Origin of the sequence: Marivirga sericea (assembly GCF_900177665.1) — a bacterium.
GTDB lineage: Bacteria > Bacteroidota > Bacteroidia > Cytophagales > Cyclobacteriaceae > Marivirga > Marivirga sericea.
On record NZ_FXAW01000001.1, the window covers coordinates 1,064,770 to 1,122,440 of the forward strand.

At 35.1% G+C, this 57,671-nt stretch carries 61 protein-coding genes (2 of these 61 only partly in view); 31 read left to right on the forward strand and 30 right to left on the reverse strand.

Features of this window, described 5'->3' with window-relative positions; translation table 11 throughout:
- From B9Y84_RS04380 to B9Y84_RS04455, 17 genes are all read right to left on the reverse strand, one after another.
- Nucleotides 1-1,338, reverse strand: partial view of an alpha-amylase family glycosyl hydrolase gene (locus B9Y84_RS04380; RefSeq protein ID WP_085515859.1) — the 5' portion only. 249 nt of this gene lie to the left of the window's left edge; 1,338 of the gene's 1,587 nt are visible here — the first part of the coding sequence; its start codon is at nucleotides 1,336-1,338; the stop codon falls past the left edge of the window.
- A 153-nt stretch (nucleotides 1,339-1,491) separates the two neighbouring features.
- On the reverse strand, nucleotides 1,492-3,702 hold the full coding sequence (gene katG, locus B9Y84_RS04385; RefSeq protein ID WP_176223709.1) for a catalase/peroxidase HPI: 2,211 nt from the start codon (nucleotides 3,700-3,702) through the stop codon (nucleotides 1,492-1,494).
- Between the two features lie 312 nt (nucleotides 3,703-4,014).
- A complete protein-coding gene (gene arsC, locus B9Y84_RS04390; RefSeq protein WP_085515860.1) occupies nucleotides 4,015-4,353 on the reverse strand; it encodes an arsenate reductase (glutaredoxin) in 339 nt (112 codons plus the stop codon).
- Nucleotides 4,354-4,410: 57 nt separating this feature from the next.
- Nucleotides 4,411-4,953 (reverse strand): ATP-dependent protease subunit HslV, encoded by a 543-nt coding sequence (gene hslV, locus B9Y84_RS04395; protein WP_013452894.1) that lies wholly within the window; start codon nucleotides 4,951-4,953, stop codon nucleotides 4,411-4,413.
- Between the two features lie 83 nt (nucleotides 4,954-5,036).
- A complete protein-coding gene (locus B9Y84_RS04400; protein ID WP_085515861.1) occupies nucleotides 5,037-6,728 on the reverse strand; it encodes a pyruvate dehydrogenase complex dihydrolipoamide acetyltransferase in 1,692 nt (563 codons plus the stop codon).
- Between the two features lie 173 nt (nucleotides 6,729-6,901).
- Nucleotides 6,902-7,516, reverse strand: coding sequence for an OmpH/Skp family outer membrane protein (locus tag B9Y84_RS04405; protein ID WP_085515862.1), 615 nt, complete (start codon nucleotides 7,514-7,516; stop codon nucleotides 6,902-6,904).
- Between the two features lie 190 nt (nucleotides 7,517-7,706).
- The gene (locus tag B9Y84_RS04410) at nucleotides 7,707-8,414 is read right to left on the reverse strand and encodes a rhomboid family intramembrane serine protease (RefSeq protein ID WP_085515863.1); all 708 of its coding nucleotides are present in this window, start codon (nucleotides 8,412-8,414) and stop codon (nucleotides 7,707-7,709) included.
- A gap of 40 nt (nucleotides 8,415-8,454) precedes the next feature.
- Nucleotides 8,455-9,357: a histone deacetylase family protein gene (locus B9Y84_RS04415; RefSeq protein ID WP_085515864.1), complete on the reverse strand. Its 903-nt coding sequence runs from the start codon at nucleotides 9,355-9,357 to the stop codon at nucleotides 8,455-8,457.
- 148 nt (nucleotides 9,358-9,505) lie between these two features.
- The gene (locus B9Y84_RS04420; RefSeq protein ID WP_085515865.1) at nucleotides 9,506-9,670 is read right to left on the reverse strand and encodes a DUF1328 domain-containing protein; all 165 of its coding nucleotides are present in this window, start codon (nucleotides 9,668-9,670) and stop codon (nucleotides 9,506-9,508) included.
- 333 nt (nucleotides 9,671-10,003) lie between these two features.
- Nucleotides 10,004-10,570, reverse strand: a complete 567-nt coding sequence (locus B9Y84_RS04425; RefSeq protein ID WP_085515866.1) for a hypothetical protein — start codon at nucleotides 10,568-10,570, stop codon at nucleotides 10,004-10,006.
- Nucleotides 10,571-10,636: 66 nt separating this feature from the next.
- On the reverse strand, nucleotides 10,637-10,981 hold the full coding sequence (locus B9Y84_RS04430) for a phage holin family protein (RefSeq protein WP_085515867.1): 345 nt from the start codon (nucleotides 10,979-10,981) through the stop codon (nucleotides 10,637-10,639).
- Between the two features lie 115 nt (nucleotides 10,982-11,096).
- On the reverse strand, nucleotides 11,097-11,591 hold the full coding sequence (locus B9Y84_RS04435) for a DinB family protein (RefSeq protein WP_085515868.1): 495 nt from the start codon (nucleotides 11,589-11,591) through the stop codon (nucleotides 11,097-11,099).
- 10 nt (nucleotides 11,592-11,601) lie between these two features.
- Nucleotides 11,602-11,769, reverse strand: coding sequence for a Lacal_2735 family protein (locus B9Y84_RS20380; protein WP_139827937.1), 168 nt, complete (start codon nucleotides 11,767-11,769; stop codon nucleotides 11,602-11,604).
- Nucleotides 11,770-11,804: 35 nt separating this feature from the next.
- Nucleotides 11,805-12,401, reverse strand: a complete 597-nt coding sequence (locus B9Y84_RS04440) for a hypothetical protein (protein WP_085515869.1) — start codon at nucleotides 12,399-12,401, stop codon at nucleotides 11,805-11,807.
- A gap of 55 nt (nucleotides 12,402-12,456) precedes the next feature.
- Nucleotides 12,457-12,681: a hypothetical protein gene (locus B9Y84_RS04445; RefSeq protein ID WP_085515870.1), complete on the reverse strand. Its 225-nt coding sequence runs from the start codon at nucleotides 12,679-12,681 to the stop codon at nucleotides 12,457-12,459.
- Between the two features lie 64 nt (nucleotides 12,682-12,745).
- A complete protein-coding gene (locus B9Y84_RS04450) occupies nucleotides 12,746-13,747 on the reverse strand; it encodes a 3-oxoacyl-ACP synthase III family protein (protein WP_085515871.1) in 1,002 nt (333 codons plus the stop codon).
- 143 nt (nucleotides 13,748-13,890) lie between these two features.
- On the reverse strand, nucleotides 13,891-14,403 hold the full coding sequence (locus B9Y84_RS04455; protein WP_085515872.1) for a gamma carbonic anhydrase family protein: 513 nt from the start codon (nucleotides 14,401-14,403) through the stop codon (nucleotides 13,891-13,893).
- A 124-nt stretch (nucleotides 14,404-14,527) separates the two neighbouring features.
- On the opposite strand from B9Y84_RS04455, the gene B9Y84_RS04460 reads away from it, so the two are divergent.
- From B9Y84_RS04460 to B9Y84_RS04495, 8 genes are all read left to right on the forward strand, one after another.
- Entirely contained in the window at nucleotides 14,528-15,289 is a 762-nt protein-coding gene (locus tag B9Y84_RS04460; protein WP_085515873.1) for a YceI family protein, read from the forward strand.
- Nucleotides 15,290-15,375: 86 nt separating this feature from the next.
- A complete protein-coding gene (locus B9Y84_RS04465; protein ID WP_085515874.1) occupies nucleotides 15,376-16,662 on the forward strand; it encodes an anthranilate synthase component I family protein in 1,287 nt (428 codons plus the stop codon).
- A 120-nt stretch (nucleotides 16,663-16,782) separates the two neighbouring features.
- Nucleotides 16,783-18,249, forward strand: coding sequence for a tRNA (N6-isopentenyl adenosine(37)-C2)-methylthiotransferase MiaB (miaB, locus tag B9Y84_RS04470; RefSeq protein WP_085515875.1), 1,467 nt, complete (start codon nucleotides 16,783-16,785; stop codon nucleotides 18,247-18,249).
- Between the two features lie 12 nt (nucleotides 18,250-18,261).
- Nucleotides 18,262-19,530, forward strand: coding sequence for a sigma-54 interaction domain-containing protein (locus tag B9Y84_RS04475; protein ID WP_394334682.1), 1,269 nt, complete (start codon nucleotides 18,262-18,264; stop codon nucleotides 19,528-19,530).
- The gene (locus tag B9Y84_RS04480) at nucleotides 19,520-20,047 is read left to right on the forward strand and encodes an LptE family protein (protein ID WP_085515877.1); all 528 of its coding nucleotides are present in this window, start codon (nucleotides 19,520-19,522) and stop codon (nucleotides 20,045-20,047) included. Before B9Y84_RS04475 ends, B9Y84_RS04480 begins: the two co-directional genes overlap by 11 nt.
- Nucleotides 20,048-20,082: 35 nt before the next feature.
- Nucleotides 20,083-21,159, forward strand: a complete 1,077-nt coding sequence (locus B9Y84_RS04485) for a tetratricopeptide repeat protein (protein WP_085515878.1) — start codon at nucleotides 20,083-20,085, stop codon at nucleotides 21,157-21,159.
- Between the two features lie 4 nt (nucleotides 21,160-21,163).
- Complete coding sequence (gene secG / locus B9Y84_RS04490; protein WP_085515879.1) at nucleotides 21,164-21,601, forward strand: preprotein translocase subunit SecG; 438 nt, start codon at nucleotides 21,164-21,166, stop codon at nucleotides 21,599-21,601.
- Between the two features lie 98 nt (nucleotides 21,602-21,699).
- A complete protein-coding gene (locus tag B9Y84_RS04495; RefSeq protein WP_085515880.1) occupies nucleotides 21,700-22,134 on the forward strand; it encodes a hypothetical protein in 435 nt (144 codons plus the stop codon).
- A gap of 478 nt (nucleotides 22,135-22,612) precedes the next feature.
- On the opposite strand, the gene B9Y84_RS04500 is transcribed toward B9Y84_RS04495, so the two are convergent.
- From B9Y84_RS04500 to hppD, 4 genes are all read right to left on the reverse strand, one after another.
- Nucleotides 22,613-23,113 (reverse strand): metallophosphoesterase family protein, encoded by a 501-nt coding sequence (locus B9Y84_RS04500; RefSeq protein ID WP_085515881.1) that lies wholly within the window; start codon nucleotides 23,111-23,113, stop codon nucleotides 22,613-22,615.
- A gap of 71 nt (nucleotides 23,114-23,184) precedes the next feature.
- Complete coding sequence (locus B9Y84_RS04505; RefSeq protein WP_085515882.1) at nucleotides 23,185-24,906, reverse strand: phospho-sugar mutase; 1,722 nt, start codon at nucleotides 24,904-24,906, stop codon at nucleotides 23,185-23,187.
- A 5-nt stretch (nucleotides 24,907-24,911) separates the two neighbouring features.
- Entirely contained in the window at nucleotides 24,912-25,880 is a 969-nt protein-coding gene (locus B9Y84_RS04510; protein WP_085515883.1) for a nucleoside hydrolase, read from the reverse strand.
- Nucleotides 25,881-25,973: 93 nt separating this feature from the next.
- Complete coding sequence (hppD, locus tag B9Y84_RS04515) at nucleotides 25,974-27,068, reverse strand: 4-hydroxyphenylpyruvate dioxygenase (RefSeq protein WP_085515884.1); 1,095 nt, start codon at nucleotides 27,066-27,068, stop codon at nucleotides 25,974-25,976.
- A gap of 161 nt (nucleotides 27,069-27,229) precedes the next feature.
- Between hppD and B9Y84_RS04520 the strand changes: the two genes are divergently transcribed.
- From B9Y84_RS04520 to gldC, 18 genes are all read left to right on the forward strand, one after another.
- Entirely contained in the window at nucleotides 27,230-27,637 is a 408-nt protein-coding gene (locus B9Y84_RS04520; protein ID WP_176223710.1) for a hypothetical protein, read from the forward strand.
- Nucleotides 27,638-27,847: 210 nt separating this feature from the next.
- On the forward strand, nucleotides 27,848-30,055 hold the full coding sequence (locus B9Y84_RS04525) for a sodium-translocating pyrophosphatase (RefSeq protein WP_085515885.1): 2,208 nt from the start codon (nucleotides 27,848-27,850) through the stop codon (nucleotides 30,053-30,055).
- A 169-nt stretch (nucleotides 30,056-30,224) separates the two neighbouring features.
- Entirely contained in the window at nucleotides 30,225-32,153 is a 1,929-nt protein-coding gene (locus B9Y84_RS04530) for a GAF domain-containing protein (RefSeq protein WP_085515886.1), read from the forward strand.
- 47 nt (nucleotides 32,154-32,200) lie between these two features.
- Nucleotides 32,201-33,802, forward strand: a complete 1,602-nt coding sequence (locus tag B9Y84_RS04535) for an ATP-dependent DNA ligase (protein WP_085515887.1) — start codon at nucleotides 32,201-32,203, stop codon at nucleotides 33,800-33,802.
- Nucleotides 33,795-36,224 (forward strand): ligase-associated DNA damage response DEXH box helicase, encoded by a 2,430-nt coding sequence (locus tag B9Y84_RS04540; RefSeq protein ID WP_085515888.1) that lies wholly within the window; start codon nucleotides 33,795-33,797, stop codon nucleotides 36,222-36,224. The genes B9Y84_RS04535 and B9Y84_RS04540 overlap by 8 nt, the downstream gene beginning before the upstream one ends.
- A 38-nt stretch (nucleotides 36,225-36,262) precedes the next feature.
- Nucleotides 36,263-36,694, forward strand: coding sequence for a DUF2147 domain-containing protein (locus B9Y84_RS04545; protein WP_085515889.1), 432 nt, complete (start codon nucleotides 36,263-36,265; stop codon nucleotides 36,692-36,694).
- Nucleotides 36,695-36,698: 4 nt separating this feature from the next.
- On the forward strand, nucleotides 36,699-37,358 hold the full coding sequence (gene pdeM, locus B9Y84_RS04550) for a ligase-associated DNA damage response endonuclease PdeM (RefSeq protein WP_176223711.1): 660 nt from the start codon (nucleotides 36,699-36,701) through the stop codon (nucleotides 37,356-37,358).
- A 128-nt stretch (nucleotides 37,359-37,486) separates the two neighbouring features.
- On the forward strand, nucleotides 37,487-38,032 hold the full coding sequence (locus tag B9Y84_RS04555) for an RNA polymerase sigma factor (RefSeq protein ID WP_085515891.1): 546 nt from the start codon (nucleotides 37,487-37,489) through the stop codon (nucleotides 38,030-38,032).
- 5 nt (nucleotides 38,033-38,037) lie between these two features.
- Nucleotides 38,038-38,925 carry a hypothetical protein gene (locus B9Y84_RS04560; protein ID WP_085515892.1) on the forward strand — a complete coding sequence of 296 codons (888 nt, stop codon included), beginning with the start codon at nucleotides 38,038-38,040 and terminating at the stop codon, nucleotides 38,923-38,925.
- 117 nt (nucleotides 38,926-39,042) lie between these two features.
- Nucleotides 39,043-39,939 carry a cell division protein FtsX gene (locus B9Y84_RS04565; RefSeq protein WP_085515893.1) on the forward strand — a complete coding sequence of 299 codons (897 nt, stop codon included), beginning with the start codon at nucleotides 39,043-39,045 and terminating at the stop codon, nucleotides 39,937-39,939.
- Nucleotides 39,940-40,033: 94 nt separating this feature from the next.
- The gene (locus B9Y84_RS04570) at nucleotides 40,034-40,243 is read left to right on the forward strand and encodes a DUF3098 domain-containing protein (protein ID WP_085515894.1); all 210 of its coding nucleotides are present in this window, start codon (nucleotides 40,034-40,036) and stop codon (nucleotides 40,241-40,243) included.
- 2 nt (nucleotides 40,244-40,245) lie between these two features.
- A complete protein-coding gene (locus B9Y84_RS04575) occupies nucleotides 40,246-41,043 on the forward strand; it encodes an undecaprenyl-diphosphate phosphatase (RefSeq protein ID WP_085515895.1) in 798 nt (265 codons plus the stop codon).
- A complete protein-coding gene (gene truB, locus B9Y84_RS04580) occupies nucleotides 41,040-41,735 on the forward strand; it encodes a tRNA pseudouridine(55) synthase TruB (RefSeq protein ID WP_085515896.1) in 696 nt (231 codons plus the stop codon). The genes B9Y84_RS04575 and truB overlap by 4 nt, the downstream gene beginning before the upstream one ends.
- Nucleotides 41,722-42,657: a bifunctional riboflavin kinase/FAD synthetase gene (locus B9Y84_RS04585; protein WP_085515897.1), complete on the forward strand. Its 936-nt coding sequence runs from the start codon at nucleotides 41,722-41,724 to the stop codon at nucleotides 42,655-42,657. The genes truB and B9Y84_RS04585 overlap by 14 nt, the downstream gene beginning before the upstream one ends.
- Nucleotides 42,658-42,722: 65 nt before the next feature.
- The gene (locus B9Y84_RS04590) at nucleotides 42,723-43,418 is read left to right on the forward strand and encodes a CoA transferase subunit A (RefSeq protein WP_085515898.1); all 696 of its coding nucleotides are present in this window, start codon (nucleotides 42,723-42,725) and stop codon (nucleotides 43,416-43,418) included.
- A 3-nt stretch (nucleotides 43,419-43,421) separates the two neighbouring features.
- Nucleotides 43,422-44,084 carry a 3-oxoacid CoA-transferase subunit B gene (locus B9Y84_RS04595; protein WP_085515899.1) on the forward strand — a complete coding sequence of 221 codons (663 nt, stop codon included), beginning with the start codon at nucleotides 43,422-43,424 and terminating at the stop codon, nucleotides 44,082-44,084.
- Between the two features lie 2 nt (nucleotides 44,085-44,086).
- Nucleotides 44,087-44,902: a M48 family metalloprotease gene (locus B9Y84_RS04600; RefSeq protein ID WP_085516042.1), complete on the forward strand. Its 816-nt coding sequence runs from the start codon at nucleotides 44,087-44,089 to the stop codon at nucleotides 44,900-44,902.
- Between the two features lie 36 nt (nucleotides 44,903-44,938).
- Nucleotides 44,939-45,277, forward strand: a complete 339-nt coding sequence (gene gldC, locus B9Y84_RS04605; protein WP_085515900.1) for a gliding motility protein GldC — start codon at nucleotides 44,939-44,941, stop codon at nucleotides 45,275-45,277.
- Nucleotides 45,278-45,303: 26 nt separating this feature from the next.
- Here the strand turns inward: gldC and B9Y84_RS04610 are convergent, their stop codons facing one another.
- The 3 genes from B9Y84_RS04610 to B9Y84_RS04620 form a co-directional block, all read right to left on the reverse strand.
- Nucleotides 45,304-45,684 carry a PH domain-containing protein gene (locus tag B9Y84_RS04610; RefSeq protein WP_085515901.1) on the reverse strand — a complete coding sequence of 127 codons (381 nt, stop codon included), beginning with the start codon at nucleotides 45,682-45,684 and terminating at the stop codon, nucleotides 45,304-45,306.
- A gap of 11 nt (nucleotides 45,685-45,695) precedes the next feature.
- Nucleotides 45,696-46,955, reverse strand: coding sequence for a hypothetical protein (locus B9Y84_RS04615; RefSeq protein WP_085515902.1), 1,260 nt, complete (start codon nucleotides 46,953-46,955; stop codon nucleotides 45,696-45,698).
- A gap of 283 nt (nucleotides 46,956-47,238) precedes the next feature.
- On the reverse strand, nucleotides 47,239-48,336 hold the full coding sequence (locus tag B9Y84_RS04620) for an esterase-like activity of phytase family protein (protein ID WP_085515903.1): 1,098 nt from the start codon (nucleotides 48,334-48,336) through the stop codon (nucleotides 47,239-47,241).
- Between the two features lie 184 nt (nucleotides 48,337-48,520).
- Between B9Y84_RS04620 and B9Y84_RS04625 the strand changes: the two genes are divergently transcribed.
- On the forward strand, nucleotides 48,521-48,712 hold the full coding sequence (locus B9Y84_RS04625) for a cold-shock protein (RefSeq protein WP_013452942.1): 192 nt from the start codon (nucleotides 48,521-48,523) through the stop codon (nucleotides 48,710-48,712).
- Between the two features lie 206 nt (nucleotides 48,713-48,918).
- Nucleotides 48,919-49,359, forward strand: a complete 441-nt coding sequence (gene msrB / locus B9Y84_RS04630; protein ID WP_085515904.1) for a peptide-methionine (R)-S-oxide reductase MsrB — start codon at nucleotides 48,919-48,921, stop codon at nucleotides 49,357-49,359.
- On the opposite strand, the gene B9Y84_RS04635 is transcribed toward msrB, so the two are convergent.
- From B9Y84_RS04635 to B9Y84_RS04650, 4 genes are all read right to left on the reverse strand, one after another.
- The gene (locus B9Y84_RS04635) at nucleotides 49,360-50,199 is read right to left on the reverse strand and encodes a substrate-binding periplasmic protein (protein WP_176223713.1); all 840 of its coding nucleotides are present in this window, start codon (nucleotides 50,197-50,199) and stop codon (nucleotides 49,360-49,362) included.
- Between the two features lie 61 nt (nucleotides 50,200-50,260).
- Nucleotides 50,261-50,662, reverse strand: coding sequence for a hypothetical protein (locus B9Y84_RS04640; RefSeq protein ID WP_085515906.1), 402 nt, complete (start codon nucleotides 50,660-50,662; stop codon nucleotides 50,261-50,263).
- Nucleotides 50,663-50,782: 120 nt separating this feature from the next.
- The gene (gene lipB, locus B9Y84_RS04645; RefSeq protein WP_085515907.1) at nucleotides 50,783-51,505 is read right to left on the reverse strand and encodes a lipoyl(octanoyl) transferase LipB; all 723 of its coding nucleotides are present in this window, start codon (nucleotides 51,503-51,505) and stop codon (nucleotides 50,783-50,785) included.
- 3 nt (nucleotides 51,506-51,508) lie between these two features.
- Nucleotides 51,509-52,504, reverse strand: a complete 996-nt coding sequence (locus tag B9Y84_RS04650) for a bifunctional phosphoglucose/phosphomannose isomerase (protein ID WP_176223714.1) — start codon at nucleotides 52,502-52,504, stop codon at nucleotides 51,509-51,511.
- Between the two features lie 59 nt (nucleotides 52,505-52,563).
- Between B9Y84_RS04650 and B9Y84_RS04655 the strand changes: the two genes are divergently transcribed.
- The gene (locus B9Y84_RS04655) at nucleotides 52,564-52,911 is read left to right on the forward strand and encodes a YraN family protein (RefSeq protein WP_085515909.1); all 348 of its coding nucleotides are present in this window, start codon (nucleotides 52,564-52,566) and stop codon (nucleotides 52,909-52,911) included.
- 1 nt (nucleotide 52,912) lies between these two features.
- Here the strand turns inward: B9Y84_RS04655 and B9Y84_RS04660 are convergent, their stop codons facing one another.
- On the reverse strand, nucleotides 52,913-53,932 hold the full coding sequence (locus B9Y84_RS04660) for a glycosyltransferase family 9 protein (RefSeq protein WP_085515910.1): 1,020 nt from the start codon (nucleotides 53,930-53,932) through the stop codon (nucleotides 52,913-52,915).
- A gap of 3 nt (nucleotides 53,933-53,935) precedes the next feature.
- Nucleotides 53,936-55,648 (reverse strand): DNA polymerase/3'-5' exonuclease PolX, encoded by a 1,713-nt coding sequence (gene polX / locus B9Y84_RS04665; protein ID WP_085515911.1) that lies wholly within the window; start codon nucleotides 55,646-55,648, stop codon nucleotides 53,936-53,938.
- Between the two features lie 130 nt (nucleotides 55,649-55,778).
- Here polX and B9Y84_RS04670 point away from each other — a divergent pair, with 130 nt between their 5' ends.
- Nucleotides 55,779-57,305 (forward strand): hypothetical protein, encoded by a 1,527-nt coding sequence (locus B9Y84_RS04670; protein WP_085515912.1) that lies wholly within the window; start codon nucleotides 55,779-55,781, stop codon nucleotides 57,303-57,305.
- 31 nt (nucleotides 57,306-57,336) lie between these two features.
- Nucleotides 57,337-57,671, forward strand: the 5' portion of a protein-coding gene (pyrR, locus tag B9Y84_RS04675) for a bifunctional pyr operon transcriptional regulator/uracil phosphoribosyltransferase PyrR (RefSeq protein ID WP_085515913.1). 214 nt of this gene lie beyond the right edge of the window; only the first 335 of its 549 coding nucleotides appear in the window; it begins with the start codon at nucleotides 57,337-57,339; its stop codon lies off the right edge, out of view.

Sequence of the window (57,671 nt, forward strand, 5' to 3'; positions counted from 1 at the left end):
ATGTTTCCAAATTGATTTTTCGTCATTCATTTGGGTGCTAAGCGGCTGAACTGTCTTGTCTTTGGTAAACTGTGGTTCCATCCATGCGGTTCTAACCGAATCATTAGCTTTCTTATGCCATAAAAATGGTTCCCGAATGTTAGGATCAGGTTTTTTGCCCAGCATCCCGATTTCTTCACCATAGTAGATATAAGGTGTTCCGGGGAGGGTTAATAAAATAGAAGCTGCCATTTTAGCTTTATTGGCATCCCCTTTAAAATTACTCATCACACGATTTTGATCATGATTACTAAGGAAAATAGCATCCATATAATCAGCTGTTGCTGACTGAAATACCTCTCGCTGATTAATCAATCGGCTTATCAAATCTTCATTTTGCAGATTCACCCAACTGGGTCCTTCAATTGTAGCAGCTACATTTTTTTCTTGAATAACTGATTGTTGTATACTGCCTGCTAAATCAAAATTGAATAAGGCTGGAAGTCCTCTAGCAAATTCTTTCACCACTTCTGAAGAGGCCCACACCTCTCCTACCAAATACACATCCGGTTTAATTTTTCTCATTTCATCTCTGTATTCTTGCCAAAATTCATAAGAATCTTTTAAGCGATCATCAGGAAAAATGTGTTTGGCCGCGTCTAGCCTAAAACCATCAATGTCAATCTCTTCTAACCAGAATCTAGCAATATCATAAATCTCTTTCCTGACCTGTGGGTTATCGAAATTCAAATCGGGCATTCCACCCCAGAAAAAGCCGTAAAAATGTTCATCCTCCTCCTTCCCATCAACTGCATGCCACTGCGTGATATTATCTGAATCCTGCGTAACTTCCTTTTTAGCAATTTGATCGACTATGCTATCTTTATTTGCCCACACATAATAATCTCGGTATGGATTGTTCTTTCCTTTTTTGGCTTCCTGAAACCATGGATGATCGGCAGCTGTATGATTGATAATCATATCGATTACCACTTTAATTCCTCTTTTGTGGGCCTCTGCAACAAAAGTCTTGCAGTCTTCTATTGAACCATAATCGGGATGAATCGCTTTGTAATCAGTTACATCGTATTTATGGTAGCTTGGTGATGGCATAATAGGCATCAACCATACTGCAGCAACACCTAACTCTTGCAGATAATCTAATTTTTGCGTTGCACCTATGAAATCTCCTATCCCATCATCATTTCCATCTGCCCAAGATTGAATAAATATCTCATAAGCTACACCTTCCGGAAATTCCACTACAGATTTAACTTTACTTTCTTTCATATCTGGTTTATTGCAGGCACTCAAGATTAAGAAAAAACTAAGGTATATAAATGTGTGTTCTAGCTTCATTCATTGCCATATTAAAAATGCAATTTAACTCGATTCTGCCAATATTTATAAAATTTATGGAAATACTGTTTCAAGTTTTATTTAAAAAATAACTCCATAAAAAAAAAAGGCAACTTTTTCAAGCTGCCTTTCTTTTCAGAATAAACATTAAATTTATTTCAATTCAAATCTATCTAAGTTCATTACTTTATCCCACGCTTTCACAAAATCCTTTACAAATTTTGCTTTTGCGTCATTTTGAGCATAAACTTCAGAAATTGCTCTCAGCTGAGAATTGGAACCAAACACTAAATCTACTCTAGTGCCTGTCCATTTTAATTCTCCGGTTTTTCTATCCTTACCCTCAAAAACATCATCTTCTTTCGCTGGTGCCCATTCCGTATTGATATCGGTGATGTTCACAAAGAAATCATTGGTTAATTTACCAGGCGTATTCGTCAAAATTCCATGCTTAGAATTATTGTAGTTGGCATCTAAGGCTCTTAATCCTCCTACCAAAACAGTCATTTCCGGTGCACTCAATTCTAACAACTGCGCTTTATCAATTAACATTTCCTCATCTGGAACAGTAAAGGCGGCTCTTCGGTAATTTCTGAATCCATCAGCTTCTGGTTTCAACCATTCAAAAGATTCAGCATCGGTTAATTCTTGAGTAGTATCAGCTCTTCCAGGAGTAAAAGGAACTTTGATACTTTGACCTGCATCCTTTGCAGCCTTTTCTACTGCGGCACATCCACCTAGCACAATTAAATCTGCTAAAGATACTTTTTTTCCTCCCGTTTGTGCATCATTGAATTTTTTCTGAAGATCAGAAAGTGCCTCTAACACTTTAGATAACTGAGCTGGTTGATTCACTTCCCAATCTTTCTGAGGACTCAAAGCGATTCTGGCACCATTAGCTCCTCCTTTTTTATCTGACCCTCTGAAAGTTGAAGCAGATGACCAAGCCGTGTAAACCAATTCTGAAACAGATAAACTAGTTTCCAAAATTTGAGCTCTCAGTTCTTTGATGTCCGCATCATTAATTATTTGATAGTCAACTTCAGGAATTGGATCTTGCCAATCCAAATCCTCAGATGGAACCTCTGCTCCTAAATATCGAACCTTAGGTCCCATATCTCTGTGGGTCAATTTAAACCAAGCTCTTGCAAATGCATCAGCGAACTCTTCAGGATTTTTATGAAAATGCTCAGCTATTTTACGATAATCAGGATCTACTTTCATGGCCATATCGGCAGTAGTCATCATAATACCGACCTTCATAGAAGCATCTTCTGCATCAGGTGCTTTGTCTTTGTCAGCAATATTTTTTGGAGCCCATTGATGCGCACCTGCGGGGCTCTTGGACAATTCCCATTCATACCCAAATAAGACATCAAAATAACTCATATCCCATTGAGTTGGAGTTGGGGTCCATGCGCCTTCTAAACCGCTGGTGATCGTGTCTCTACCCTTTCCACTTCTATGGCTACTAATCCAACCTAAGCCCATTTGTTCCATTGGAGCAGCTTCTGGTTCTGGTCCTACCAAAGCAGCGTCACCCGCACCATGTGTTTTACCAAAAGTATGACCACCTGCAGTTAAAGCCACTGTCTCGTAATCATTCATTGCCATTCTTTTGAAGGTCTCACGAATATCATACGCAGACTTTTGCGGATCAGGATTCCCATCTGGTCCTTCCGGATTTACATATATCAATCCCATTTGAACAGCAGCTAAAGGATTTTCTAAATTCCTTTCACCTGAATAGCGATTATTTGCTAGCCATGTTTCTTCAGCTCCCCAGTATATATCTTCTTCGGGCTGAAAAATATCTTCACGACCTCCACCAAAACCAAAAGTTTTAAAGCCCATGGATTCTAATGCTACGTTCCCGGTAAGAATAAATAAATCTGCCCAAGACACACTATTACCGAATTTCTGCTTGATTGGCCAAAGTAGTCTTCTTGCCTTGTCTAGGTTACCATTATCAGGCCAGCTATTAACCGGAGCAAATCGTTGATTACCAGTTCCAGCACCACCACGACCATCACCAGTTCTATAAGTTCCTGCACTGTGCCATGCCATCCTAATCATAAAAGGACCATAGTGCCCGTAATCGGCAGGCCACCAATCTTGTGAAGTTGTTAAAACATCTTCTATATCCTTCTTTAATTCTTTAAGATCTACTTTCTTAAATGCTTCTGCATAATCAAAATCCTCTCCTAAAGGATTGGAGTTTGAAGAATGCTGATGCAATATCCCCAGATTTAGCTGGTTAGGCCACCAGTCTTTATTCATTGATCCATTTCCACCGATTTTAGTATTGCCACCATGCATTACGGGGCACTTTCCTACATCGCCTAGATTATTCATATGTTCCATAGTATAAAATTTTATTTTCTCTTACTAGTTGTAATTTACGATATAACTTTTGATTATTTTTATCTATATTTCTTATCGTAATATAATCAAAAACTATATGATTAGCTTTTTTAATTTCATCATAATTTAAAGAATTAACTTAAATTATGAAAGCACTATTTACAATTGCCTTGACTTTTATCGTGGACTTTTCTTCTAAAGTATTTTTCTGAGAAAACATAAAACTTCCTCTTTTATCGAAAAAAATGCATAAAAAAAGGTGATAGACATTAAATGCTTATCACCTTTTTCGAATTTCTACTATTGGAATTATTAAAGCAAATCCAATACTTTTTCAGGAGGCCTTCCGACCACAGCTTTATCTTCCTTTACCAAGATCGGACGCTCTATTAATTTGGGCTCTGCAATCATAGCCTCAATCCATTCTGAGTCTGACAGATTTTTCCCTTTGTAAAGTTCTTTAAAAACCTTCTCATTTTTACGCAATAAATCTTCAGCCTTCATACCAAGTTTCTGTAGAACATCCTCCAATTCGGCATGAGTTGGAACTTGCTTTATGTATTGAACAATTTCAGGCTCAACTCCTTTTTCCTTCAATAATTTCAATGCTTCTCTACTTTTTCCACATCTAGGATTATGATAAAATTTCATAGTCTATTCGTTTTCTAGGCCTTTCAAAATAAAATTAATAGCATTGGATTTCTAAATTTATCCTATTGTTTCTACCACTAAATTGTGGTTAGTATAAATGCATATATCTGCCGCAATGTGCAAACTTTCTCGCACAATATCTTCAGCAGATAATTTATCACCTGCGTGCTTTTTTAAAGCTGTTGCTGCAGATTGTGCATACATACTTCCTGAACCTATTGTAGCAATTTGATTATCAGGTTCCAAGACGTCTCCAGTTCCAGAAATTATTAATACCTCATCTTTGTCAGCTACAATCATCATTGCTTCTAGCTTCCTCAGATACCTGTCGGTTCTCCACTCTTTAGCAAGCTCTATAGCGGAGCGTTTCATATTTCCACCAAAGGCATTGAGTTTCTCATCAAACTTCTCTAACAAATTAAAGGCATCTGCTGTAGAACCTGCAAAGCCGGTGACTATTTTTCCGTCTTGTAATTTTCTTATTTTCTTGACATTACTTTTAGCGACAGTATTCCCCATTGTTGCTTGACCATCAGCTCCAATAGCTACTTGTCCTTTATGCACAACCGCACATACGGTAGTTGATCTTATTTTTGACATTTTAATTTTTTGGCTTAAGTATTAGTAATAAAAAAGTCTCGTTATAAAACAACGAGACTTCATAATACAAGTTAATAAAAATTTTAAATCAGTATTCTCACTGGATCTTCTAACAAGCCTTTTAAGGTCTGTAAAAATGCTGAACCTACCGCTCCATCCACTACTCTATGGTCACATGAAAGGGTTACTTTCATTACATTACCTGGAACCAATTCGCCATCTTTTACGATTGCAGTTTGCTTAATTCCACCAACTGCTAAAATACAAGCATCAGGAGGATTGATTATAGCTGTAAATTCCTCGACACCAAACATTCCTAAGTTGGAAATTGTAAAAGTATTGCCTTCCCAATCCTTCTGCTCCAATTCCTTATTTTTAGCTTTCTGAGCAAAGTCTTTTGCTTCAGCGGCAATATGTGATAAAGATTTATTATCTGCAAAGCGGATAACAGGAACAAGTAAGCCTTCTTCTACTGCCACAGCCATCCCCACATGGATATGTTGGTTTCTTCTTATTTTATCTCCCATCCAAGAGCTATTTACTTTAGGATGCTGACGTAATGAAGCTGCCACTGCTTTAATCACCATATCGTTAAATGAAATCTTTACAGGGCTCATTTCATTGATACTCTTCCGGGCTTCCATGGCCTTATCCATGTTAATTTCCATGGTTACATAGAAATGGGGAGCAGAAAACTTACTTTCAGCCAGCCTCTTGGCCACCGTTTTTCTCATTTGAGAAACTTTCACCTCTTCATATCGCTCTTCACCAACTACTTGTGGAATGTTGATAGATTGTTCGGATTTCGATTCTTGTTTCGCACCCTCACTAGCTTTTTGTTTAGGAGTAAAGTTTTCTACATCAGACTTAATAATTCTTCCGTTATTACCTGACCCGTCTACATCTGCTAAATCAATACCTTTATCTTGAGCAATTTTTTTAGCTAATGGACTGGCAAAAATTCGGCCGCCATCTTTCCCCTTTTTCTCTGTATTAGCTGATTCAGCTTTTGGAGATGGTTTAGGGCTTCCGGAATCAGATTTACTTTCAGTTGATTTCTGATCTTCCGATTTATTCTTATTCTCTTCCTTTTTGCTTTCACCTCCAGAAGATTTCTGCTCGTGTGCTTTTAACAATTTCTTGTAATCAGCACCCTCTTCACCGATAACGGCTATTACCCCATCGATTGGAGCAGCATCCCCTTCTTTTATTCCAATGTAAAGGAGAGTACCGTCTTCATAAGCTTCAAGTTCCATGGTAGCCTTATCAGTCTCCACCTCTGCTAAGATATCGCCAGCTTCCACTTTATCGCCTTCTTTTTTCAACCATGAGGCTATCACACCTTCTTCCATGGTATCACTCATTTTAGGCATAGTAATTAGGCTAGCATTTACATCTGAAGCATCAACTTCGTCACCACCACCATCATCATCTTTACTTTCCTTTTTATCATCAGACTTATCATCATCAGATTTATCGGAACCATCAGCATCTTCACCATTTTCGATGTCTTTCAGTAAACCATCGATATCCTCTCCTTTTTCACCTATGATCGCAATCACTCCATTAACTGGAACTGCATCTCCTTCTTTTATTCCGATATGTAAAATTACACCGTCTTCGAATGACTCTAATTCCATTGTGGCTTTATCGGTTTCAACCTCAGCCAATATATCTCCTGATGATACTTCATCGCCCTCTTTTACCAACCATGAGGCTATTACGCCTTCCTCCATGGTATCACTCATTTTGGGCATTTTTATTACTTCAGCCATATATGTCGATTTCTATTAAACTTGTCAAAAATAACGGGATTTCAACCTTAATTCAAATTAATTGAAATAAAGTATTAAGAATACCCCAAAACTTTCCTATTGTTTTGAATTTACGTGAAAATAAAAAGCCCGCTCCATTGTAGGTGCAGGCCTTAGTAAAAAAATAAAATAATTTATTTTGAAGCTGCAGAATCTGCTTTCTGTTTAAAAGCATTATTCAGTCCTTCAATCACTTCATTAGTAATTTCTAGACCATCATTAGCATACAAAACATCACTTCCTCTCGAATAAGTTAAAACTAATTGAAGATTGTTCTCGTCACCGTACTCCTTCAAATAATCACTTATAGTTTTATACAATTCGTTATTCAACTCTGCCTCTTTCTGTCGTAATTTTCTAGACAAATCTTCTTGGTAAACTCGTAAATTCTGTTGTTTTTTCATCAAGTTCTCCTCTAGAGCCTTTCCCTGAGCAACTGTCAAATTCTGAGCTGTCCTTTGAAAATCACTGATCTCATTCTGCAGTCCTTGTGCTCTATTCTGGTATTCGTTCTCGTATTTTTGAGATAACTCGCCCAATTCTGATTCAATTTCTTGCATGAAATCATAATTTGCTAGTAGAGAATCAGAATGAACATAGGCAATCGCTACATTTTGATAAATTTTGTCATCTTTTTGTTCAGTCCCAGTACTTTCCTCAACTTGTTCGCTGCCGCTAAATTTATCTATAAACAAGTAGGCGACTGCCACAATTAAAATGATATTAAGAATTAATGATAAGTTCTTCACGTGTATGTTATTTAAATTAGGTTTTATAATCGATTGCAAAGTTAATCAAACAAATTAAAGCGCAAAGCTTATAAATTTAGGATTTCCATTGAGGCATTCTGGTAAGGCTTACGGTTGCTAGTAACCAACTGACAATGAGAAATAAATCAAAAAAAATATCCGACTGTTCCATTTTGGCTCCAGAAAATTTTCAATCTTTCTTCTCTTTATTGTCTTTCGATTCTTGATACTCATACAAAAATTGGTGATCAGGGTTTGTGAAATTATAATTTTCACCATCATCTTCAAAATCTTCCTCTTCCCAATCCTTTTCAAAATAAAGCTTCAATTCAGCCTGTCCCGCAAATTCATTTTTCATCCATAGGGCCACAAGAAGCCCACTCAATAAGCCCATCAAATGTGACTCCCAGGAAATATGTCCATCTTGAGGTAAAACACCGTAGAACATGCCACCATATAAAAGCAAAACTACAAAAGACAGTGCTAAGGAAGATTGGTTTTTTCGCAAAAGTCCGCTAAATAAAATAAAAGATGCAATGCCATAAATGACTCCACTAGCACCAATGTGGTATGCCTCTCGAGCAATAATCCATACAAAAATCCCTGTTACAACATATATATACAGCAATGCTTTCAATGCAATTTTATCATAAAAGAAAAAAAGTATGATAATAAGTAACATTAAAGAAAAGCTATTGGACAATAAATGCAGGAAATCACCATGAATAAATGGTGAAGTAAAGATTCCGATAGTTCCCAATAGGTGTCTCGGCATAATACCGAAATGAGCAAAATTTGCAGCAAAAGCCCACTCTACGGCTTTCACAAGCCAAAGAATTAAAATGATGTAGCTACCGAAGACCACACTTTGTCGAAAAAGGGACTTTTCTTTAGACATACATTCAATATACGAAATTTCTCAAAAAAGGTATCGATAATTAAAAGTAGATGTCCTGGGCAAGACGGTAGGTATTGGCATGCGCTTCAATAATATGAGCTATTTTTTTCGAATAACCCCCTCCCATACTAACTACCACTGGAATTTCGTTATTATAACAGTGCTCAAAAACGATCTTGTCTCTTTCTTTGCATCCTGCAATACTCATCCCTAGCCTGCCCAGCTTATCTGTTGCTAGGACATCTACACCAGATTGAAAAAAGATAAAATCTGGTTCTTGCTCATCAATTAATCGTGGAAGCGTTTTTCTTAATAGATCAAGGTAGGTTTTATCATCCGTTTTGTCTTCTAATTCAATATCCAGATCAGAGGTCTCTTTATGCATAGGATAGTTACTTTTTCCGTGCATACTAAAGGTAAAGACGTAAGGATTATCTTGAAAAATCTCCGCTGTTCCATTTCCTTGGTGGACGTCTAAATCCACTACCAATATTTTTTTAGCTTTAGCAGTTCTTAATAGGTATTGAGCGGCTATAGCAATGTCATTTAATAAGCAAAAGCCTTCTCCCCGGTCGGTAAATGCATGGTGAGTTCCTCCAGCAATATTCATAGCGACTCCATACTGCAATGCATAATTAGCGGCATCGATAGTACCTTGGTTTATTATCCTTTCCCTTTCAACCAACGCAGCCGATAATGGAAAGCCGGTTCTTCTTTCTTCTTTCCTGCTCAAAGTTAGATTCTTGAGTTTGTCCCAATAATCTTTTTTATGAACAGCCAGAATTTCACTTTCTGATAATAAGTCTGGTGAAAAAAAATTATCTTCTGTTACCGTCCCTTCATAGAGTAATTGCTCAGGCAGCAATTCATACTTCTCCATCGGAAAACGATGATTTTTAGGTAAAGGATGAGCGTATTCTGGTCTAAAAGCTATTTTTAACATCTACGAAAAGTATATTTCAATAACTGTAATTAAATAAGGGTGTTCAAAAATTTGAGAATATAAATTCGATATTGTGAAAGCAACAAAAAAAAGCTGATCACTAAGATCAGCAATTTATTAAAACCTAATTAGAAAATTTCACTTTTGATCATCTGCCTCTTGCTAATCTAGCAATTACAGATATGACGAGTAGCACCAAAAATATGTAAAAAATTATTTTTGCTATTCCCGCGGCTCCAGCGGCTATGCCTCCAAATCCTAGTACTGCTGCAACTAGTGCAACAATTAGGAAAATTACTATCCATCTTAACATAGTTATAGTTTAAGGTTAAAAAATATATTTTCATCTATTTTATATCCCTTTGTACGCAAATTAGTAGAGAAAGGTTTAATCCTTTTACGATTGGTCTAAATTTTGATACAACTAAAAAGATGACATCCGCATTTATCAAAAATAATCAATGAAGCTTATTGAGCTGCTTTCAGCTGTAATTGTGAAAATGGTTTTGTTAGATAGGGCAGTGCAGCGAGACTATTTAACCTATTAATCCTATTTACCTTTTTTAATAGTCTATAGCTGGCAATATGTGATTATAGGCAGACACAATTGCAAATGATTCTCACTCTTTTTCATGCAGGAAGCAAACTACTCTGCATCATATTCTTCTTCATTTGACACAAAAGCGTATAGGGTATCATCTAATTCTAAGTGATCTTCATTAAAATCGGATATAAAATTATTCATCACCTCCTCATCCACCTCTTCAACATTTAATCCAACATCAAGTCCGATACCATATTCCCCCCCATTATCCATGTCAACATGCTCTTGAACTTTCACGAGCTCTTCATCTTCAATATCATCAATCATTTCAGCAATGTAAAGCCCAATTTCCTCCTCTACATCATCCAGAGTTCTTAAATCACCATTCTCGTCTTCTTGAAATTTTATGGGTTTAAAATTAGGAAATTTCTGTGCTGCTTTGTGTTCAGCCAGCTCATAAACTTCGCTGGCATGGTGAAGTCTTAAGGTATAAATAACTGCATCATAAATCACCTCTTTTCCTTCATACATTCCCGTGAAGCGAAAATGCTTATACTCTTCATTATTGTCATCGGTATCAACCAAAACAAATTTGTTTTTCTGTTGAGCAATATTCTGCTTCAATTTGTCGATTTCTGCGGCATCGAAGCCTGGATTTTGAGCACTCATAATTGTCTGGTTTGTAACGGAGAAATAAATTACAATTTTTTTTCAAACTTCGCAATAAAATGATTTTTATTCACGCTTTTTGCTAACACTTTCAAATATGTTGTTCACAATCGCTAAAATAACACCAAACAACAAAGCCCACCAGAAGCCTTCAACATAGAATCCGTCCACTACATAATCTGCTAACATAATCATTAAAGCATTGATTACCAGTAGAAAAAAACCTAGGGTAAATACTGTCACAGGAATTGTTAATATAACCAGTAAAGGTTTTAAGGTAGCACTGAAAAGAGCTAAAAACAATGAAACAACGAGTGCATCAAAAAAACCTTCTACATGGGCGCCTGGAAGTATGTAGGATGCAACTATTACAGCCAGTGAGGATAATACTAATTTGATTAAAAAGTTCATGTGTATTTAATTGTTTAAATTGGTCACATGGAATCGTTGATTAAAAATTGACTTTGAGATGCTCTAAAACACCAACCTCAATTCTTAATGTCGATTTCATTCGAAATAGTTTTCTTTAAAAATATCTTTCCTTCAACACCTTTTGATGATGTTTCCAATGCCCAACGGTAATATACCACAAACTTATAATAGATATGGGTTGACCATCCGCCTCCCCTTCTATATTCAGAATTTTTTCTGGCATTGATTGGAATAAAGATAAGTGACTTTTTCTTAAATTATAAAACTCTTCCGCCATTTTTAGCTTGTCCTGACGAGAATATTCGGAGGCTTGGGCATAATCGTTCTCCGAAAAACCAGGTAAGGAAGTTTTTTCACCTCTAGCGAGTGATAAAGCACGGAAAACCATGATGCGCTCAGTATCAATACAGTGTTGTACTAATTGAGCCACGCTCCATTTCCCTTTCTCGTATCGATACTTCCATTTTTTATCGGGAATATTACTGATTAGAACAGCTACTTCACTGATCTGATGTTTAAGCTCAGTCTCAATGTCGTCTTGGACTAAATCAACATATCCTTGATAAAAAGGAGCGTGTAATAATTTCATAAGATTTTATTTACTCATTTATGGCATCCATTTTTTTGGCTACCTCTTCAGCTTCGGCCATTTTTTGATCAGCTTTCTTTCTGTCAATACTGCTCAATTTATGATACTCAGCTAATAGCTTTTTGTACTCATCGTTCAACTTTTCTTTTTCTGATTTCTTTTTAAATAATCCAAACATAGTTTTTTAATTTAGGTTTGAAAACAGCCCTTAACTCAATTTGTTTGAATTACTTTCAATCCTGCCAGTAGAAAATTCATCATATCTGTTTTTCTTTCAGGCATTTCTTCCACAGGAAATTTAATACTCAATTTTATAAAGCCCGTATTCTGAACATGGTCTTCCAATTCTACTGAATCCATTTTATCAAGTAGCACATAATTACTAGATTTATAATCGTACTCCCAGGGAGAATTATTTACACAAAAATACACCTTTCCATAATTTTTTAAGCTATGAAGGAGGCTTTTTCCATATTTCTGAACGAATTTACCTTGAAGATGAAAAGTTGAAGAAATGAAATTTCCCCAATAGAACATGGTCCGAAAAGCAATAATATCTTTTTTGGTGAAAAAAGCAGGAAAATCCAGCATCAAATAAGGCAAGTACTTATAATTTTCCCCTTTGGATATTTTACCATGCACTAAATTTAGTTCAGAAGGCAATTTGTCTTCAAAAGAATCAAGTTCTTTCCGGATTTCCTTTTGCATGTCTTCCAGATAATCCCAAACTTTTTCTATCATCCTATATTTAATCAATAGAACAGTGGGATCTGAAGCTAAATCTAATTCTTGGGTCGTGAATTTTGACATAAATAAAAAGGGTGAATTTTTTTAATCCACCCTGTATAATACAATTTTGTAATTATTAAACCTGATCTGGCTTTTGGATGATTTTCAAGACCACCTCATGCTGATCATTATCGTTATCAGTTAATTTAATCCTTACCATAGGATTATCTGCTTTTATTTTATCCTCCACATTGATTATTTTAAATTGACTCAATTTACCTTCTATTTCAGGCGCCAATTCTTTAATTGCTTTCGCAATTTCTACTTCAAGTTGACTGGGATTATATTGTTTCGTGATCATTGTTCGTTCCGTTTTTCTTAAATCTAATAATTAAAATAGAAAAATAACATCTAAAATGAGATAATTACCATCTAATAAGAGCAGAGGCCCAAGTAAATCCACTACCGAAAGCCGCTAAGCAAACCAAGTCTCCTTCTTTCACTTTTCCTTCGTGCCAAGCTTCACTTAACGCAATCGGAATTGATGCAGCAGTAGTATTTCCGTATTTTTGAATATTATTGAAAACCTTGTCATCTGTTAATCCCATTTTGGATTGAATGAATTTGGAAATTCTTAAATTAGCTTGATGAGGAACCAACATATCAATATCTGAAGGTTTTAAATTGTTAGCTTCTAATGCTTCGTGAATCACCTCTTGGAAACGAACTACAGCATGCTTAAAAACCATATTCCCATTCATATAGACCTTATAACCCGAAGTATCTAAAATTTGCTCGGGCTGTCTTTCTTCTCTGGAACGACTACTTCCAGGATCTTTTACATACAATTCTTCCGCATAAGTTCCTTCTGCATGAAGGTGAGTAGATAGAACTCCTTGTTCATCACTTGCACTCATGATGGCAACGCCTACCCCATCGCCAAAAATAACAGCAGTAGAGCGCCCACGATCAGACATGTCAATTGCTGTAGATTGGATCTCTCCACCAACAACCATAATATTTTTATACATGCCAGTTTTAATGAATTGATCAGCTACTGATAAACTGTAGACAAATCCCGAACAGGCATTTCGGATATCTAAACAACCAATCGTATCCATCCCCATTTCTCGCTGTAATAATACACTAGATCCAGGGAAGAAATAATCTGGCGTAATGCTCGCAAAAATGATGAAATCAATATCCTCATTTTTCATCTTGGCATTTTTCAAAGCCATATCAGCAGCTATTTTTGCCATTTTTGCTAAAGAACCCTCTATTTCAGGATCAAAAAAGCGCCTTTCTTTAATACCTGTCCTTTCAGTAATCCATTCATCTGTTGTATCTATCCATTTGGCTATATCTTGATTAGTCACTACTGTGGAAGGCACAGCATGACCTAAGCCCACTATTTTTGAATTTTTCATAGTATTTTTACTCCATTATCGTTTCCTGATGCACTTTATATTTACATAATTTTCAAAATGCGCCTCAATATAGAGCAATCTTATATTCTAATCAAAAATAGTAGTCATGCAGCGTAATTACCGATGGGGCTTAGCATTGAAGACTATTCTTCGAACCAAGTTTTATACAGTGTATAATTTTTTGCGGTCTTCTCGAAGATCTCTAGTAATTCTCCTTCGATCTTTTTTACCTTTTTTGCCGGAACACCTGCATATATATATCCGGACTCTACAATAGTATTCTCCAAAACCACCGCACCTGCTGCTACTATTGAACTGGATTGAACCACCGCATTATCCATTACGATAGCGCCCATACCCACCAAAGCAGAATCTTCAATTTTGCACCCATGAACAATTGCCCTATGTCCTATTGACACACTATTACCTATTGAGGTAGACGCCTTTTTGTATGTACAATGAATTACAGCACCATCTTGAATATTAGTTTTATCTCCTATTACGATACTATTCACATCTCCTCTAATAATAGCACCCCACCAAATACTACAATCCTTTCCAATTATCACATCACCAACAATCACAGCATTATCTGCTACAAAAGAATTCCCTCCAATTAGTGGCATCTTTCCCTCACACTCTTTAATTATTCCCATTTTAATTTGTTTTTAAATAATAGATGTACCTACATTTCATATTAATGTATATTTTTTTTTATGATTTCACAAACTTTATAAAACTTCAAGCGTTACTCGAACTAAACAATAAAACCACTAATCTATGAAAATTTTAAAAACAATAAGCGCATTTGCTTTCGCCATCATTTTGGCGCTAGCGTGTACTTCAAATCCTAAAGGTGACGAAGCAAAAGTAAGCGAAGCTGAAGAAGTAACTGAAGCAAAGGGAATGGAAGTAGCAGTTTCTTCTGATGAGGCTAATATGGAATTCGTAGGTACCAAACCTACAGGAAGACATTATGGAAATATTGCGTTGTCTGACGGATCAATTACTGTTAAAGATGGCAAAGTAACGGGAGGTAAATTTGTATTCGATTTAAATGAAATCGCAATCACTGATTTGAAAGATGATCAAGAAAGTCACCAAAAACTAGTTGGCCATTTGCAATCAGATGATTTTTTCGATGCAGCGAATCATCCTCAAGTTACATTTGAGTTAGTATCCTTGAAGCCTCTAAAATCAGAGAAAACAGCGGATAGCTATGACTCTTACCAAAACGATATGGAACAACCAGCTGAAGACGAGAAGATTATGGAATTACCAGATTTTGAATTGGAAGGTGCTACTCACGAAGTAACTGGTAATCTGACAATGAGAGGTAAAACATTAGCAATAACAGTACCTGCGAAGGTGGAGGTTACTGACAACGGTGTAAAGGCTTTTACTAACTTCAGTATTGATAGAACTAAATGGGGCTTGATGTATGGAGATGAGTCGAAAGCAGTCGATAAAGCAAAAGATAAATTTATTTATAATACTGTTGGGGTTGGCTTTAATATTGATGCCAAAACAAAAAACATGTAATTCTAAGTCTTTAAAAATAATTGATAAGGTTGCTAATATTTTTTAGCAGCCTTTTTTTGTGCAATTTTGTATCAAAATCAGTTCTATTGGAATCTATTAAAATCGACATATCACCATTTCCAAATGCTTGGGAGTCTATCTTAAATTGGGTAGAAAATTACCCCAATGTTGTCGCTTTCTACCCCCAGCAGGTAAAAGAATACCCTTTCGGAGCTTTCCCAAAAGTTATTGCTGTTGGAAATCAAAAATTGAATCTTAGAGCTCCATTTTTCGAAAGTCTACAATCATATTTGCATGCTAATCCGAACAAAAAGATATTCGGATATTTAGGGTACGACTTAAAAAACGAATTAGAGGATTTAGAAAGTCATCATCCTTCCATAATCAATTGGGACCCAATGAATTTTTTTAGTCCTGACTGTTTACTTTCATTTGATCAAAAACATCTTACTATTGAGAGTACAGATTTAGACTATTTTAAAGACGAAATTCAAAAGACATTATCTTTCATCCCTTCTGAAAATCAAGAGCAACCATCAGTTAGTCGTTACAAATCATGGGTGAGTAAAAAAGAATATATTAATAAAGTTAATCAGTTGAAAAACCACATTGTAGAAGGGGATATTTATGAAATTAATTATTGCATTAATTATTCTGCTACTGCCAAACGTTTAAATCCTATTCAAGTTTTTCAGAAATTATGCAGCAACTCTCCTGCTCCCTTTGCTTCATATTTGAAAATAGACAAAAAACACATTATTTCTTCTTCACCAGAGCGCTTTTTGAAGCTCAAAGACCAAAAAATAATAAGTCAACCTATAAAAGGCACTGCCAGCAGAGGCTTGACTGAAAAAGAAGACCTTGAAAATAAAAAACAGCTATTTAAAAGCGAGAAAGAACGAGCAGAAAACATGATGATTGTAGATTTAGTCCGCAATGATCTGGCTAAATCATCCGTGAGTGGAAGTGTAAAAGTGGATGAAATCTTTGGGATTTATAGCTTTCAGCAGGTTCACCAAATGATCAGCACCGTTTCTGCTACAAAGCGAAAAGAAGTCAGTTCCTGTGAAGTAATCAAAAATGCATTTCCAATGGGTAGCATGACAGGTGCACCCAAAATTAGAGCAATGCAATTGATTGAAGATTACGAATGCAGCAAAAGAAATGTATTCTCTGGAAGTATTGGTTATTTCAATGGAGCCCATGACTTTGATTTCAATGTCTTGATTAGGAGCATCTACTATGATGAAAAAACGGATGCTATCAATTATCAAGTTGGCAGTGCCATCACCTATGATTCCGATCCTGAAACTGAATATGAAGAATGCCTTTTGAAAGCCAAAGCAATAGAAAAAACGCTGGGCATCATATAATCTTAAAAAGATTACTTTTCCGAAGGAAAAACTACTGCCATAATGTCATTTTCTAGAATTATTAGCTACCTTTGCCTGCTATAAATTAATACAACACAAAGCACTTTATAAATTACAAATATGAGTGAATTGATTAAAGACTTGGACATTATTGCAGAAGAAACAAAGACAGACGAGTCTTGCGCTGTTCAAGTATCAAAAGAAGAAAATACTGGCAAAAACCGAAAATTATATATTGAAAGTTACGGCTGTGCAATGAATTTCTCTGATAGTGAAATTGTCACTTCCATTATGAAAGATAATGGATTTGATACTACAGATGATTTCAAGTCAGCTGATGTTATATTACTCAATACCTGCTCTATTAGAGAAAAAGCAGAGCTAACAGTCCGAAAAAGATTAACTGATTTCAATAAAGTCAAAGCAAGTAAGCCTGGAATGCAAATTGGAGTATTAGGATGCATGGCTGAGAGACTGAAAACCAAACTTTTAGAAGAGGAGAAAATCGTAGATATCGTAGCAGGCCCTGACTCCTACAGAGATTTACCAAACTTGGTAAAGACAGTTGATGAAGGTGATAAAGCAGTCAATACATTCTTAAGCAGGGAAGAGACTTATGCCGACATTAGCCCTGTGAGGCTTAATTCAAATGGAGTAACAGCATTTATCTCAATCATGCGAGGCTGTGACAATATGTGCTCTTTCTGCGTAGTGCCTTTCACTAGAGGAAGAGAGAGAAGTCGCGATCCTTTTTCGATCGTAAAAGAAGCTCAGGATCTATTTGACAAGGGCTATAGAGAAGTAACTCTATTAGGACAAAATGTAGACTCCTACAAATGGTCGGAAGAGATGAATAACAAAGCCCGATTAGAAAAAATTGAGAGAAAAGAGGATGTCGAGATTATCAACTTTGCAAATCTGATTGAAATGGTAGCAAAGGTATCACCTGATTTAAGAGTTCGGTTTTCTACTTCTCATCCGAAAGATATAACAGATGAGGTCTTGCATACGATGAAAAAGTACGAAAATATTTGCAATTATATTCATTTACCAGCACAGAGTGGTAATTCACGTATTTTAAAAATGATGAATCGTACTTATGATCGAGACTGGTATATCAATAGAGTGGATGCTATCAGAGAAATTTTGGGTGAAGAGTGCGGCATTTCTTCTGATATGATATCAGGATTCTGTTCTGAAACAGAGCAGGATCATCAAGATACCCTAAGCTTAATGGACTATGTTAAATATGACTTCTCCTATATGTTCTTTTATTCTGAACGGCCAGGAACTTTAGCGGAGAAAAAATATGAAGATGATGTTCCATTGGAAACAAAAAAGAGGAGATTGCAAGAGATCATCGATAAACAAAGAGTGTATTCTTTGGAACGCAATCATTTGGTACTAAATAAGGTCCACAAAGTTTTGGTGGAAGGCACTTCAAAAAGATCAGATGAACAACTACAAGGAAGAAACTCAGAGAATAAAGTAGTGATCTTTCCTAAAGGAAATCATAAAAAAGGAGATTATGTTAATGTTTTCGTAGAGGAATGTACAGGTGCAACCCTAATTGGGAAAGCGGTCTAAATACTTTTTGCTTTGGATATACAAACTATCAAAAATAGATTCGGCATAATCGGAAATTCCGATCATTTAAACTTTGCCATTAAAGTAGCCATGCAGGTTGCTCCTACAGATATGACTGTACTCATAACCGGAGAAAGCGGAGTGGGAAAAGAGTCATTTTCCAAAATTATTCATCAGCTAAGTGCAAGAAAGCATGGTCAATTTATTGCTGTCAATTGTGGTGCAATCCCTGAAGGAACTATAGATTCCGAGCTATTCGGACACGAAAAAGGTTCTTTTACCGGTGCTTATGATGCTAGAAAAGGATACTTTGAGGTGACAGATAATGGTACTATTTTTTTAGATGAAATTGGCGAAATGCCACTCCCAACTCAATCCCGTTTATTGAGGGTTCTAGAAAATGGAGAATTTATCAGAGTGGGTTCTTCGAAAGTAGTCAAAACTGATGTGAGAGTGGTGGCAGCTACTAATGTAAACTTAATTCAAGCAGTTGAAAAAGGGAAGTTTAGAGAAGATTTATATTATCGACTCAATACCGTTCCTATTTTTGTTCCGCCTCTGCGCGATAGAGGTGAAGATATTGAGCTCTTATTTCGAAAATTCACGTCAGATTTTGCTGAAAAGCATCATGTCAACCCCATTAAACTAACAGAAGATGCGAAGCAAGCTTTAATGGGTTATCGCTATCCAGGAAACATTCGGCAGCTTAAAAATATTGCTGAGCAGATTTCTCTGTTGGAAATGGAACGCGAAGTTGATAAAGATATTTTATTGAAGTATTTGCCACAAGAAGGTAATATGATGCCGGCAATTTACAAAAGTACAGATAGCACTGGCGGTGGTGATAAGAGTAATTTCTCTGAGCGCGATATTTTATACAAAATTCTTTTTGACATGCGGAATGATGTCGAAGAATTAAAGAAACTGGTACATAATGTACTCAAGAACGAAAATTACGGAGAAGAAATCATCAAAGACAATGAAGGACTATTTGAAGTGAAACAAAATGAGTTCAAAGAAAATGCAGAAGGCATCAGGACTCCATATTTACTAGATAGTCGAAAAAATGACGAAGATGATACAAGTGAGAGTTTTAATCTAGAAGATTATCAAGATGCTGAACACGAGATTGAGGAAGAATCTTTATCATTGGAAAAAAAGGAAAAAGAAATGATAGAGCGTGCACTTTCCAAAAATCAGAATAAAAGAAAATATGCGGCACGAGATTTGGGTATTTCTGAGCGTACCTTGTACAGAAAAATAAAACAATATGACCTTTAGAAGTATTTTAGTTTTTTTGTTTTTAGCATTAACCACAAGTAGCTGTGGTGTTTACAGTTTCACAGGAGCATCAATCTCTCCAGACATCAAAACCATGTCCATCCAATATTTTTATAATGATTCAGGAAATGGGCCACCCAACTTACAACAAACTTTTACGGAAGAAATAAGAGATTATTATCAGCAAAATACCAGTTTAGAACTAGTGGAATCTAATGGAGACTTACAGCTGGAGGGGTCTATTACAGGCTATACTGTTAAACCAATTGCAGTTACTGCTTCAGGAAATCCTAATCAAGCAGATGCTGCAGGAGCCACTAGATTAACGATCACAGTAAAAGTAACCTATGTTAACACAAAAGATGAAGTTTTCAATTTCGATAATAAATCATTTTCATTTTACGCAGATTTTGATGCCACTTCAACCACTTTAACTGCAGAAGAAGATCAACTAATAGAAACCATTTTAGATCAGATAATTATAGATATATTTAATGCATCAGTAGCAAATTGGTAAAATTTTGTAACTTTAATTCTTTAAAATAGAACCAAGTGGATAAACAAAGGCTTACAACTCTAATTAATCAACCATCAAAACTACAAGAAACCGACTTCAGAGAACTATCTGATCTCAAGAAGGAATACCCCTATTTTCAAGCGCTTTCGCCTCTCATCACTATCGGTTCAAAAAAGTTTTCACCCCAAAATGAAAAAAAATATTTACAGTCTGCAGCAATTTATGCTTTGGATAGAAAGCATCTAAAGGAGATTTTAACGGAGGATTATTACGTATTTGAAAGTAAGCAAGAGAACGTAGAGAGTCAAGAAAAACAAATACCACAATCAAATTCGAAAACACTTGCCGATTCCATCATAGAAGATAATCCTTCTAATACAACATCGCATTTGCCAGATTCCTTCTTTGAAGATCTAATCCATGAGATGGAAGCGCTTAAAGCCGAAAAAGAAAATTACCAAAAAACTTTAGATCGAATCGAAGCAAAGAAAGCCAGCAGTAAAAAAACGAAGACTGCCACCAAAACAACTTCGAAAGCAAAGAGCCCAAAAACCGCTACTCTTAACAAGACTACCACAGCAAAAAAGTCAGCTCCTAAGACTAAAGCAGCTAGTTCAAAAAAAACTAGCCAAACAAAAAAAAGTACGCCTACCAAATCAACAGTAAAAAAAACAACCGCTCCGAAAGCAAAAGAAAGTAGTAAAAAAACTGCTAGCCCCAAAAGTAAAAGGCCAACGAAAACTGCCGCAAAAAAGCCTAAAAAAGATGAACATGACATAATTGAAGAAATTACTTCAAGAAAAGAGTTGAAAATAAGTGATGCTCACAAAAAGGAACAATTAAGTATCATTAATAATTTTATTGAAAAAGAACCCATTCTAACGAAACGGATAGACACTGATAATCAGTCAAATAAGCAGGAAGCAGAAGATCTTTCGGCTAGCAGCGTCAACCTTTCAGATGATGTAGTTTCGGAAACTTTGGCAAAATTGATGATAAAACAAGGGAGAAAGCAAAAAGCCATTGATATTTACAAGAAATTAATTTGGAAATTTCCACAAAAAAAGACGTACTTTGTCGAAATTATAGATGAGTTAAAAAAAGAATCATAAATACATGTTAACATTATTAATTACTTTAATCATTTTAGTTGCCATTTTGTTGGTATTGGTAGTATTGGCTCAAAATTCTAAAGGCGGTGGTTTGTCCAGCCAATTTGGAGGTTCAGGAGCTAGTCAAGTTGTAGGTGTTAAAAGAACTGGAGATATTCTGGAAAAGATCACCTGGGTGTTGGCTATCAGCTTAGTGGTATTGAGCTTAGCTTCATCTTTTGTGATTAAATCAACAACAGTTGATACAGGCTTTACAAGTCCTAATATCGAAAAAGCACAAGATGAAACCTTACTTCCTGGAATGGAAAGTGGTGGTGAAGAAGGCCTATTACCTCCAACAGAAGGTGAAGAAGCTACGGAAGGTGATAGCGAACAAGGTGGTAACCAAGAATTGATTGAGGGGCTTCAAGACGAAACTGAAGACGGAAATACTGAAGAGTAATATCGAACTTATAAAACACAGCAAAAGGGAATCCGAAAGGTTTCCCTTTTTTTGTTTTAATTAATTAATATCTACTGTATTTATTAAAGCAAATGTAAATGAAACTTAGTGTCTGCTGTATTTTAAGCCTATTATTATCGTTTGACTCCTTCTCTCAAAAAAGAATTGAATCATTAGAGAATTCAGGTAGTTTCAGCAGATTTGAAACTTACCTTAGTTTTGAGATCAAGCTTGTTGATTTTGAAAATAGTCTATATGTCAACGATCTTAAAACCACTGAAGTTCAAATAGAAAATGGCTTTACCCATAACAAAATTAACTTCATTGATTTTTCTTTTGGTATAAACGGAGGTGTAACTTTAGGTATTCCTTACGAAGATCGAAGGATCGCTTATTTTCAAAATACAAACGGTTTTTCTTATGATACCTTTATTAAACTCGATGAAATAGACTGGATTGATCAAGATTTATCAAAAACCAGATATTTCTTTGGTTTTCATCCTCAACTCACTTTCAATATTTCAGAAAAATGAAAACTTCTTACTGGCACAGAAATACGCTATTACTTCCAACCTTTTTTTGAAAGAAGAACTTTTGATGGAGCATATGTCATTAATGATGGGGTAAATTTCGACTTCTTAGGAAACGCTGGACCATATTATATACTTAATGATAATTTATCAATTGGTTTAAATTATTACAGGGGATTATCTTATTTATACAAAGCATAAAGAGGAAATACTAGTGGAAGTGGTCTCTTCGAAAGCTCTGTTAGATACCATAGTTTAGGTCTAAATGTTAGTTATTCATTTTAATCTTATCTATTCAAAGCAATGAAAAGGAAATCCCTTTGGTTTCCTTTTTATTGCTGTAGATTTTCAGAATTCTATTGTTTTGCCAAAAACTAAAATACAACTGCTAGTTAAAAACAATTGAATGCAAAAAATGAACACTTATCTACACAAGAAATTGCTAAACCTGTAAACACACCAACTTGATAACTTGCCAACTTCACCCCCGTTTTCCTAACTCAATCACCTCCAACTTCTCCACTTTCCCCTTATTAATCTCAAAGCGCATCATTGTCCTGATTTTATGAAAACCTTGATTTCCAGCTGCTCCTGGGTTGAGGTAAAGTAAATTTCCATGCTTGGGGTCAGGCATAGCCCGAAGGATATGAGAATGCCCACATATAAAAACATTTGGATTCTCCGAATGAATCAATTTTCGAACGCGTGGATTGTAAGAAGGTGGCTTTCCTCCTATGTGGGTCATAAATATCTTGGCACCTTCCCTTTCAATGAATAAATCTTCTGGATATTCCCTTTGAAATTCTGGGGTATCTATATTTCCGTATACTACCAGAGTCGGAGCAATCTGATTGAGCTTTGCAATAATTTCACCAGTATCCCCTACATCACCTGCATGCCAGATTTCATTGCATTCTTTGAAATAGCGTGGAATGCTGTCATCCCAAAAGCTATGTGTATCGGATATTAAGCCTACTTTCATTTGCCAAAGAAAGTTAGAACATTCAACTTTTCCAAAGTTCCAAAACTCGGAAAAGTTGAATTTAGCAAAGCCTATAAATCCAAATCATCTAAATAAGATTTAATGATATCTCCTAGTTCAGCGAAATCTTCTTTATAACTTTTTTCACTATTTAGCTTGCCTTTCACACTCACATAGAATTTAATTTTAGGCTCCGTTCCAGATGGTCTAGCAGATATTTTACTACCATCTTCTAAGAAAAATTGAAGTACATTCGAAGAATCAAAATTCAATTTCGTTTTTACTCCGCTTTCTAAATCTAGAATAGTAGACTTTTGGTAATCCCTAACAGTCAACACTTTAGTTCCTCCCAATGACTTCGGTGGATCTTCTCTAAATCTTGTCATCATCGCCTTAATTTCTTCGCTTCCCGATTTTCCTTTTTTTGTAATAGAAACCAAGTCCTCACGATAGAAACCAAACTTCATATACATTTCAATCAGATATTCATAAAGCGTCTTTCCTTGAGATTTCACAAAAGCGGTCATCTCCGCAATCATGGCAACAGAAGCAATGGCATCTTTATCGCGTACATAATCCCCTATCATATAGCCATAGCTTTCTTCGCCACCGCCAATGAAGGTCTTTTTACCCTCTAAATCTCGAATTACTGCCGCAATATTTTTAAAGCCAGTTAATGTGTCAAAGCTCTCTACTTGATAGGAATCAGCAATACTCTTTATAAGCTCAGTAGTAACAATGGTTTTAACTATATACTGCTTACCATCCAACTTCCCTAATTCACTCCATCTACTTAATAAATAATAAATAAGCATGGAGCCAGTTTGATTGCCATTCAACAATTCAAATTCATTTTCAGCATTCTTAATGGCAATCCCCACTCGATCTGCATCGGGATCAGTAGCCATGACAATATCAGCATCAACTTTTTTTCCTTTCGCCAATGCCATCGACATCGCTTCCTTCTCTTCAGGATTAGGATACACCACAGTAGGGAAGTTTCCGTTGGGTTCAGCTTGTTCCTCAACTATATGCACATTTTTAAATCCAAAGAGTTCCAAGGCTTTAGGCACCAATGTAATGCCCGTTCCATGAATAGAGGAGTACACTATATCGATCGATTTATCTTCCTCATTAGCATCCGGAAATAGAGAAATTTTCTTTACCTCATCAAGATAGGCTTCATCAATAGCTGTACCAATAGTCTCAATCAGTGAATCTTTACCTGAAAAATGGACATCGTCAAGAGAAGTAATAGATTGCACTTCATTCATGACATTCACATCATGTGGAGCGACCATCTGAGCACCATCTGTCCAATATGCTTTATATCCATTATATTCTTTAGGATTATGGGAAGCCGTTAAAACAACTCCACTTTTGCATCCCAAATAGCGAATAGCGAAAGACAGCTCAGGAGTAGGTCGTAGACTCTCGAAGAAGAAGACCTTAATATTATTGGCAGTAAAGACATCGGCTACCACTTTAGCAAATTCCTCAGCATTATTTCGACAATCATGAGCAATGGCCACAGAAACACCTTGTTCAGTAAAAGTCTTGTTGAGATAATTGCTTAACCCTTGAGTGGCCATTCCCAATGTATATTTATTCATTCGATTACTACCCACTCCCATTATCCCCCGTAGACCACCTGTTCCGAATTCTAAATCTTTATAAAATGACTCTTCAAATTCTTCCTTATTGTTTTCTTTAAGATCTAAAATCTGATTTTTGGTGGTTTCATCTACTGATCTACTATCTAACCATTGTTGTGCTTTTTCTGCTGATGTCATCGGTTCTAATTAAATAATTTGTTTACTATAAAATTTTTGTACGTACTATCCGTCTCTACTACATATCGTATCGAATACTTACTTTCCGCTCCGTCTACAACCTCAAGATAGTTTTTTTTATCCGCTTTTATTAAAAAATAAGAGTCATTTTCTCGATAATTTATTTCAACCCCTTGATCTTCAATAGTAAAAAATTCTGGATATATGATTGCCCCAACTGTTGCTACATCAAAAGGAATGAACCCGTCAACTCCAAGTGCCACTCTCCAGCCAAAATGCCAATTTCTAAGTTTTCGAAAAACCCAATTATCTCCAGGATTGTTTCTTTCTTTTAACTTTTTGAGATCACTTTTGTAGATAAATATAGGTGCTGCGGCTTCGTAGCCAGCCAAAATAATGTTTAAGCTCCCTTTTTCCAGAAGATATTGAAAAGATGCTGAATCTAGTTCGAAATTATAATCTGGTAAGTTCTTTCTAGCACTTTTGGGTCTAAAGACGTTCCCTTTTGTCCGACCAGCACAGAAAACAATATCAGTAATCTTTTTTGTTTGTTCAGGATAAAATTTCAATAGATTAGCAATGTTTGTAGCAGGCCCTAAAGCTAAAACTGCTAGAGAATCCTGTTCTAAGGCCGCTGCTAATGCTTCTACCGCAGGACTAGTAGAACCATAACTTTTACTAGCATCATCTTGACCTAAATAGACTGGAATATCGTATTCCGCATAATACTTAAGAATCTTTTCTGTTACCTCTTTAGCATGTGCAACATTATGAACAACACTAATTCCTACTATTTCAATATCAGGATTATTAAGTGCTAACATGAGCGCAACACCATCATCAACATCCTTCCCAAAAACATCAAAGATAATATCTGTATCAATCCATACTTTTTTAGGAGTTGCTTCTACAGAAGAAGCAAAGACTGATACATTAATAAAGAGAACTAACAAATATTGAACTACAAGCTTCATATTTAAATGGACCTATATTAAAAATAAAAAAGTCGTTCAGTTTTAAGTTGATAATCAACGACCTGAACGACTTTCACATAAAAAGAGAAGAAATTACAAATTACCTCTCAACTCCTGCTCTCTTTCAATTGCCTCAAACAAAGCTTTGAAATTTCCTTTACCGAAAGATTTTGCGCCCTTTCTTTGGATAATTTCATAGAAAACTGTCGGTCTATCCTGAACAGGTTTAGTGAATATCTGGAGTAAATACCCCTCATCGTCTCTATCGACCAAAATATTATTCTCCCTAATGGGTTCAATATCCTCTTCTATTTTACCTACTCTTTCCCATAAATTTTCATAATAAGTATCAGGTACTCTTAAAAACTCTACGCCCCTTCTACGCATTTCAGATACTGTATCAACTATATCATCTGTAGCAATAGCAATATGCTGAACTCCAGCACCTTTATAGAAATCTATATATTCTTCAATTTGCGATTTCTTTTTACCTTCTGCCGGCTCATTAATCGGGAATTTTATAAAACCATTACCATTAGAAACTACCTTCGACATTAATGCAGTGTAATCTGTAGCAATGTCTTTATCATCAAATGTTATTAACAAATTGAAGCCCATTACATCTCTATAAAAATCAACCCATGTGTTCATTTCTCCCCATCCAACATTTCCCACACAATGGTCAACATATTTCAAACCTATTGGCTTAGCTGGTAATTCACTTGTTTTTTCAACAAAGCCAGGAAGAAAAACCCCATTATAGCTATGCCTGTTAACAAAAGTATGAATTGTGTCACCATATGTGTGAATAGAGGCTATGGTTACTTCCCCATGCTCATCTTTAATAGTTTGGGGAGGAGTATGTGGCTTTGCTCCTCTTTTTGTTGTTTCATTGAATGATAATTCCGCATCATCTACCCAAAGCGCCAATACTTTTACTCCATCACCATGAAGATTTACATGTTGAGCCACTTCTGTATCAGGAGCTAAAGAAGAAGTCAAAACCAATCGGATTTTTCCCTGTTGCAACATATAAGAAGCTCTATCCTTTATTCCTGTTTCGGGTCCGGCATAAGCTTTTAACTCGAAACCAAAAGCTGTTTGATAATACATGGCTGATTGCTTTGCATTACCCACATAAAATTCGATGTAATCGGTGCCATTGATTGGCAAAAAATCCTGTTCCATAGTAGTTTAAATCGATTGCATAATTTCTTTATAGTTCAAAATTATGTTTTTTAGACAGTAATTGAAATAAATCTGAAACTATTCCTAAATAGTCTTCCATTTACTTGGAAGTTATTGGCAATCTAAAGAATTTTACGTTTAGAAAATAACAGCACTTAAGCATGATAGATATTAAAAAGTTAGATCAAGATTTAACAGAATTAGTAAAAGCGAAAATTGCATTGAGCAAACTCACTTATGCTGATAAAGATTATGATAAAATTGAAGAAGAGCTTCATGACATGGAGGACGATTTTATTGAAAATTATGGTGAATACTTGGAAGAAGCATTAGCCGAGGTTCATGATGAATTCTGCCCTGATAATGACGTATTACTGCCTATAGCTTATTTAGCTGACGAATACATTGTGGATGGAGATTCAATTGATGTAGCTCCTGGCCATGGCGTATTAGTTGAAGCTGATGACTTTGCAAGTGCAAAAGTAACTTTGGCATTGGCACCACAGCCAACTCGAATAGTACTTCAAGCGGGAAATGATCATAAAGAGGTGGTTTGGAGAGCCAAATAATTTGCGCTTAAAAAAAATACTTAAATCCTGCTCTAATTCAGAGCAGGATTTTTTTTTATAAAAAAATCAAAAATCAGGAAAATCATTCTATAGCCAAACGAACTATTGCAATTCGTTCAAAAACCCAATCATCATTTTCTTTCCATATTTTATTTCCATTTCCCAATCATCCATCTATATTTGCAGGGTTTAAAAAAATAAAGAAAACTTATGAGCAATATTATCTGGATTGTCCCGATTCTCGGGATCGTGGGACTGATTGTTATGGCTATAAAATCCGCTTGGGTATCAAAACAGGATGCCGGAGATGAAAGAATGACGGAATTAGCAGGCTACATAGCTAAGGGAGCTATGGCATTTTTAAGAGCTGAATGGAAAGTTATGTTCTACTTTGTGATCATTGCCGGTATATTATTGGCTTATTCAGGAACACTTGTAGAGACATCTTCTCCTGTTATTGCAATATCTTTTGTGATAGGAGCTGTATTTTCGGCATTTGCGGGTTACGTTGGGATGAATATCGCAACAAAAGCAAATGTTAGAACCACTCAAGCTGCAAAAACTAGCTTAGCAAAAGCCCTAAAAGTATCTTTTTCTGGCGGAACTGTAATGGGATTAGGAGTTGCAGGTCTTGCTGTTTTTGGAATGGGTATATTGTTTATCTTCTTATATAATATGTATGTAATCCAAACAGGCGGAGACGTAAACGGTCTGGAAATGGAGAAAGCTTTAGAAGTATTGGCAGGTTTCTCATTAGGGGCTGAGTCTATTGCTTTGTTTGCCCGTGTTGGTGGTGGTATTTATACGAAAGCAGCCGATGTTGGAGCTGACTTAGTAGGAAAAGTTGAAGCAGGAATACCCGAAGATGATCCAAGAAACCCGGCTACAATTGCTGATAATGTTGGAGATAATGTAGGTGATGTGGCAGGTATGGGTGCCGATTTATTTGGTTCTTATGTGGCTACAATTTTAGCCTCAATGGTATTAGGTAGAGAAATTATTTCTGAAGATCAATTTGGCGGTATAGCCCCTATCCTACTGCCAATGATTATTGCGGGATTAGGATTAGTATTCTCAATAATAGGTACTTTATTCGTACGTGTTAAAAATGAAACGGATAGCGTTCAAAAGGCTCTTAACTGGGGTAACTGGTCTTCAATTATTTTAACTGTAGTAGCTTCATTTTTTCTTGTAAGATGGATGCTTCCTGAAACCATGATCATCAGAGATTATGCATTTACTAATATGGACGTTTTCTGGGCAATCTTCACAGGTCTGATTGTTGGTGCGTTAATGAGTATCATCACTGAATACTATACAGCTATGGGTAGAAAACCTGTTCTATCAATTGTCAAGCAATCAAGTACTGGAGCTGCAACTAACATCATTGGTGGCCTGGCTGTTGGAATGCAATCTACTGTTATGCCAATATTGGTATTAGCTGTGGGTATTGTTGTTTCATATGAATTTGCAGGGCTTTATGGTGTTGCAATTGCAGCAGCAGGTATGATGGCCACAACTGCTATGCAGTTAGCAATTGATGCTTTTGGACCAATTGCTGATAATGCTGGTGGTATAGCTGAAATGAGCGGCTTACCAGAAGAAGTAAGAGACAGAACAGATAATTTGGATGCTGTTGGAAATACAACTGCTGCAACTGGTAAGGGTTTTGCCATTGCTTCAGCTGCATTAACTGCATTAGCTTTATTTGCTGCTTTCGTAGGAATTTCAGGTATTGATTCAATAGATATTTATAAAGCACCAGTTTTAGCTGCCCTATTTGTGGGTGGAATGATTCCATTTATCTTCTCTTCTTTAGCTATTGCCGCGGTAGGTAGAGCAGCTATGGATATGGTCCAAGAAGTAAGAAGACAATTCAAAGAAATGCCAGGCATCATGGAAGGCACTACAAAGCCTGAATATGAAAAATGTGTGGATATTTCAACTAAAGCATCTATCAGGGAAATGATTTTACCGGGTGCTATTGCTTTAATTACTCCTTTGCTAGTTGGATTTGGCTTAAAAGGAGTATTTGCGGAAACTTCTTCTGCTGAAATCTTAGGTGGTTTACTAGCAGGCGTAACCGTATCAGGTGTTTTAATGGGTATATTCCAAAACAATGCTGGTGGAGCTTGGGATAATGCTAAGAAATCATTTGAAAAAGGAGTAGAAATCAATGGCAAAATGGAGTATAAAGGTTCTGAACCACACAAAGCTTCTGTTACTGGTGATACTGTGGGTGATCCATTCAAAGATACATCGGGACCATCTATGAATATTTTGATTAAATTAATGTCTATTGTAGCCTTAGTAATCGCTCCTCATATTTCTGTTAAAGATCACAGCACTGCAGAAGTGAAGAAAGAATCTAAAGAAATAGTAGTTGAAAAAGCTGAAGTAATCAAAGCTGAGAAATAATTTTTACTCTCTAAGACAATTGAAAAGGTTAGTTGGAAATCCAACTAACCTTTTTTTATAAGACTGATAAAAGAATAATCTCACACCAATTCACAATGCTTTTATTGTATTTACAGCAAATCATTTATATTTTGCTGCTACTTTTTGAAGTAATACAAATCTAGACCTAATGGCAGAAAAAAAATCTCAAGAAAACAGACAAAAAAAGAAGTCTTCCCTTAAAAAATATATTCGTATCGATTTTAAGACACTTCAAGGGAGAATTACCATCGGGTTTCTTTTGATGGGAGCATTTGCTATTATTATGCTCATCAGCAGTAATCAATCTTGGAAAAAGCAGGTTAACAAGGGGAAAGAATTAATAGCACTTAACAAAAACAGTAGTAGAATTGCTGCTGAAATTCAACAGCTTGTATATCTAACTACTATCTTATCATTTCGCTACATTAGTACAGAAGATGATTTTTTTAAGAATGACATAGAAAATAGATGGTATAATGACATTTATCCTAAAGTAGAAAAACTTGATAGTTTGGTAAGAGAATTTGGGGATGAAGAAGTAATTACATTTACTGAAGAGCTTAATGCTCATTTACCAAAGATAAAGAGTAAACAAAAAGAAGCGCTTTCCGATCTAAATTACGATAAACTAAACGGTGAGGATGTCATTGATGACATTATGCATCTAACTTTCATCATCAATAGCATTAAAGGAGAATTAGCCGAAGCAGAAGAAAAGGCAATTCAAAATATTGAAGAAGCGGAAAGCAGCATCCCTCTGATTCTGACTATTGAATTTATAATAGCTTTTATTATAAGTACTGCAATCGCACTCTACATAATTCGTTCTGTTCTTTTAAGAATTAAATATTTAAAGGTTAATATTCGTGACTTGGCCCACGGTAACCTTCCTAAAGAAATGAAAGAGTCAGAGGATGAACTCAACTCCATCATAAAAGCACTGAACGAACTCACTAGAAACTTGACAGGCATAACAAGATTTGCTGATGAAGTTGGAAAAGGTGATTTCAGCACTGATATTACCGTATTTGATAATGAGGGACATCTCGGTCAATCTTTGGCTGACATGCGCATAAAACTTCAAAATGTAGCCCAACAAGACAAAAGAAGGGTATGGTTTAATGAAGGCATCGCCAAATTTGGCGATATTCTACGAAAGAATGACGATAATATAGAAGACTTATCGGCTAAACTTATCTCTGAATTAGCTGAATATACCAATTCGATTCAAGGTTCCATATTTATTGTAAATAAAGAAGATCAAGAAAACATTAAAATTGTACTCAAAGGAGCTTATGCTTATCATAGAAAAAAATTCCTAGAAAAAGAACTCAGCCCTGGGCAAGGCCTAGTTGGACAATGTTATTTAGAAAAGGAGTTTATCTATTTATCTGAAATTCCTGAAAACTATGTTTCTATTCGTTCTGGCTTAGGTGAGGCTAATCCAACTCATGTTTTGATAAGCCCTATGAAATTAAATGAAGAAGTGTTTGGAATCATTGAACTTGCCTCATTTCAGCCTTATGAGGACTATCACAACGAATTTATTGAGAAAGTAGGTGAAAGCATAGCTTCTACAATTCAGGGATTACAGGTTTCTCTTGAAACGAAAAAGCTCTTAGAAGAATCGCAAATGAAAGCAGAGCAATTACAAGCTCAAGAAGAAGAAATGCGACAAAATGCAGAAGAGCTCGAAGCAACTCAAGAAGAAATGGAACGACAAAGCCGTGAAATGGGTGCTTTTAATCAGGCAGTAAGCATTTCAACTATGGTGGCTGAATTTGATAAAGACGGAAAAATTCTCGAAATCAACAGCCAAATAGAATTCCAAACAAGTTGGGACAGTGAAGATTTGATTGGTTTAGACCGAAAGAAATTATTCATTGATGAAGAAGATGTTGATTGGAGCAAAACTTGGAATGACGTAACAGATCATATGTCAATGAGCAAATCAGCAACATTGATGGATAAGCAAGGTCATGAACTACCTGTTGTCGCACATTTTATGCCTGTTTCTGATGAACATGGGAATGCAATTAAAATTGCTTGCATATTTATTAAGAAAGATAAATTTTGAGAACATAATAAATTCTGGGCTGTTATAGGATTCCGAAAGCTAACTCCTTGAAAGAATTTGCTAAACTCATAGCGTCCATAGACCAAAGCAATAAAACCACTGATAAGGTTAATGCTTTGAAAAGCTATTTTTTATCTGCCAACGACCAAGATAAAATATGGACTTTGGCACTTTTCACCCATCGGAAACCTAAAAGAGTTGTCAAAACAAGCTTAATCAAAGATTGGATAACCGAATGGACAGGTATACCAGAATGGTTATTTCAAGAATCGTATCATGTTGTGGGTGATTTAGCCGAAACAATCGCACTTCTCTTAACTGCTCCAGAAGGATACCAAAAAGAAATTGATAAACCCCTCTCCTACTATATCGAATGCTTAATTAGTATTAGCAATAAAACGGTCGAAGAAAAAAAAGAAAAGTTAAAGCTTATCTACGATGAATTAAACCAGCAAGAAAGATTCGTTTTTACAAAAATCATGACAGGCGGCTGGAGAGTTGGTGTATCGCAAAACCTGATCACCAAAGCATTGAGCGAAGCATTTGAAATAGATAAATCGATTGTGGCTCACAGACTAATGGGAGATTGGTCTCCCCAAAAGTTCACTTTCCAGGAATTAATTTTAGAGCAGGGTGAAAATGATCTAGCCTCTCGTCCATATCCGTTTTACTTGGCTCATCCTATAGAAACACAAGAAATAACGAAAGACTTAGATCCAAATGATTGGTATGCAGAATGGAAATGGGATGGTATAAGAGGGCAAATCATCAAAAGAAATGATGAAGTTTTTATATGGAGCAGAGGAGAAGAACTCGTGACTGAAAAATTTCCTGAATTAGAAGAAATGGCAAAAATTCTTCCAAATGGAACTGCGCTGGATGGAGAAATCATAGCCTATGAAAATGGAGCGCCACTTTCATTTGGAATACTACAAACTAGAATAGGAAGAAAAAACATCACCAAAAACCTTTTAAAAAAAGCACCGGTAGTCTTTATCTGTTACGATTTAATTGAGCTAAACGCACAAGATATAAGGAAGGAACCCTTAGAAAAAAGAGTTCAAAAATTAGAAAGACTGATTTCGGAAACTAGCCATTCTGTACTAATCGATTCTAAAAAAATCGAATTTTCTTCGTGGGACGAGTTAATTGCTATTCGTAAAAAATCAAGAAGCTACAAAACGGAAGGCTTAATGCTGAAGAAAAAGGAGTCACCATATGAAGCTGGGAGAAAAAGAGGAAGTTGGTGGAAATGGAAAATCGCACCTCTGACGATAGATGGAATCATGATTTATGCCCAAAAAGGCCACGGAAGAAGAGCTGACTTATATTCAGATTACACCCTAGCTGTATGGAACCAAAATGAATTAATTCCTTTTGCAAAAGCCTATTCAGGCTTGACTGATGCCGAAATGCGAAAAGTAGATGCATTTGTTAAGAAAAATACAAAAGAGAAATTCGGTCCTGTTAGAACAGTGAAACCGGAATTAGTTTTTGAAATCGCATTTGAAGGTATTCAAGCATCAAATAGACATAAGTCAGGAATAGCTCTTCGCTTTCCGCGTATTAGCAGATGGAGGCAAGATAAACCAACTACTGAAGCCAATACATTAAATGACTTGCAAGAACTCCTCGAAAAATATGGATGATCGCATAAAAGCTGGCATCAATTGGTTTGAAAAGAAAGATTGGAGACCATTTCCCTTTCAAATTGAAACATGGGAGAATTTTTTAGCTGGCCATTCTGGTTTATTAAATGCTCCAACGGGTAGCGGTAAAACCTATGCTTTGTGGATTGCTTATCTTATTTCTAAAATAAACAAAAGGCCTGAAAAAGGGCTGAAGTTTCTATGGGTGCTACCGCTTAGAGCACTTTCAAAGGATATTCAGTCTGCAATGGAAGAAGCAACAATAGATTTTGGTTTCGATTGGGAAATTGAAATCAGAACAGGCGACACTAGCACAAAAGACCGACAGCGACAAAAGAAAACACCTCCAGATTGCTTAATTACTACACCAGAGAGTCTGCACTTACTACTAAGTCAGAAGAAGGCCGATCAATACTTCAAAAATTTAGAAGCTATAGTGGTAGATGAGTGGCATGAGCTTTTAGGGAGCAAAAGAGGTATTCAAGTAGAATTAGCAATTTCATCTTTTAAAGAAATAAGTAAACAAAAACTGAAAATATGGGGGATATCAGCCACAATTGGAAATCTGGCCGAAGCTCAAAGGGTGTTATTGGGATCTAATGAAAAGGAAGGGAAATTTATTAGGGCTCAATTAGATAAAGAAATTAAAATCGAATCAATCTTGCCTGATGAGGTAGAAAAATATCCTTGGGCCGGACATTTGGGAATAAAATTAATAGATAAGGTTTTACCAATAATTAAAGCTAATAACACCACTCTTGTTTTTACAAATACTCGTTCTCAAACAGAAATTTGGTATCAGCAATTGCTTAATAAAGATCCTGACTTGGCTGGCGCTATCGCCATGCATCATGGATCTTTAAACAACCAAATCCGAACATGGGTAGAAGAAGCACTTCATTCTGGGCAAATTAAAGTAGTAGTTTGCACTTCCAGTTTAGATTTAGGTGTTGACTTTCGTCCTGTTGATACGATAATTCAAGTAGGAGGACCGAAGGGAGTCGCACGATTTGCCCAAAGAGCAGGAAGGAGTGGTCACAGGCCTGGCCAAACGAGTAAAATCTACTTTCTTCCTACTCATTCTCTAGAATTAATCGAAGGCGCAGCACTGAGGACAGCAATTAAAGAGAAAGATTTTGAAGCTAGAATACCTATTCAGATGGCTCTAGATGTACTTTTGCAATTTATAGTGACTTTAGCGGTGGGCGATGGTTTCGAACCTGATCAACTTTATCAGCAAATTAAGAACACACATTGTTATCATAAAATAACCAAAAAGGAATGGACTTGGCTTCTAACTTTCTTGAAAACAGGGGGAGAAAGTCTATCAGCTTATGATGAATATCACAAGACTATTACTGAAGATAACAAAATAAAAGTTATCAATAAGAGAATTGCAATGCGCCATCGTTTGTCGATTGGCACTATCGTGGGTGACCAAGTTCTAAATGTTAAATATGTGAAAGGAGGTCACTTAGGAACAATAGAGGAATATTTCATTAGTAAACTAAAGCCAGGAGACACTTTTTGGTTCTCAGGCAAAGCCCTTGATTACGTTCGTCTAAAGGATATGACTGTGCAGGTAAAGAGAAGTAAGAAAAAAACCGGCCAAATACCACAATGGATGGGTGGTAGAATGCCTCTCTCTTCTCAATTATCATTTCATATCAGGAAAAAATTAGAGAAGCTAAGAACGAAAGAATTAGATGAAATCGAACTTACAAAAATCCAGCCTTTGATTGACCGGCAAATGCAGCTTTCTACTGTGCCAAAAACAGATGAATTACTGATAGAATCAACAATTTCTAAAGAAGGCTTTCACATTTTTATTTTTCCATTTGAAGGTAGATTTATTCATGAAGTTTTAGCAGGATTAATAGCTTACCGAATTAGCGTTTCACAACCTATCACCTTTTCTATTGCTATGAACGATTACGGTTTCGAGTTACTAACTGATGAAGTCTTCGATCTTGAGGAAATGTTATCCTTTGATTTATTTTCTTTAAATAACGTAAAAGAGGATATTCTGCTAGGGATAAATGAAACTGAAATGGCGAAACGTAAATTTAGAGACATAGCCTCTATTTCTGGTCTCATTTTTAGAGGATTTCCAGGAAAAAATATTAAAGAAAGACATATTCAGGCTTCCTCTTCTATACTATTTGATGTTTTCTCAGAGTATGAACCCGAAAATCTATTACTTAAACAAGCCCATAGAGAGGTTATACAGCAACAGTTGGAAGAAGAGCGATTGTATAAATCACTAAAAAAAATCAGTAGCCAAAAAATAATCTATAATAAAACCAACAAATTCTCCCCTTTTGCTTTCCCGATCATGGTTGACAGATTACGAGAAAAATTCTCTACTGAATCAATCGAAGAAAGAGTAGCAAAAATGCAATTACAATTAGAAAATATATAAATTAATTTTACATTTGGTATTTAAAATTTTTATAAAAGATGAAACAAATAAGTTTAGCACTACTATTAATCGGAATAAGTTTTAGTTCACTTGCACAATCTGATGTTACTGGAAAGTGGAAAACCATAGATGACGAAACTGGCAAAGAAAAAAGCATCGTAGAAATTTTCGAAAAAGACGGAATGATCTACGGAAAAATCACCAAGCTTTTTAGAGGACCGGATGAAGAGAAAGATCCGATATGTAATGAATGTACAGGAGATCGGAAAAACGAAAAAATCATTGGTATGGAGATTATTAGGGGAATGGAATGGGATGCCGATGATGAAGAATATGAGGAAGGAACTATTATGGACCCTCAAGACGGCAAAGTTTATGATTGCGTTCTGTGGAAAGAGGGTGAAGAATTAAAGGTGAGAGGCTATGTAGCTTTTTTCTATAGAACGCAAACTTGGGAAAAAGTAAATTAATCAATTGGAACTCACATTAGCAGGAGAAAAGTTACTGCTCTCAGAGGATAAAATCATTTATTGGCTCAAAGAGCAAACAGTGTTTATTGCTGATCTCCACTTAGGGAAAACTACTCACTTTCGAAAATCAGGAATTGCAGTTCCAATAGCTATAATTAAGGCTGAAATAAGTCGAATTGAACATATAATTGTAAAATATCGCCCGAAAAGAATTTTCTTTTTGGGCGATTTATTTCATAGCGACTTGAATCATGAATGGAATATTTTCAATGATTTTCTTCAACTTCATTCGTCAATAGAATTTACTCTTATAAAAGGAAACCATGATATTCTTAGTGATAAAGTTTATCAGCTCAGCACCTTGCAGATAGAAAAAGAACCCTTTTATGTAGATCCTTTTGTTTTAACGCATCATCCGCTTGAAAATAATGAAGTTAATAAAAATGAAATGAATCTCTGTGGACACATTCATCCAAGTATAAGCCTAAAAGGGAAAGGAAAATCACATCTTCGCCTAGCATGCTTTTACCTAGAACCAAATACGATGGTTTTACCAGCTTTTGGAAGATTTACTGGTTTAGCAAAGATTAGTCCATCCAAAAAAGGAAATATCTTCGCCGTTTTGAAGAATTCAGTTCAACAGATCGGCTCTAAAGAAGGATAACTCTGTTTTCTTTGGTAGAGCTGTAAGAAATTCGAGATTATTACATTCGAATATTTATAAAAAATTGCGTATTATTATAATAATTTTCAAGTGAAGGGTTACCAAACTCATCTGAGCAGTATTAACCAATGAAATTAACAGACAGTCAAATCATAACGCGCATCAAGTTAGGTGATGAATCTGCTCTAGATTATCTCTATGAGCAGCATTATAAAATGATGTTAAGAATGATTCTCAGAAATAACGGAACAGAGCAAGAGGCTCTGGATGTGTTTCAAGATGCTTTGATTGTGTTTTGGCAAAAAGCAATTGATGTTAATTTCGAACTTACTTCGAAAATAAGTACTTATCTCTACAGTGTTTGCAAAAATTTGTGGAGAAAAGAACTTGAGAGAAAGAAAAAATTTGAAGAAAGTGACAAAGAAGAAAGCGAATTCAACCAATTAGAGAATCAAGAGATGGTGAAAATCATTCATGATTGTATTGGAGAATTGGGAGATTCGTGTAAGCAAATCTTAAGCTATCACTATTTTGACGGCCTTTCCATGGACCAAATAGCTAAGAAAATGGGGCTTGCAAACAGTGATACTGCTAAAACAAAACGTTATAAATGTAAAAAAAGGCTGGATGATTTGATTCGTTCAAGATATAAAGCCAGCGACTTTTTAGACTAAAAATTATGAGTGAAACCAATTATTTTCGCTTAATAGAGGCATATTTTGAAGGAGTTATCACTCCTGCTGAAAAAGCAATGCTTGATGCAAAAATAGAATCGGACCCTTTGGTAAAAGCTGAATTCGATTTACAGCAGCATATTGTGAAAGGAATTTCAAACGCAAGAAAACTGGAATTAAAATCCAGATTAGCAGCAATTGATTTACCGATTAATACAGGGATTTTAGCTGGGAGTGGAGTAAAATGGTTAGCAGGAACCATAGCAGGCGTAACGCTATTTGGAAGTATTCTTTACTGGACCCTCATCTCCTTTGAAAATAATATTAAACCAATTGATATCAAGATCTCGCAGGAGGTTTCTTTTACAACTACTCCCCTCAATAGCTTTCCAGAATTACTCGGGGAGAAAAACGAGATTATTGCTTTTAATAAGACAAAAAGCAGTCCATCTGAACCAACTGCTGTTAAAAAGCAAACTAATTCTGAACTGATAGAAAAAGATGCTACCGCCAAAGTACAGCCACAAGCGCTGATGTCATACGATGATGAGCAGCTTTTTAAAAATCAAAATGATGGGCAATTAGAAAATATTGCGAGTCGTGACATCGCTCATAATAGAGCTGATAAAACAGAAATAGAATTTTTTGAGGCGCTTGAAAAGGAAGGTAATTATCATTATCGCTATTACAATTCTAAGCTCTACTTATACGGTGACTTTAAACAGATGCCTTACCAAATAATTGAACTAAATGATAAAGGTAAAAAACAGTTATTCCTAAGTCATAATAATGAAGTTTATGCGATTAAAGACAATACAACTCAATTAACTGAATTAAGCAAACTCCAAGACGAAATGTTAAAAATGGAAATTCAGCTGATAGTGGAAGACTGAGACAAAAGTTCGTAAAAAATTTAGAAAAGCTTTTCATGAAAATGGGAAGCTTTTTTTCGTTTTTTACCATTTTAATAAGCGAAGCATAAATAAATTCTTATTTTTGAGCTTTCAAATATGAGCAAAGAGAAAAAATACAGAAAGAAGAAAAAATTGGGGCACTATCCTTTCGTTAGCGTCATTTTGAGTATGACCCTAGCACTTTTTATATTAGGTCTGTTTGCACTTTTAATTACCACCACCACCTCACTGACTAAAGTTATTCAGCAGAATGTTGAAATGCAGGTGTATTTAAAATCCAACCTCTCAGAGCCACAACAACTTCGAGTAAGCAAATCACTGGTCTCGAAAGAATATGTTTTAAAAGAAGAAAGCATAGAATCCATTCGTTTCATCTCTAAAAACGAAGCAGCTGAAAAATTCATAGAAGAAACTGGAGAAGACTTTATGCAATTCTTAGGAGATAATCCTTTAAAAGATGCTTACATCGTAAAAATCTCACCTGAATATCATTCTTCTGAAAAAATGAAAGAAGTGCAACAAGATATTGAAAATCTGAATGGCGTTTTTGAGGTGATATATACCAATAATATGGTGCAAAGTATCAATGAAAACATTACTAAAATCAGTATAGTTTTACTAGCTATTTCAATCCTATTATTTATCGTAATCGGAATCCTAATTAACAATACCATTAAATTGGCGCTATTTTCCCAAAGATTTTTAATAAGAAGCATGCAATTAGTAGGTGCCACAAAAGGTTTTATCAGAAAACCCTTTATTTATCGTTCTATATGGCATGGTATAATTTCAGCAATAGTGGCAGCTTCACTGTTATTTGGGCTATTGACTTATGGCAGCGAAAAACTGGAAGGACTTGCCGAACTACAAAATCAACAGATGCTTTTAATTATTTTTGGCGGGCTAATAGTAACTGGAATCTCCATTGCAAGCTTTAGTACATTTAGAGCCATGCAAAAATATATGGCCATGTCTTTAGATGAACTGTATTAAATAGAATAACATTGAGCAACTAATAGCCAGATAATTAAGATAGAATGACGCCTTTTGGTCTCACAAATTATAAACTACCATATAAACACTTTTTATGTCAGAAAAGAAGAAATTAGCATTCGGCAAAAGCAATTATATCTTAATGATTGCAGGAATTTTAACACTTATTATAGGTTTCATCATTATGACTTTGGATTCAGAGCAATATGGCTTTGGGTTTTTAGGATTAACGCTAGGACCTATTATAGTCTTCTTAGGCTTTATTATTGAATTATTTGCTATTCTAAAGAAGCCTAAACAATAAAAATGGGATTACTAGAAGCCATTATCCTTGGAATCATTCAAGGGTTGTCTGAGTTTTTGCCTGTTAGCAGTAGTGGACATCTCGAAATTGGCGCAGTTTTGTTAAATGCACATACATCTGAGAGTTTGCTTTTTTCAGTTTTGGTACACGCTGCTACTGCCCTATCAACTATTATAGTATTCAGAAAAGACATTGGAAATATTCTCAAAGGAATCTTTACATTCAAATGGAATGAATCCTATGACTTCGCTCTAAAAATCATTATATCGATGATTCCAATAGCGATAATTGGGGTGTTTTTTGAGGAGCAGGTTGAAAGCTTTTTTACGGGAAACTTGCTACTAGTGGGTAGCATGCTATTGGTAACAGCTGTGCTGCTAGCTTTTACCCAAACTGTAAAAAATAAAGAGGGTGGAACTGTCCAGTACTGGCAAGCTATTATTATTGGTATTGCACAATCAATTGCTATACTTCCAGGGATTTCTCGGTCAGGTGCCACGATTGCAACAGCATTGCTAATTGGTGTAAATAAAGAAAAAGCAGCAAGATTTTCATTTCTAATGGTCTTAATTCCAATCTTGGGAGCATCGCTTCTTAAAGTAATTGAATATATAGACCAACCAGCCGTTACACAACAAACAGGTGGCTTCGTATTATTTATGGGCTTCCTTATGGCTTTTCTAGCAGGTTTATTTGCCTGCAAAGCAATGATTAAAATAGTTAAAGAGGGGAAATTAATCTATTTCGCTGTCTATTGCGCAATTGTCGGAAGTATAGCTGTCATAAGTCAATTGATATGAGTGAAGTAAACAACGAATATAACGAGGGAAAAGTCCTGCTAATCGATAAGCCGCTTAATTGGACTTCCTTTGATGTAGTCAAGAAACTGAAATTTGCCTTAAAAGTAAAGAAGATAGGCCATGCTGGTACTTTAGATCCTTTGGCGACTGGTTTGCTCATCCTTTGCACTGGAAAAATGACTAAATCCATTGAAAAATATCAGGCCCAAGAAAAAGAGTATACAGGAGAATTCACTTTAGGCTTTACTACTCCGTCCTACGATTTAGAAACAGCTCCTGAATTTCAAAGTGAAACTAGCCACATAAACTTGGAAGATCTAATCAAGGAGGCGTCATATTTCACTGGAGAAATTGAGCAAACACCTCCAATCTTTTCAGCCGTAAAAACCGGAGGAAAACGAGCTTACTCTTTGGCTAGAGAGGGAAAAGAAGTTAAATTAAAGTCTAGGGTTGTAAATATCAGTGAGTTTGAAATTACTGAATTTAAAGAAAATAAGGTTGCTTTTCGTGTTCGTTGCTCAAAAGGAACGTACATTAGGAGTTTAGCGTATGATTTTGGAGAAAAATTAGGTGTAGGTGCCTATTTATCAGCATTACGTAGAACAAAAATCGGTGATTTTTCTGTTGACGATGCTGACAACTTAAATGAATTTGTGAAAAATAAAAAAGTCAACACAAATGATCGTCCATGACGGATATGAAAATTTAGAAGGCATCAAAAATGCAGTAGTCACCATTGGAACATTTGATGGTATTCATCTTGGACATCAAGAAATCATTAGCCGTATTATTGAATTAGCTAAATCGGTGGATGGTGAAACGGCTCTGGTTACTTTCTGGCCACATCCCCGCTATGTTTTAAGTCAAAATCATGATAACTTAAAACTACTCACTACTTTTGATGAAAAAGCTGAAATCTTAGCTCAATTAGGTTTAGACCATATTGTGCGAATAAATTTTACTAAAGAATTTTCTCAATGGACATCTGAAGAATTTATTCAAAAAATTATTATTTCTGCACTACATACTAAGAGATTGGTAATTGGATATGACCATCGATTTGGAAAAGATAGAGAAGGAGGATTTGAACACTTAAAAAAGCACTCAAGTAGATATGGATTTGAAGTTGAGGAGATCTCTAAGCAAACCATTGATGATGTTGGTATAAGTTCTACTAAAATCCGAAATGCCATTGATGCAGGTGAAGTCGAATTAGCCCATGATTTCTTGGGAAGATTTTACGAAATCAATGGTATTGTGGTGAGTGGAGATAAAATTGGCAAAACACTGGGGTTTGCTACAGCTAATATCCAAGTGGAGGAACCCTACAAATTGATTCCTGCTGATGGTGCATATGCTGTGATTGTTCAACTTAAGGGCAAACAATATAAAGGAATGCTAAATATTGGTTACAGGCCAACTGTTGATGGAAAATCGAAGAAAATAGAAGCTAATATTTTTGAGTTCAATGATGAAATTTATGGTGAAAAAATTAAAGTGAATTTTATCAAAAGATTAAGAGATGAAGTAAAATTTGGATCAAAGGAAGAATTAAGCACGCAATTGAAAAAGGATCAAGAAAAAGCAAAGCAAATTCTTAGTCAACATCCTTGAGCAAATTAAATTCGCTAACTTAGGGATAGCATATAATTAATCAGCTTAGTATTAAATAGAAAAACATGATTAATAAAGTAATAAAAAATGCAAGTGAGGCAGTAAAAGATATACCTGATAATGCAGTCCTCATGTTAGGGGGATTTGGATTATGCGGTATTCCTGAAAACAGTATTCAAGCACTTCTGGAAACAAAAGTGAAAGGACTAACCTGCATATCAAATAATGCTGGAGTAGATGATTTTGGTATCGGTCTGCTATTAAAGACTCATCAGGTCAAAAAGATGATTTCTTCATATGTAGGTGAAAACGCAGAATTTGAAAGACAATTATTGTCTGGGGAATTAGATGTCGATCTTATTCCACAGGGTACTTTAGCTGAAAGAGTGAGAGCAGGTGGAGCCGGAATTCCAGCATTTTATACCCCAGCAGGTTTCGGAACGGAGGTAGCAGAAGGAAAAGAAACTCGTGAATTTGATGGAAAGATGTATTTATTAGAGACAGGCTTAATTGCGGATTTTGCTTTGGTAAAAGCCTGGAAAGGAGATACTGCAGGAAACTTGATCTTCAAAGGAACTGCAAGAAATTTCAATCCTCTGATGGCCGCTGCTGGGAAAATTACGATAGCTGAAGTTGAAGAATTAGTTCCCGCTGGTGATCTCAACCCAAATGAAATTCATACTCCAGGGATTTACGTTCAACGTATTTTTGAAGGTAAGAATTATGAGAAAAGAATTGAACAAAGAACTGTAAGATCTTAAGAAATGGCACTAGATAAAATAGGAATAGCAAAAAGAATAGCTCAGGAAGTGCAAGATGGAATGTACATCAATTTAGGTATTGGCATCCCTACTCTTGTGGCAAATTACATTCCCGATGCATTAGATGTAGTATTACAATCCGAAAATGGACTTTTAGGAATAGGGCAATTCCCGACAGAAGAGAAGGTAGATGCTGACCTAATCAATGCAGGGAAGCAAACAATTACTATGCGAGATGGTTCTGTTTTGTTTGATTCTGCTGAAAGCTTTGCCATGATTAGAGGGGGGCATGTGGACTTAACCATACTAGGTGCAATGGAGGTTTCTGAAAATGGAGATATATCAAACTGGAAAATTCCAGGTAAGATGGTAAAAGGTATGGGAGGTGCAATGGACTTAGTTGCTTCTGCTGAAAATATAATTGTTGCCATGCAGCATACTAGTAGAAATGGCGAATCAAAACTTCTTAAGGAATGTAGCTTACCAATTACAGGGTTAAGATGCGTAAAAAAAATTGTAACCAATTTAGCAGTACTAGAGGTACAGCAAGCAGGAGGCTTCAAACTTCTGGAAAGAGCTCCTGGAATTACCGTTGATGAGATTCGAGAAGCAACAGCAGGAAAACTAATTATAGAAGGGGATATTCCCGAAATGAAAATTGATTAATGATGAGAAGTTTTAAAATATTTAATTTAGTACTCATAACCGGATTGTTAATTTTCAATTCTTGTAAAGATAAAAATAACAATTTTGTGTTTCCTTCTATTGAAGAAGATGTCGAGCTTGGAGCCCAAGTTGCTGAACAAATTGAAAATGATCCCGATCAGTTTCCAATTTTAGACGAGTCAGAGTATTCTGACGCTTACACATACTTAAACACCTTACTTGATTACATTTTAACATCTGGAGAAGTGCAATACAAAGAGGAATTTGTCTGGGATATCCATATCATTGAAAATGATTCCGTTCTGAATGCTTTTGCTACGCCTGGTGGGTATTTATATGTTTATACAGGGTTGATTAAGTACTTAGATCAAGAAGACGATTTAATGGGTGTTTTAGGACATGAAGTAGCTCATTCTGATTTACGACATACCTCCAGAAACATCCAGCGACAGTATGGTATTAATTTTATACTGGGTTTGATATCTGGAGAAGATCCAAGTCAACTTGAACAAATTGCAGGTCAAATAGCTGGTACTGCCGCAGGCTTAACTTTTTCTAGAGCATTTGAAGTCGAAGCAGATGAAAGATCAGTGGAATACTTAGCCAATACACCATACGCTTGCAATGGTGCCTATTCCTTCTTTCAAAAGTTATTGGATGAGGGTCAAGCTGGACGTACTCCAGCATTTTTGAGTACTCATCCCAATCCTGAAGATAGAGTAGAAGACATCAACATCAAAGCAGATGAATTAGGCTGTGATACTACTCCTTTAGCCCCTGCTTCATATGAAGATTTCAAAAACATGTTGCCTCAGTAATTAAAAACTTATATATAATAGATTGAATTAGTAAAAATGAAAAAATCGAACATTAATTTCGAAATAGATTTAGATAAAGATAATGTACCTGATAAAATCCATTGGAGCGCTACTGATGCAGGTGAAGAACTAACAGAAACCAAAAGCATTAGCATTTCACTTTGGGATCATGTCCAGAAAAACTCCATGCGAATCGATTTATGGACAAATGACATGCCAGTTGATGAGATGAAAAGGTTCTATATAGATTGCCTAGGAGGAATGGCACAAAGTGTTTTAAATTCCACTGGAGATGAATTCATGGCGCAAGAAATGAATATGCTTTGCGAAAAGTTAGTAAAGCATCTTGAAAAAGAATTGAAGGAACAACAATAAACAGAAGGTGACTCCGGTCACCTTTTTTATTTGATCACATGCCCTGCCAGAATTTTCTGTACTGCGTAAACATCCACTGATTTATTAAATTCTTTCTCAATTCTGGGAGACTGTTGTCCGTGCAACCAGATTTTGAGAAATCCATGAGCGTGAAATGATTTTTTAGAATCCACACTAAAGGAGTCAATATTTGAATATGGCAATGAGATATACTCAATTCCACTGTCATCACCTTTTCTCACTTCAATAAAGATAAGGCGCCTATTAGTGAAAATAAAAGTATCCTCTTCAATTTTAAAACCTACTTCAATTTGTTCACCATCGACAAATAGGCGACCATAATCCTCAATTATTGAAGTGTTCTCTAGAACGCCAGATTTATTTAAAAAATTTGACAATAAGTTCATACTGAATAAGATTACAATAAAATACCAATATCGAATTTTATTTGTCGATAATTAAAGTTTCTCCCAAAATTTCTTATTCGACCAGTTTCATTTTCGAATCTACTCATTTGAATATTCATTCGATTATAAAAAATAAAATCATCAAACAAATTAAAGTTTATACCAAAAGATGTCCATATACCCAAACTATCATTCAAATCGGTCGAGCCTTCAAACTCAAAAAAATCATCGAACGCCCTTACTTCATCAGTACCCGTCCTTCTTCTGTCTAGGTCAAGAAAATAATAGCCATTGGAGAAATAGCTTAATACTACACCTATATTTAAAAATGGTTGAATTTTTTGTTTTTTAAAAACTTTTCCGAAACCTATTCGAAAATCGAATTGATTGAAGTTATAAAAATAGTTAGAAAGGTACTGATTATCGTTTGTACCCAAGCTTGTAAATTCATAACTATATTCATTTCCTATTGAATATTGAGGTGATAATATTAAATAGTAATTATGAATTTCTCTTAACCTAAAATTAAAATCTACCCCAAAAGCGAAATTATAATCATTTAATTCAATTTCTCTAGTTAATGCGTTACCTGGCGCTGTAATAAATTTCGTGAAAGCTGTTGAAGTAAATCCTCCTAAAAAGACGCCATAACTTATTTTACCATCGAAATCAGTTCTTTGAACAACAACATCATATTTATAGTCTCTACAAATATGATATTCCTCCAATAACTTTACTAATTCTCTATAAGCTAAATCAGTTTCTATTATTTTATCATACAAGCTAAAACATTCACTCATTAATACACTTAAAATTGAAATATATTCTCGATTGAATTTTTGAAGTATTTTTCCCTCTTCATTTTTCCTATAACTCGTAGTATTTATTAATTTAAACAGCTTATCATTCTTTTCAAGAAAAAAATTTCCTCCAAAGCGATACAAATTTAAATTCCCTGTAAATAGAACTTCAAGTAGTTTATAGTCGTTGACTTTATTTGCATCTGGTAATAATCTTTTATAGTATAAATTTCCTTGGAGATCCCTATATGAGGATATATCTTGAATTCTGTAGAAGATAGCTTTTGAATTTTTATCCGGTTTTAAATATAATCCTTGCTCAATGTGTATAACCTTGGAAGTGTTTGAGATAAATCCATAAATTGTATCCTTCGATTCTGTCACCAGAAATTCTTTAGTATACTGATTTTGAGAATATAAATTAAAGGTAGTTAAAATTGAAAATAGAACTATTGAAATGGTATACTTCATGAAATCGACTAATAAATTGTACTTTAATTTAATTAAACTAGAGTCTTAAAATTTCAGAAAACGAGTTTTTCGTTATTAAAATCCAATACCAAAAATAAATTGATACTGTTGATGATTGGCTTTTTTATTAGCGCTTTTCATTTCTCGGTCAGGACTAGAAAAATATATAAATTGAAAAACAAATTTGCTAAATAAATTCATTTCCTCAAATAATTTATGATTTACTCGTCTTGCAAACCAATAAACAAAATTCTAATCAAGAATTAATTATGGAATAAAAGGTTTACTTTTTAGATACTGCAAAAAGCCACAATTGCGTTTCCTGCATCTCACTAAAATTATCGTCTGAAATGAATAGTAAACTCTTATCACCATTTGGGAAATCTGGGCCAAAGGTCATTCCCTCAATATTATCGATCTTTAAATCATAATCTGAGAAATCTATTAATAGTTTTTTAGAAACAAACTCATAGGTCCAATTTTGCAATGCCAGAACACTCTTAATATCCGTAGCATTTGTAGTTTCAATTTCAAAAAGTTTCACAAAGTTGCCCACTCCCTCTATGTAAGATCTTTCCAAGACCCACAATCTATGATCATCTATATACATAATTTCAGGAACTGAATTTATATAAAACCCATCAGAAGGATCAGGTTCAACACCCAACGAACTTAGATTATAGGCATACTGATTTAGAACACTACCGTTTTTGACATCCTGCCTAACCAACCGAATAGGATATGACCCCTTAATAAAGCCGGGAACTCCACCATCTTCTTTAATCGGTAATTCATTTGCATACCAAATAATTGTGTCATTTTCTATCGTTAAGCTTTCGAATCCTCCATTTTCTCTCAAGCCCTTATCTTTATTAAAGCTAAAAATCTCAGGTATGTTAACCTCTGAAATCATTTTTCCATTCGTTGTCATCTCCCATACAAATGGATCAATCCAATCCTGAGTTCTACCACCTTCACTAGAATAAAAATACGTATTTGAAGAGGACCTAAAGACAATCGATTCTGGATCTAGCTCATCTTGTTCAAATAGTTCGCCCCCTCTATCCTTTAAAAAAACAGTTCGTTTAAAAGAATAATCAATAAATCCCGATGCATCATGATTAATTACCATCTCATAAATTCTTGCTGGAGAATATTCTGATCGATCATCTGATATGACTACAAATTGATTACCTCCTAAATAATCAATTGATGAAAGCCCTCCTACGATAGTGCTATCGATAAGCTGGTCGCTATCAATTGTGATTTTATCTACTAACCGAATTGAAAGAGTTGGTTTTGAGTGTTTTTTATCAGACTTAGTGCATGAAGATCCTAAAATAAAAAGTACCAATAAACAACTAAAGAGATGTTTTAACATAAAATTGACTGCCCCGTAAAAAATATTTTTGCAAAATAATACAAAATAAATGCCTAGAAGCTTTTTAAAGTCACTTTTTACTAATAATTCAATTATTTACCATTGCTTCATTACAAATTAAATATACAAAGCCATAGTTATTGAAAATAAAAGAAGTAGCTTTGTGAAAATTAAAATTATTATAATGAATAAAGGAACAGTAAAATTCTTTAATGATTCAAAAGGATTTGGATTTATTATTGACGAAAGCACACAACAAGATTATTTCGTACATGTATCAGGTCTAATTGATGACATTAGAGAAAATGATGAAGTAGTTTACGAACTTCAAGACGGAAAAAAAGGTTTAAATGCAGTGAATGTGAAATTAGCTTAATTGATAAATATACATTTTAAGATCATTTAATTGAATTAAGGTTTCTCAGATTTGAGAAACCTTTTTTTATGCCTATATATTACAACTATTTCAAATCCAAAACCTGATAAAGAGCCCAGAGTAGATTTAATACTGAGAGATAAATTCAATTTATCTAAACATAGGAAATTACATTGAGTTAAATAAGCACAAGAAAAACTTTAGATATGAACTGGAACGATGTAATCAAATTCGCAAATAATGGCAGCCCTGAGCCACCAAAGAGGATTGAAAAAACGGATGATGAGTGGAAATCTATTCTTACAGTGGAAGAGTATCAGGTTGCTAGAAAGAAAGGCACAGAGCGAGCCTTCTCAGGGGAATATTGTGAAGCTCATGAAGCAGGCCAGTACGCTTGTAGGTGTTGTGATACTACCTTATTTGATTCTACACTCAAGTTTGATTCAAGTTCAGGTTGGCCTAGTTTTACTGAACCCTTTGAAAATAACGTAATCAAATACGAAAAAGACGAAAGTTTTGGGATGGTTCGAGTTGAAGTATTATGCAATATTTGTGATGCACATTTAGGCCATGTTTTTCCCGATGGACCAGAACCTACAGGACTGCGATACTGCATTAATTCGGCATCGATAAAACTTAAACATTAACTATCTGATTAGATTTACAAAAGCAGTTCCTAGATTATCAGCAACAATCTTTTTGTATGTGACACTTTCCTTAAATTCAGGAGTAAGGAATTCTTTCCATATTAATTGCCAATCACTTCCTTTGGGAAAAATAAAGCCAAGCTGATCCTCTAATTCATTTAAAGGAACTGGATGTCTGGTAACGTTCATTTTCTTTCTAACAGCATCGAAATATTCGGTGAAGTCAATTAAAGTAAAATATTTAGCATCGCTTCTTAGTTTGGCATTGACTTCACTACCCGAATTAGCATATTCAATGGTTAAGTTAGGGAAATACTCACTTGCTATTGTCTTTAAATATTGTTCATGGGTTGAGCCTTTTATAATCACTGCCTTGTATCCTTCAAAATTTGATGACATATCGGAAAAATCTCGTAATGTTTCAGCATTTTGATTTGATAATAGAACAGAAGGATTATTCATATAGGAAGGGCTAAAACCAAGGTAGTTTTTACGCTCGCTCGTAATGCTGGTGTTGCAAACTCCCATTATATCCTTACTTTTTCTTACCGTATTTATAAAATCGGTAAAGACAGGAATCTTCTTTTCAAACCTGAAATTAAGCGATACATTATGCTTTTCGCTAACATAAGCTTTAAATTCATTCATTATATCAATGCATACTCCCTGCATTTTGCCGTTCTCTTCAAATACTAGCCCTGGCGTCTCATAATAAACGCAAGTTAAATCACCTTTTCCAGCATTCTTGACAGTTGACCAACTGCTGCCAGTTATCTGACTAAACCCTATTGAGATGTTAAACACAACTAAAAAAGTAAATAAGGAAGAATAGAATTTCATAATCATATAGTTTTCAAACGACTAAATATAATGAAATGTACAGGTAATATCAAGATTAAATTTAAGCGTGTCTAATTCCCATTAAATCCAGTTCTGGAATATATTGAAGATTCTCTTTTTGAATGGAATCAGGCACAAAGACAAATTTCTTATCAAAGATCTGATTAAGGATGTAGTAGCTTACCCAATATTCATTGTTGAGTTGAAATAGTTCTGGCTGAATAGGTTCAATTCTAGCGTAACTCTGCTCTTCAACTTTCCCAATCTTGTGTCTCAAAATTGACGTTTCTTTGGTTTCTCCCTCAATAGTACCATAGCCTTTAGAGGTAATCAGGACAGTCTCTAACTCAATATGATTTTTATTAATCAAATAGACATCCCATAGAGCTTGTCCTTCTTTTTCAATTTTAGTCACAACTAGTTCAACACCTGTAGCAGTAGAAAAATCAATGTCTTTTTTCATAAATAGTTGATTTATATCATTTTATAATTATATCCTTTATATTAACCCGTAAAAACTGTGATTATAATTCGACTTATTTGGATAGTATTCGCGCTTAAAATTAGATTCTAAACTCAGCCTTTATTCTAATAGCTTCATTTCAAATAAATTAGCTATATGCTTCTTTAATTTATCACTAACCTCAAACATATCTTGCTTTTCACCAAGCTCTGCTTCCATGGATGTAACTGCCTTATCATCGATTCCACAAGGAATAATATTTTTGAAATAATTAAGATCTGTGTTCACATTAAAAGCAAAGCCATGCATGGTTACCCAACGACTAGACTTAACACCTAAAGCACATATCTTACGTGGATTCTCAGCACCTTCTTCATAGTCTATCCAAACGCCCGTTAACCCTTTTATCCGCCCTGATTCGATCCCATATTCGTTCAAGGTCAGTATTACCGCTTCCTCCAACAATCTTAAATATTTATGAATATCAGTAAAGAAATTATCTAGATCAAGTATGGGATACCCTACGATTTGACCAGGTCCATGATAGGTAATATCCCCTCCCCTGTTAATTTTATAATACGTTGCTTTCTTTTCTTTCAGGCCTCTCTCATCTAAAAGTAAGTGCTCTTCTGAACCACTTTTTCCTAATGTGTAAACATGCGGATGCTCCAACAAAATCAAATAATTAGGAGTAATTTGATGATCATTTTCCTCTATTTTCCTGTTGGCTGTTTTGATTTCAATGGTTTGCAAAAATAACTCTTCTTGGTAGTCCCAAGCTTCCTTATAATCCATCATTCCTAATGAGAGAACTTTTGTACTTTTGTTTAGCTTAAAATTCACTACCTATTCTGCTAATTTATTTTTTAAAAAATCTATACTTTTAACAGGGAATGGATCAATTTGGTTTTCCTCTGCTAAATAAAAACTAATCCAATCTATCAAATGAATAAAATAATATAATTGCTGACTGAAGCTTTTACCCTTTGCATGAAGTTCCAACACTTCTGCCTTATCCTTAATGATGGATTTACTAATATCCATCCTTTTTTGATTTCTTTTATGGTCAAAATCGGAACGCAAAATTATAGCTTTCGATTTCTTGATATGCTCTTTTGGAAACACCCATCCCACTAATTCATTATGATTTAATTCTGGAAAAACATTTGCATGTGAAAGCTGCTTGCTATTTTCTGCCAATTGCTGTTGAAAGCGCAATACTGCAGGAAAAAACTTCTGATCGGCATATAGAAATGTGAAATAGCCATGAATATCTTTAGCAATACTCTTTGCCTCTTTTTGGATATATTCTTGATACTCCTCCAGTAGCGCTACACTAGCTTTCAATTCATCTGAAACTTGCAGTTCTTTGCAATACCCTAATTTGTACAACAACATTAATATTGCCACAGAAGGATACGCTAGACCCGCACGCGGACTTCCTGACTCTCCTGAAAAATTATATTGTGGAAAATTCTCTTGATCAGAAATCTCTTTCAGCTTTCCGCCAGTCGTAATAGAAAAGATGTGCTTAGTTTTCTTCCTCGCATGATCTAGCAAAGTTAAAGTTTCTTCGGTGTTTCCACTATAAGAGCAAGCTATAAATAAGGTACTGCTATTTACCCAAAAAGGAAGATTATAACCTTGAACCAAAGTAATGGGAAGGTTACAATAATCCTCCACTATACTTTTCACAAGATTTACTCCAATTCCAGAGCCTCCCATTCCACTAATAGCTATATGTTGAATATCAGCTTTTGATATATCAGAAGAGTTGATTTGTTTTGCTAATTCCAGCGCTTCTCTCAATTGGGCAGGAAAAGTTTTTATTAAATTTATCACAGTGATATTAAGTTCGTTTTATTAATTTACAAATATAATATTAGATTGATACCATACGCGTGAATACAAAAAAAATAGGTGACAAAGGTGAAGATTTTGCCGTAAATATTTTAGAATCGAAAGGATATGAGATTTTGGAGCGAAATTATCGATTCAAAAGAGCCGAAATTGACATAATTGCATTGCATCAGAATTTACTCATTTTCATTGAAGTCAAAACTTTGAATTCTTTTAATCATGGTTATCCCGAAGAACGGGTCAATCAATCCAAAATTGATAAATTAATGGAAGCGGCAGAAAATTATATTTATGCAATAAATTGGCAAAAAGATATTCGCTTTGACATTCTCAGTATAAAACTAAATGAACCAGCTAAATATCTGCACATCGAAGACGCCTTCTATTAACCTAAGGTAACCAAAAATCAAATACAATTTTATTCATGCAATCAAAATGATCTTTAGGACATTTCTGAAAACCTATTTTTGAGCACGGTCTGCAATTTACCTTTGTATTTTCCAGTATAGTAAACTTTGTTTTATAAGGATACATCCCAAACATAGGGATGGTATTACCCCAGATACAAAAAATATTTTTCTTAAAGGCTGCAGCAATATGCATCAGACCTGTATCATGAGTAAAAACATAGGTGGCATTTTTCACCAAAGATGCAGACTGGTTCAAGTTAAATTTCCCACAGGCATTAAAAATCTTTGCTTTTTTCCCCATCTCTGTTAGCTTTTCCTCATACGGGGCTGAATGCTTTGTTTGTTCAAAAAACTTCTCCACTTCATCCCCCATTTCTGCATCATCAGCACCTCCCACTAAGATTATGGGTTTGTTGATTTTATCACATAGCTCTATCATACGATTAAACGGCAGCTTTTTGGTATTGTACTGGGCTCCTATAACATAAGCTACATACTCTTGTTGGTGAGTCTCAGGTAGCCAATCCTTCTCTACCTCATCTTTTTCAGGAATAAAATAATCTAACCCAAACTGATCTTTTTTAACACCTAATTCTGAAGCTGCTTCTAAATAGCGATCTACTATATGTTGATTTGGCAGCTTATCGACTTTCATATTTACCATCAACCATTTTTCCCAATTTAATTTATGGAAAGCTTTTGATGGTTTATTTAATCTCAACTTGATGATTTTGGTTCTCAAATTATTGTGAAGATCAACTATGTAATCAAATTTTTCCAATTTTAGCTGCGTAACTAAATCGCTTAAACTATCCTCCAGTTGGTGTACCTTATCCACGTAAGGATTGTTTTCTAGCATATCTGCAAAGCTTGTCTTGGTCGCAAAATGCACCTCAACATCAGCAAGCTGTAACTTAATAGCTCTAATGACAGGAGTGGTCAACACAATATCACCGATAGAGGAAAATCTAAGAATTAGTACTTTTTTAACTTTTTTCAAATTTTATAATTTTAAAAGTGCTGACTTCTTACGGTCATCAAAATATTTGGAAATTTCTTCTAAACTCTTAGCATTAAAGGTCTCCTTAGCCGTTAAACCTGCTTTTCTACCAATACAGAGCCCATAATACATATCGTGATAGCCATTTGTTTCGTGAGCGTCAGGATTAATTGAAATCTCGACACCTTTATCTAAGGCATATCTAACATATCGCCAATCTAAATCCAGACGCCAGGGGTGTGCATTAATTTCTATCACTACTCCATATTCAGCACATGCGTCTATTACTGCTCTATGATTTACCGGATAACCTTTTCTTTGAAGTAATAACCTTCCAGTTGGATGACCTAAAATAGTTGTAAAAGGATTAGCTATTGCATTTATCAATCTGTTGGTCGCAGTCTTTTCATCCATACTTAAGGGGGAATGAATAGAAGAAACTACAAAATCAAAACTTTGAAGGACTTCATCAGCATAATCCAAAGAACCATCATTTAAGATGTCTGATTCAATTCCTTTAAAGATTTTAAAAGGCGCAAGCTTTTCATTAAGTTCCTCAATTTCCTCTTGCTGTTTTATGACTCTAAATTCTTGCAACCCATTGGCATAAGAAGCAGTCTTGCTGTGGTCACTAATTCCTAAATATTCATATCCTAAATCCTTACAATATTGAGCCATTTCCTGCAAAGAATTTTTGCCATCGCTATAAGTACTATGATTATGCAAAATTCCTTTTAAGTCACTCATTTCAACTAACTCAGGAATTTTCTTTTCTTTTGCCCATTCTAATTCCCACATGCCCTCTCTTAATTCTGGAAAGATAAACGGGAAGTCGACTGCCTTGTAAATCTCTTCTTCTGAAGCATATTGTTTTTCCTTCAAAATATGATTCAATGATTTTCCATTTCCCAATTCCGCATTCAAATGTTTTGGATGAGCAGTTGTCCTAAATAAATCATTTACAAAGTGCTCTTGAGAGGTAAAAATAAGGTTAACCTCAGCCTTAGCAGGCTTATAAGTAAATTTTATGCTTAAGGGGCCGGAATTTTTCTTGTCTAGCTCAAAGTCTTCCCCTTTAGAAATAAACTGGATGATCTTCGCTTTTTGTTCAGCTACTACTAAGATTTCCAATGGCTTTATGACTTCCATTTTCCTTCTTAAATCTGAAGTAACGGATGCTTCAGCTACTCCATCTAAACCCTTTAAACTTTCTATAAGGTTTTGCGCCACTTGCAAAGCTTCACGGTAATGAATATACCCTCTCCAACTCAATTTAAACTCTACTGCTTCTTGCAGCTTAACTTCAGTCTTTTTGCCAAATCCTTTTAATGCTGCAATTTTATTTTCCTGGCAAGCAATTAATAAATCTTCAAGATTATCGATTTCCAATTCCTCCCAAATCAGCTTTATTTTCTTAGGTCCAAATCCGCTCAGCTGCATCATCTCCAAAATCCCATTTGGCGTTTTAGCGCTTAAATCATCAAAAAGCTCGAAAGAACCTTGCTCATTAATGTCATAAATCGACTGAGCTAAACTTTTGCCAACACCCTCAATTTCTTGAAGTTCAACAATATCCATCACTGCAAGACTTTGGTTATGCCTTTCCAAACTATTGATAGCAGACTGGTAGCTTTTAACTTTAAAATCATTCTCGCCATGCAACTCCAAAAGTTTGGCAGTATTTTTCAAAATTTTTATTATTTGTTTATTTTCCAAAGCTTCTTGATTTTTTGTAAAATTAAAGGATATATTGAGAAGGAGAATGGATAGATTCCCTATTTTTTGTTTTTAACAAAACAATAGAACATATGTTAGCAATGAAAATCTAATATTATTAACTTTTTCTATGAAATTTAAATTTATACTACCCCTAATTTTAATTCTGAATGGCTTTTCAGTATATGGCCAAATATCACAGCCTTTAAGATATGAAATTGAAATAGATAATTTTAATGATGAATATTATATCATTTCGGCAAAAGAGGATGGCTTATTCCTATTCAAAGAAATGGACGAAAAAACAGAAAATAATGAATCTATCTGGGAAATAATTAGACTAGACACAAGTCTCCAAGTAATCAATAAAAGCGAAGTTATAATTGATAAACGATTCTCCTTAAAAGGTTATAGCTATGACAATGAGAAATTCGTGATGCTTTTTCAAGAAGGGTATGAATATGCAGAAGACATGCTATTCCTCACTTTTTCAGTTAACAGTGATACCTTCAAGTCCTATGTTTACGAAAATGTAGTCCCTATTAACCTAACCGAGTTTGAAGTGAAAAACGATGCAGTTGTTTTCGGTGGAAATGTCAATATGAGAACTGTTGTTATGATGTACAACTTTACTGCCAAGAGAGGAGTTGTCTTGCCTGGTTTCTATAATGATCGGAGTAAATTACTGCAAATCGTGACTAAAACTGAGGATGATTGGGTCAGAATCATCACTTCTGATCGCCTTCCTGATAAACGCTATGGAATAACGGTAAGAGCCTTCAGCACTATGGGAGAATCAATTTTTACTGAGTCTTTAGAAGCAAATGAAGGCTTAAGTTTAACGGATGGACGAGTGATTAACAGCAGTGAGGGAGGAAATTTACTTGCAGGAACATACTCAATTAAAAGAAGAACCGAGACTTCCAGAGGTATCTACGTTGCCGATATAGAAAGACAAAGCCAAGATAAAATCAGATACTACAACTACGCAAATCTGGAAAATTTTTTCAATTACATGAGGGAGGGGCGCAAAAACAGAGTAATGAAGCGAATTGCAAGAAAAAAAGTAAAGGGAAAAAGGCTTAAGTTTAGCTACAGATTATTTGTCCAAGATATAGTGAAGCAGGGGGATCAAAACATTTTGATTGGAGAAGCTTACTTCCCAACTTATACAAACCGCACCAGTGGTTATGGCTATTCTTCTTATACATATGATGCAGTTTTCAATAATATGTCTACTCAAAGATTTGACGGCTATAAATATACACATGCGGTGATCATTGCTTTTGATGATGACGGCAAATTACTATGGGATAATAGCTTTGAAATCAACGACTTAAAAAGTTTTCAATTGGAAGAACATGTCCATCTAGCTTTTCTTGAAAACGAAATTGTAATGCTTTACCTCTTTAATCAAGAACTTAAAATTAAAGTCATAAAGGGACGTGAAATTATTGAAGGTAAGTTTACAGAAAGCTTGAAACTAATGCATGAAAGTGACGAAATGAAAAGTAACAATGAGGAACTAGAAGGCCTCAAACAATGGTATGGAAATAATTTTTATGCATTTGGTGTAAATAGAGTGAAAAACCTTAAAGACGAAAATATAAAATTGAATAGAAAAGTATTTTTTATCAATAAAATCGTGGTCGAATAATTCCCCAGTTTACTATCTTTGCGACAGCGCCATGGAAAAACGTCTGATTTTAGATACCGATCTAGTTCAAATTACCATTAATAGGTTAGTGGAAGAGTTAATTGAAAATCACAAAGATTTTCAAGAGACTGTCTTAATAGGACTTCAACCTAGGGGTATTTTTTTAGCTCAAAGAATTCAGACGAGATTAAATCAACGGCTTAATAAAGATCTTCCGTTAGGATTGTTAGACACCACCTTCTATCGTGATGATTTTAGGAGAAGAGACACTCCTCTTAAAGCAAATGCAACAAAAATACCCTTCATTATAGAGGACAAAAAGGTGGTCTTAATTGATGACGTGCTTTTTACGGGACGTACAGTCCG

Coding starts and splice junctions, on each gene's coding strand:
- katG (WP_176223709.1), bottom strand. CDS start 3,702: ATGGAACATATGAATAATCTAGGCGATGTAGGAAAGTGCCCCGTAATG.
- arsC (WP_085515860.1), bottom strand. CDS start 4,353: ATGAAATTTTATCATAATCCTAGATGTGGAAAAAGTAGAGAAGCATTG.
- hslV (WP_013452894.1), bottom strand. CDS start 4,953: ATGTCAAAAATAAGATCAACTACCGTATGTGCGGTTGTGCATAAAGGA.
- B9Y84_RS04400 (WP_085515861.1), bottom strand. CDS start 6,728: ATGGCTGAAGTAATAAAAATGCCCAAAATGAGTGATACCATGGAGGAA.
- B9Y84_RS04410 (WP_085515863.1), bottom strand. CDS start 8,414: ATGTCTAAAGAAAAGTCCCTTTTTCGACAAAGTGTGGTCTTCGGTAGC.
- B9Y84_RS04415 (WP_085515864.1), bottom strand. CDS start 9,357: ATGTTAAAAATAGCTTTTAGACCAGAATACGCTCATCCTTTACCTAAA.
- B9Y84_RS04420 (WP_085515865.1), bottom strand. CDS start 9,670: ATGTTAAGATGGATAGTAATTTTCCTAATTGTTGCACTAGTTGCAGCA.
- B9Y84_RS04425 (WP_085515866.1), bottom strand. CDS start 10,570: ATGAGTGCTCAAAATCCAGGCTTCGATGCCGCAGAAATCGACAAATTG.
- B9Y84_RS04430 (WP_085515867.1), bottom strand. CDS start 10,981: ATGAACTTTTTAATCAAATTAGTATTATCCTCACTGGCTGTAATAGTT.
- B9Y84_RS04435 (WP_085515868.1), bottom strand. CDS start 11,591: ATGAAATTATTACACGCTCCTTTTTATCAAGGATATGTTGATTTAGTC.
- B9Y84_RS20380 (WP_139827937.1), bottom strand. CDS start 11,769: ATGTTTGGATTATTTAAAAAGAAATCAGAAAAAGAAAAGTTGAACGAT.
- B9Y84_RS04440 (WP_085515869.1), bottom strand. CDS start 12,401: ATGTCAAAATTCACGACCCAAGAATTAGATTTAGCTTCAGATCCCACT.
- B9Y84_RS04445 (WP_085515870.1), bottom strand. CDS start 12,681: ATGATCACGAAACAATATAATCCCAGTCAACTTGAAGTAGAAATTGCG.
- B9Y84_RS04450 (WP_085515871.1), bottom strand. CDS start 13,747: ATGAAAAATTCAAAAATAGTGGGCTTAGGTCATGCTGTGCCTTCCACA.
- B9Y84_RS04455 (WP_085515872.1), bottom strand. CDS start 14,403: ATGGGAATAATTAAAGAGTGTGAGGGAAAGATGCCACTAATTGGAGGG.
- B9Y84_RS04460 (WP_085515873.1), top strand. CDS start 14,528: ATGAAAATTTTAAAAACAATAAGCGCATTTGCTTTCGCCATCATTTTG.
- miaB (WP_085515875.1), top strand. CDS start 16,783: ATGAGTGAATTGATTAAAGACTTGGACATTATTGCAGAAGAAACAAAG.
- B9Y84_RS04480 (WP_085515877.1), top strand. CDS start 19,520: ATGACCTTTAGAAGTATTTTAGTTTTTTTGTTTTTAGCATTAACCACA.
- secG (WP_085515879.1), top strand. CDS start 21,164: ATGTTAACATTATTAATTACTTTAATCATTTTAGTTGCCATTTTGTTG.
- B9Y84_RS04495 (WP_085515880.1), top strand. CDS start 21,700: ATGAAACTTAGTGTCTGCTGTATTTTAAGCCTATTATTATCGTTTGAC.
- B9Y84_RS04500 (WP_085515881.1), bottom strand. CDS start 23,113: ATGAAAGTAGGCTTAATATCCGATACACATAGCTTTTGGGATGACAGC.
- B9Y84_RS04505 (WP_085515882.1), bottom strand. CDS start 24,906: ATGACATCAGCAGAAAAAGCACAACAATGGTTAGATAGTAGATCAGTA.
- B9Y84_RS04510 (WP_085515883.1), bottom strand. CDS start 25,880: ATGAAGCTTGTAGTTCAATATTTGTTAGTTCTCTTTATTAATGTATCA.
- hppD (WP_085515884.1), bottom strand. CDS start 27,068: ATGGAACAGGATTTTTTGCCAATCAATGGCACCGATTACATCGAATTT.
- B9Y84_RS04520 (WP_176223710.1), top strand. CDS start 27,230: ATGATAGATATTAAAAAGTTAGATCAAGATTTAACAGAATTAGTAAAA.
- B9Y84_RS04525 (WP_085515885.1), top strand. CDS start 27,848: ATGAGCAATATTATCTGGATTGTCCCGATTCTCGGGATCGTGGGACTG.
- B9Y84_RS04530 (WP_085515886.1), top strand. CDS start 30,225: ATGGCAGAAAAAAAATCTCAAGAAAACAGACAAAAAAAGAAGTCTTCC.
- B9Y84_RS04540 (WP_085515888.1), top strand. CDS start 33,795: ATGGATGATCGCATAAAAGCTGGCATCAATTGGTTTGAAAAGAAAGAT.
- B9Y84_RS04545 (WP_085515889.1), top strand. CDS start 36,263: ATGAAACAAATAAGTTTAGCACTACTATTAATCGGAATAAGTTTTAGT.
- B9Y84_RS04555 (WP_085515891.1), top strand. CDS start 37,487: ATGAAATTAACAGACAGTCAAATCATAACGCGCATCAAGTTAGGTGAT.
- B9Y84_RS04560 (WP_085515892.1), top strand. CDS start 38,038: ATGAGTGAAACCAATTATTTTCGCTTAATAGAGGCATATTTTGAAGGA.
- B9Y84_RS04565 (WP_085515893.1), top strand. CDS start 39,043: ATGAGCAAAGAGAAAAAATACAGAAAGAAGAAAAAATTGGGGCACTAT.
- B9Y84_RS04570 (WP_085515894.1), top strand. CDS start 40,034: ATGTCAGAAAAGAAGAAATTAGCATTCGGCAAAAGCAATTATATCTTA.
- B9Y84_RS04575 (WP_085515895.1), top strand. CDS start 40,246: ATGGGATTACTAGAAGCCATTATCCTTGGAATCATTCAAGGGTTGTCT.
- truB (WP_085515896.1), top strand. CDS start 41,040: ATGAGTGAAGTAAACAACGAATATAACGAGGGAAAAGTCCTGCTAATC.
- B9Y84_RS04585 (WP_085515897.1), top strand. CDS start 41,722: ATGATCGTCCATGACGGATATGAAAATTTAGAAGGCATCAAAAATGCA.
- B9Y84_RS04590 (WP_085515898.1), top strand. CDS start 42,723: ATGATTAATAAAGTAATAAAAAATGCAAGTGAGGCAGTAAAAGATATA.
- B9Y84_RS04595 (WP_085515899.1), top strand. CDS start 43,422: ATGGCACTAGATAAAATAGGAATAGCAAAAAGAATAGCTCAGGAAGTG.
- B9Y84_RS04600 (WP_085516042.1), top strand. CDS start 44,087: ATGAGAAGTTTTAAAATATTTAATTTAGTACTCATAACCGGATTGTTA.
- gldC (WP_085515900.1), top strand. CDS start 44,939: ATGAAAAAATCGAACATTAATTTCGAAATAGATTTAGATAAAGATAAT.
- B9Y84_RS04610 (WP_085515901.1), bottom strand. CDS start 45,684: ATGAACTTATTGTCAAATTTTTTAAATAAATCTGGCGTTCTAGAGAAC.
- B9Y84_RS04615 (WP_085515902.1), bottom strand. CDS start 46,955: ATGAAGTATACCATTTCAATAGTTCTATTTTCAATTTTAACTACCTTT.
- B9Y84_RS04620 (WP_085515903.1), bottom strand. CDS start 48,336: ATGTTAAAACATCTCTTTAGTTGTTTATTGGTACTTTTTATTTTAGGA.
- B9Y84_RS04625 (WP_013452942.1), top strand. CDS start 48,521: ATGAATAAAGGAACAGTAAAATTCTTTAATGATTCAAAAGGATTTGGA.
- msrB (WP_085515904.1), top strand. CDS start 48,919: ATGAACTGGAACGATGTAATCAAATTCGCAAATAATGGCAGCCCTGAG.
- B9Y84_RS04635 (WP_176223713.1), bottom strand. CDS start 50,199: ATGAAATTCTATTCTTCCTTATTTACTTTTTTAGTTGTGTTTAACATC.
- B9Y84_RS04640 (WP_085515906.1), bottom strand. CDS start 50,662: ATGAAAAAAGACATTGATTTTTCTACTGCTACAGGTGTTGAACTAGTT.
- B9Y84_RS04670 (WP_085515912.1), top strand. CDS start 55,779: ATGAAATTTAAATTTATACTACCCCTAATTTTAATTCTGAATGGCTTT.